This is a genomic window from Marinobacter sp. CP1, assembly GCF_001266795.1.
In the GTDB taxonomy this organism is placed as follows: Bacteria; Pseudomonadota; Gammaproteobacteria; order Pseudomonadales; family Oleiphilaceae; genus Marinobacter; species Marinobacter flavimaris.
The window spans coordinates 1080567-1135057 of record NZ_CP011929.1 but is presented as its reverse complement, the minus strand read 5'-3'; the positions used below and the strand labels follow the sequence as shown (position 1 = coordinate 1135057).

Here is a 54491-nt window from a genome sequence, read left to right as displayed (position 1 = left end):
TATGGCACGGATCTCCGCTTCGTCCCCGGTTCCGATCAGCAGGCCGTTGCGACGGAGTTTGCCGTCGGCATAGCGCTCTCCGTAGCGGCTCAGGACCTGTCCCTTTACGGGCCAGGGCAGTTTGTTACGTAATGAGGCGAAGGGCTGGGATTCATTGGGTGAGGGGATGTTGTTGATCGCCTGCTGCACTTCCGCCAGCAGGTTTTCAAGCCGTTTGCGGTCGGATTCCAGTTCTTCCCGCTCGCTGCGCCGGTTCTGGATGTCGGCATTGAGGGCGGCCAGTGTCTGTTGGCGCTCCTTTCTCGATGCCGTCAGTTCCTGCTGGCGTTTAGCGACGTTTTCCTCAGTTCTGGCCAGTTCAACCCGGGTTGATTGCACGGCAGCCTGTGTGCTTCTGAGTTCTTGCAGGCTTTGTCTGAACGCCTCCAGGCGGTCGACTGTGTCCTTGCTAAGGTATTCGTAGTAGGTCATGGTCCGGGCGATCTTGTCCGGATCAATTTCGTTAAGCAGTACCTTTACGGCTGGCGCATCGCCTTCCATCCAGGCGGCGCGGATCTGCTTTTTGAGACTCTCCCGCTGGCGGTCAAGGGTTTGGGTGAGCTCCTGCGCCTCGCTTTCCAGTTCACGGAGCCTCTGCTGCTGCTGTTCGGCCTGCTGGCGCAGGGAGCGGCGTTCACGGGTCAGGCGGCTGATATTCTTTTCGGTCGCGGCAAGTTGCCGCTCCAGGGAGGAGCGGTCCTCTTCGGCGTCCTCCAGCCAGTCGTCGATGTCCTCAATGCGTTCCTTGAGTTCCTCGATCTGAGCCGGGGTTACATCCTGTTGGGCTGTAGCCGGCGCTGCGCCCAGAAGGAGGGCGAGCGCCAGAATCGCGTGGAGTTGCAAGGGTTGGTTCCGTTCCCGGATCAGCCGATCTCAACCAGGCTGTGCCCGGTCATTTCCTTCGGTTGCTCCATTCCCATCAGGGCTAGGAGAGAGGGCGCAACGTCGCTCAGGCTGCCGTCGTTCTTCAACACAACTTTGCGGTGGCCGGTGTATACCAGTGGCACCGGGCCGATGGTGTGGGCAGTGTGAACCTGGCCTGAATTCGGATCGGTCATCTGTTCGCAGTTGCCGTGGTCAGCCGTGATCAGAGCTTCGCCGCCTACCTCATCCAGGGCCTCGACAACGCGTTTCACGCATTCGTCCAGGCATTCGGCCGCCTTGATTGCAGCGTCCAGCTTGCCGGTGTGACCAACCATGTCGCCGTTGGCATAATTGCAAACAACCAGATCGTACTTGCCGCTCTTGATCGCTTCCACCAGCTTGTCGGTTACCTCTGGTGCGCTCATTTCGGGCTGCAGATCGTAGGTCGCCACCTTGGGGGAGGGCACAAGAATGCGCTCTTCACCGTCGAACGGTGTTTCCAGGCCGCCATTGAAAAAGAAGGTTACGTGGGCGTATTTCTCTGTTTCGGCGATGCGCAACTGGGTCTTGCCCTGCTTCGCCATGTATTCGCCAAGGCCATTGGTAAGCTGTTCGGGCGGGTAGGCGCAGGAAGTTTTGATGTCCGCCGCATACTCGGTCAGCATCACGAAGTCGGCCAGTTCGGGGTGCTTCTTGCGCTCGAATCCGTCGAAGTCCTTCTCCACAAAGGTGCGGGTCATTTCCCGGGCACGGTCGGCACGGAAATTCATGAACAGCACCGTGTCACCATCGTTGATCGTTCCCTCGGGCTCGCCCGGAGCGTGGATCCGGGTTGGCGTTACAAACTCGTCGTTTTCCCCGCGCTCATAAGCCTGTTCCAGCCCGGATACCGGATCGGCCGCAGTGAACTCCGCGGTGCCCTGGGTCATCAGGTTGTAGGCCGCTTCCACGCGGTCCCAGCGGTTGTCGCGATCCATGGCATAGTAGCGGCCCACGATCGAGGCAACGCGGCCGACGCCGAGGCTCTTCAATTTGGCCGCGGCCTTCTCCAGGGATGGTTTTGCGCTGCGGGGCGGCATGTCACGGCCATCGAGGAAGGCGTGGATGTAAACTTCCTTCGCGCCACGTGCGGCGGCAAGTTCGGCAGCGGCAATAATGTGGTCTTCGTGGCTGTGTACACCACCGGGCGACATCAGACCCATGAGATGAACGGCTCGGCCGCTTTGGACAGCCTTGTCGATCGCTGAGCAGAGCACTTCGTTCTGCTGGAAAGTGCCTTCTTCCAGATCTTTGTCGATACGAGTAAGGCTTTGATAGACCACGCGCCCTGCGCCCAGGTTCATGTGGCCAACTTCCGAGTTACCCATTTGCCCTTGCGGCAGCCCAACAAACATACCCGATGTATTGATCAGGGTTTTGGGCTGGTTTTGCCAGAGTTTGTCCCAGAACGGGGTGCTGGCATTGCTGATGGCATTGTCTTCAGCCGGGTCGCGATGGCCCCAGCCGTCCAGGATAATCAGTGCAGTCGGCTTGCGCATTGCAGTCATCATTAAGTCCGGAAGTAAAATGTTAGTAAATTTACTAAAACGAAAACGAAGTTTATCTATTTTCGCATTTACTGGCCACTTTCGTCACCTTCTGTCCGGGGAGCAGGCTGTGTATAATCCCGCCAAACTCATTATCAGGGTAAATTCATGGACCGGTTGTTTGAATTTGTCGTTAACCACTACATTCTTGTGTCGCTGTTCGTGGCATTCCTGGTTGCCATTCTCATTCTGGAGTCCCGTCGTGGCGGTGCCAAGATCTCGGCCCAGGGTGCGGTCAATCTGATCAACAAGGATGAAGCCGTTGTAGTCGACATCCGGGACCGCAAGGAGTTTGGTGAGGGCCGCATTACCGGCTCGATCAACATTCCCCTGAACAGCCTGAAGAGCCGGGTTGGTGAGCTGAGCAAGTTCAAGGACAAACAGATCATCGTTGCCGACAAGATGGGCCAGCATTCTGCCATGGCGGTTAAACAGCTGAACGCGGAAGGCTTCAGCAATGTGGTTCGCCTGAACGGCGGCGTTGCCGACTGGAAAGCCAGCAATCTTCCGCTGGTGAAGAAATAGAGCGGCCCTTGATCTGAAGATCATTCTGCCGCACTGTTTCACATAAGCCGGCCCGGCGCCAACGTAAAATGTCCCGGCAGCACACTTCATAACATCCCATAACAGCGGGCCCCGAGCCCATGATCGAGAACGAAAGGATTGAAAATGGCTGAGAATCAGCAAGCCGCAGCAGGCAGTGACAACCAGAACCAACCCCAGTTTGCCCTTCAGCGCATCTATGTGAAGGACCTGTCTTTTGAGTCACCCAACTCTCCGCTGGTATTTCAGGAGCAGTGGAAGCCGCAGGTGAATCTGGATCTGAATACGTCTCACAACAAGGTCAGCGACAACCAGTACGAGGTTGTGCTTTCCCTGACCGTCACCGCGAAAGTGGGTGAGAAGGTAGCTTACATCGTCGAGATCCAGCAGGGCGGCGTGTTCCTGGTGCAGGGCATCGAAGGCCAGCAGCTGGGCCAGATGCTGGGCGCCTACTGCCCGACCATCCTGTTCCCGTATGCGCGCGAAGCGATCGACGGTATTGTGAGCAAGGGCAGCTTCCCGGCCCTGATGCTGGCGCCGGTGAACTTCGACGCCATCTATGCCCAGGCGCTCAAGCGCAAGCAGGAAGAAGCTGCTGGCGAGGCAAGCGAAGAGCAGCAGACTCACTGATCCGAACCACTGTGATCAGATATAAAAAAACCGGCTCAGGCCGGTTTTTTTATGTCGCTCCGTTAAACCCCAGCTGCCGCCAGGCCTCGTAAACCGCCAGGGCTGCGGTATTGGAGAGATTCAGGCTGCGGCTATGCGGTTGCATGGGAACCCGCAGGCGATGCTCAGGCAGCAACCCCTCGCGGACATCAGCGGGAAGGCCGCGGGTTTCCGGGCCGAACATCAGGTAGTCGCCATCCTGATAGCTCACTTCGTGGTAATGGGCACTGCCTTTGGTGGTGAACCCGAACAGGCGTCCGGGTTGCTCGCTGGCCAGGAAGTCCTGGTAACTCTTGTGGATCCTGACCGTTGCGTACTCGCTGTAATCCAGCCCGGCCCGCCGCATCTGTTTGTCTTCCAGGTTAAAACCCAGCGGTTCAATCAGATGCAGCTGGCAACCGGTGTTGGCGCACAGCCGGATGATGTTGCCGGTGTTCGGCGGTATCTCCGGCTCGTACAGCACAACGTGGAGCATGAAGCTTAGCGCTCGACGGCCAGGGCAACGCCCATGCCACCACCGATGCACAGTGTGGCCAGGCCTTTATGAACGTCACGGCGAACCATTTCATGCAGCAGGGAGACCAGAATGCGGCAGCCGGATGCGCCGATGGGGTGGCCCAGGGCAATGGCACCGCCGTTCACGTTAACCTTGCCGGTGTCCCAGCCCATGTCGCGATTTACAGAAATGGCCTGGGCAGCGAAGGCTTCGTTGGCTTCCACCAGGTCAAGATCCTCCGTGCTCCAGCCGGCAAGCTTCAGACACCGCTGGCTGGCCGGGATCGGGCCGGTGCCCATAATCGTCGGGTCCACGCCCGCGTTAGCGTAAGCCTTGATGGTGGCGATCGGAGTCAGCCCCAGTTCTTTCGCTTTCTCGGCACTGCAGACCATCACGGCTGCGGCGCCATCGTTCAGGGATGAGGCGTTGCCGGCGGTAACGGTGCCGTCTTTCTTGAAGGCCGCACGGAGTTTGCCAAGCCCCTCGGCAGTGACGCCGTCGCGAGGACCTTCATCGCGGTCAACGACTATCGGGTCGCCCTTACGCTGGGGAATGGAGACTGGAACAATCTGGCCATCGAAATAGCCGGCTTCGCGAGCGGCGGCGGCCTTCTGCTGGGACGCCGCTGCAAACTCGTCCTGCTCGTCCCGGCTGATGCCGTATTTCTCGACGATGTTCTCGGCCGTGATGCCCATGTGGTAATCGTTGAAGGCGTCCCACAGGCCGTCCTTGATCATGGTATCCACCATGGACCAGTTGCCCATCCGCTGGCCATTCCGGCTGTTGGGCAGCACGTGGGGCGCCTGGCTCATGCTCTCCTGGCCACCGGCGATTATCATCTCGGCGTCGCCACAGCGGATGGCCTGTACCGCCATGTGAACCGCTTTCAGACCGGAGCCGCAGACCTTGTTGATGGTCATGGCGGGCACCGACGCTGGAATGCCGGCGTTAATGGCAGACTGGCGAGCCGGGTTCTGACCACAGCCGGCGGTAAGAACCTGGCCCAGTACCACCTCGTTGATCTGGTCACCGGCAACGCCGGTTTCTTCCATTAGTGCCTTGATGACGGCGGTTCCCAGCTGGTCTGCGCTCAGGCTGGAAAGACCTCCGCCAAAGGTTCCGATAGCAGTACGGCGGGCGGCAACAATAACGACATCACGCATGGGAATTCTCCGGATCAGTGGCGCGCGCGGGATTGGGGCCGGCGCGAACAGGATTGAAAACTGCTGGCATTGTATCCGGAAAGCGGTCACCGGCCAAAGATCAGGTCCGTCATGCGCGGGTTGTACTACATGTTCAGGCTTCGGCCGCCATCAACAGAGACGATCTGCCCGGTGATAAAGGGCGCATCGCAGATCAGGAACGCAATGGTTTCGGAAATATCGTCGGGGTTGCCGGTGCGGGCCAGTGGCGTCTTCTGGAGAATTGCCTGCTGGGCGGATTGGTCCATCTCGGCTTCGCCCTCTGGCCAGAGGATTGCGCCTGGCGATACGCCGTTCACGCGCACGTCCGGCGCCAGGTCTTTTGCCCAGGAGCGCGTCAGGGCAGCCAGCCCGGCCTTGGTGGCGCAGTACAGCGGGTGATCATCGATGGGCCTTTCACTGTAAATATCGATCAGATTTACGACGCTGCCGCGGTTTCGCCGAAGTTCGGCCAGGCATCCCTGAAGCAGGAAAAATGGGGCCCGTAGGTTGGTGTTCAGGATTGTGTCCCAGTCGTCTCCGGTGGCGTCTGCGGTCGGGGTGGGGTAGAAGACCGATGCATTGTTCACCAATGCGTCCAGTCGGCCCCACTTTGCGACGGCGTCACTGGCCAACCGGTCCACTCCAGCTAACTGGCTCAAATCCGCCTGCAGGGCGCAGGCGGAGTCCGGCCGTTGGCGGTTCATCTGCGCAATCAGTGAGTTCGCCTGCTCTTCCCGGCTTCGGTAGTGAATCACCAGGTTCCACCCTCTTTCATGAAGTGTCCGGGCAGTCTGTGCGCCAAGACGGTGGGCTGCGCCGGTGATCAGGGCAACAGGCGTTGTGGGCGGCATGGTGCCTCCTCAGTGGTTGGTCGGGGCGATGGCGTCGCCGATGCGTTTCAGGCGTTCAGTCCGGATTGCGCTGCCCAGTTCCTTGCCTTTATACCCTTGCGCCAGGAGGGCTCTCGGCTCAACGCCGGTCGCCGCTTCCGAGGCGGTTCGCAGCAGGTCCAGTGTGAGGGAATCGCCCGGCAAGGCGCACTCGAGCACCTTCGTGAGTTGCGAAAAACGTTCCGGGCGGCGCCAGACGTCCGCCTGGTCGAGCAGGTCCAGAAGCGTTTCGGCTTCCGGGCGTTGCGCATCAATGTCCCGGATCTGGGGTGTGAAGGCAGTAACCAGTCGCGCCAGATTCTGACAGTCATTGGGTGCCTTCAGGGCTTTGGCCCGGTCCTTTGCAACAGGGGCATCCAGGGGGGAGAGCAGGGCCGCAAAACGCTCCTCCGTCTGGGCGTGCAAGCGGCGGTGGACGCAGCCAAGTGCCGCCATCGCGAGTTGAAAAACTTTTTCCGAAGCTAATTCCGGAATAAGAACCTCAAGGGCGCCGCAGTCACGAAGAACTTCGAAAAAGGCCTCGGGCGCCTGTTCATGCAGCGCCCGCTGGAATTCTTGCCAGACCCGTTCGGGCACCAGGTGGTCTACTTCTCCGCTATCCACCATGCGCTTCATCAGGGCCATGGTCTGGTCGCACACGGAAAATCCCAGCGGGTGAAAACGGGCTGCGAACCGGGCGGTGCGCAGAATTCTCAGGGGGTCCTCGGAGAAGGCCTCCGAGACATGCCGAAGCTTGCGATCTTCAATATCTCTGCGGCCTTCAAAGGGGTCGACCAGATCGCCGTTTTCAGCTTTTGCCATCGCATTGATGGTCAGGTCCCGGCGCTTCAAATCCTGCTCAAGGGTGACGTCGGGCGCGCTGTAAACAGTGAAGCCGTGGTAGCCGCGCCCCTGTTTCCGCTCGGTGCGAGCCAGGGCATATTCTTCCCGGGTCCGGGGATGCAGAAATACCGGGAAGTCCGCGCCCACCTGCTTGAAGCCGTTGGCTAGCATTTCCTTTGGAGTTGCGCCGACCACCACCCAATCCCGGTCCTTGACCTCAAGGCCGAGTAATTCGTCACGAACGGCACCGCCAACCAGATAGGCCTGCATGAAATCGCTGATTCCTTTCGGAAGTGTGTCGGTGGATTATCCGGTTCCCGGGCAGGGCAGGCAAACCTCTGACGCCGCTTGCCATAAAAAAAGCCCGCCCGGGATTGCCCGGGCGGGCTTTAACAGAGGTTTGCGTCAGAACGCGGTGCCAAGCTCCAGAGCCGCGCCTACATCGGCATCGCTGTACAGGGCGCCGATATCGAGGCGGACGCCGACAATGTTCAGTCCGAGACCTGCAGTGAACTGGGTTTTCTCTTCAATGCCGTCGTTGTCATCGTTGCTGGCCAGGTTGTGGCGAACACCCACCCGCAACTGGGCGTAACGGAAGGCGTCGAATTCGGCGCCAAGAGCTGCCCACTGGGTGTCGTCCTCAAAGCCAAAGGCTTCCTTTTTGGTCAGGTCCACTTCCGCGGTGATAACGTGGTATTCGCTCTTGTGAGCGATGCCCGCTGTAACCATCGGGTCCAGCTTTAATGTGCGAACTTCCTCTCCGAGCAAAGGCCGGCTCGCAGCGGAGTCGAGCTCCATGGGGATCAGGTTTTTAACGACAATTCCGGTGTTCCACTGGTTGGAATCACCAAAGCTGTAGGCTGCGCCCACGTCGAGGTTGAAGCCGCTCTTTTCAGTCTGATACTGGTCATCGTCGAATTCTTCATCTTCGAAACCGGAAACCGCTTCCGTGTACTGGAAGGTGCGCAGCTCCACGTATTTCGGCGACAGACCAAGCTGGAAGCTGTTGCCATCCTGTAGCTCAAAAGCCCGTGCGAAGCTGATGCCCACTTCACCGACGGCGGATGCCAGTATTTTTCCTTGTGATGTCAGGTTCAGGGTGCCATTCGTACTGATCTGGTCGACGGCATTCTGAACGTCCTGGGCCGTTGCTGCAGTGGCAATCGCATTCAGTGCGGTATTATCCTGATCGGACACGTCACCACGAACGGTTGCTGTCAGGTTTGCATTGGTAAACACGCCGACAGCCAGAGATTGTCCCGGCACAGCCAGGCCCAGCCCCAGACCGGCGTTCATTCGCATGGTGTCCCTGTCGAATTCGGTCAAACGGTCGCTGAGATCGGCGGCGCCGTCCTGAATACTTTGTGGGTCGTCGGTATTGGGATCAAAACCGGAAACCAGCGATTCAAGATCAGTGATTACATCCTGGATATCATCCACCTGGTCAACTGTTTCTTCCTCATCCGCTGCGCGAGCATTCACCGAGGGCAGCATCAACCCAAAATCATCGTTCCAGCTGTGGTGATCGGAGGCCATCATCGCCGGGTTATCCATCGGCGCTGATGATGGTGTTGCTACAGCGACGCCAGTGCCACCCATGGCAAAAGAGCGGGCAGACATAAACGACTGCGGACTGGCCAGTGCAGAACTGGTGGCAATGGAAAGACCAATAGCCAGAGAAAGTTTGGTCAGGCGATATCCGGTCATGAAGAATCCTGTCAGTTAAAAGGCAAAATAGATGTTACGTACCTGAAAGGGTAAGGCAGAACCTTATCCAGCTCATGACGCATGGGGTAACGGTTTGTTTTTGATCTGTAAATAGAGGCAGTTTTTTGCCGCATAGGGATTGCAAAACGATACGGTTGGGAGTTTTTGATCGGAATATCAGGCAGTTAGAAAAACTGGCGTAGTTTTTTCATGGGAAACCGGAAATGACGTTTTCTGGAGACACGCAATGAACCTTCGCTGGATACTTATGCCTCTGCTGGCAACAACGGTGGCTGCTTGTGCGCCGGTTGGCAGTTATCAGGGGGATAACGGCAACCAGTCCCGCCAGGATGCGATGCTGGAGCCAATTACTGTGCGGGTGAGCGGTCTGGGGACCTATGAGGATGTTGCGGCCGACCGTTCAAATACCCGCAAACGTCTGATGGCCCGCCGGGCCTCCCAGCTGGACGCCTACCGGAATCTCGTTGAACGGGTCTACGGCACTGTCGTGTACGGCAGTTCCACTGTTAATGATTTTGTGCTGCGCAACGACACCTTCAGAACCTATGTGGACAGCTACATTCGCGGCGCGAAGTTGGTTGCGGTCAACGAGCACAGCGACGGTGTCTTCGAAACGGTGATGGAGCTGAAGCTCGAGCCACGTTTCCGGGCCTGTGTGGCCAAGGTTGCCGATGATCAGGTGCAGGATCTCTGCCCGATTCCCATGCCGCAGGAAAATGACAGCGTGGGCGATGTACAGAGCAAAGGCGTGGATTCCCTGTATTACCTTGATTGATCGAGAGTATAGAGAGTGTAGGGAGTAACGAGAATTATGAAACGCTTGCTGTCACTGGCTGTGCTCGGAGCTCTGGCGCTCTTCGTGGTTTCTGCCGCCCATGCGGTGGTTCTGGAAGGCGTGGGCCATGCCAATATCCACAATGGCAACCTGGAAGCCGCCCGGGCCGAGGCCCGCAAGGCCGCAATCCGGGACCTTTCCCTGCAGTATGAAGCCAGGGTCAGCACGCACGACACCATGAAAAACGGCGTGATCACTGAGTCACGGATGGATCTTGCGTCAAGCGCCAGAGCCCGGAATGTGCGGGTAATTGATGAGTACCAGAGTGGCAATCTGTTGCGGGTGATTGTCCGGGGCGATATCAGCGAGAGTCGCAGCCAATGCGGATCGGGAGATTCCGGGCGCCTGAAAAAGCGTGTCGCAGTGACCGGGTTTCCTGTGCTGTATCCGGACCAGGCCAGGGTGGGGCGGATTGATGACGCCGGCGAAATCTTGCCGCAACAACTCCAGCAGCGTTTGGTGGCTCAGGGCGGATTGCAGGTTTTTGGTGCGACAACCTCACGGATGTTCACGGATCTGCTGAACGCGCCTACGGTACAGCAGGGCGACAATCGACTGACCAACGTGCTGGAACTGGCGCGTGAAATGGGCGTTCAGTTCGTAGTGACAGGCGTAATTCGAGATCTAGGCGTTGCGGATCCGTCAGCGTGGGGCACCTCCGTGCTGGATAAAATGCAGCGGGGCATCGGGGCGGTAGATCAACGGCGCCGGTTTGCGGCTGATCTCGTTATATTCGATGGCTTCAGTGGCGCGCCGGTCTATCGTCACAGGTTTGAAGCCGCAGCCGATTGGGATGCCGGGCCTGGCAGTGCAGCAGGGTTCGGCTCTGCCGGCTTCCAGAAAACCGCCTACGGCCAGGCTGTCGAGGATGTTATCGCAGACATGGCGATGGCAGTAACGGATGCATTGGCGTGTCAGCCCTTCATGACCAGAATTGCGCGGGTAGACGACTTTTCTGTAACGCTGGAATCCGGGGCTACAGCAGGCCTCAGGCCGGGTGATGAGTTGAAGATCTATCGCAGCAAGCGCTACCTGGAATCACCAGATGACTCACCAGAATTGCAGGACAGCGACTTGTCAGTGACGCTCGAAAAAGTTCAGCCGCATTTTAGCCGGGGTACCATGCCGCAACTGGGCGGCATCGTGAATATCCAGAGAGATGATATAGCGATTATCTGGTAGGGCTGACGGGCATCAATTGCTGGCGTTGGCCACCTCGGCGGCCGCAATGTCGCGGATCTTGCCAACCATCGCCCTGAGCCCGTTGCCGCGGGTCGGGGAAATGTGCCGGAACAGGTCCAGCTGCTCGAATAACTCATCAATGTCCGTGGCCAGCAGGTCCCTCGGGGTTTTGCCGTTAAGGGCGACCAGGATGATGGCAGCCAGTCCACGAACAATCATGGCGTCGGAGTCAATCAACAGGTACAGCCGGCCACTGTCTTCATCGTAATGATGAATCAGCCAGACCTGGCTCTGGCAGCCATGAACATAGTTTTCTTCAACCCGGGATTCCTCGGGAAACGCAGGAAGCTGCTTGCCCAGATCAATGATAAAAGCGTAGCGCTCTTCCCAGTCGTCCAGCAGCTCGAAGCCATCGAGAACGTCATCCAGGGTGGTGTCTTTACCCAAGGGGTTGTTCAGAAAGTCCTGTTCACTGGCAGTCATTTACAGCATTCCCAGTTCGAGTTTGGCTTCGTCGGTGAGCATTTCGTTGCTCCAGGGCGGATCGAAGGTCAGTTCAACGGTCACCTTGTCCACATTGGGCACATGCTCGAGCTTGGTTTTCACATCTTCGGTTATCACCGGGCCCATGCCGCAGCCGGCGGCAGTCAGCGTCATCAGCACGTACACATGGTTGCCGTCTTCGGTGCCATTTTCAATCCTGCACTCGTAAATCAGGCCCAGATCCACTACGTTCACCGGAATTTCCGGATCGTAGCAGTTCTGCATGGCTTCCCAGACCTGGTTTTCGTTGACGGTGCCGTCTTCCGGGGTTTCAAAGCTGCTTTCCAGGGGTTTCTTGCCGAGCGCGTCGGCATTGTGGCCTTCAATCCGGGCAAGGTTACCGTTAACAGCGACCGTAAAGGTGCCACCCAGCGACTGCGTGATGGTCACAAAGGTGTCCGACGGAATCATGATTTCGGTTCCGGAAGGAACAAGGCGGGCTTCCACCTCGCGTTTGGTCAGGACCACTTCCCGTTCTTGCATGCCTGTTCGGGCCTCGCTCTTTTCAATCTTTATATCGGATTACGCGACGGTAAAACTCTCGCCGCAACCGCACTCTGCGGTGGCGTTCGGATTGCGGAACTGGAACATGGAGTTCACGCCCTCCGTCACAAAATCGATCTCGATGCCGTTCACCAGCGGCAGATGCTCTTCTTTCACGAAAACATCGACGCCATCAATGTGAAACACCTTGTCGTCGGCGGCGGTGTCTTCCACCCATTGGGTTTCGTATTTGAAGCCGGAGCAGCCACTTTTCTTGATGGCCAGCCGAATGCCCTTGGCGTCCGGCTTTTTCTCCAGCTGTTTGCGCACGTGCTTGACCGCGCTGGGCGTCATGGTGACGGCGACGGTCGGGGTGAAGACTTCGGCTGTCATAATTCCACCTCCATCAGGCAAACAGACGCTGGACTTTCTGCAGGGCGGTAAACAATGTATCCACCTCGTCCAGAGTGTTGTAGAACGCGAATGAAGCCCTGGCTGTACCGGGAACTCCATAGAAATCCATCAGCGGCATGGCGCAATGGTGACCCGTGCGGATTGCGATTCCCTGCTGATCCAGCAGCGTGCCTATATCACTGGGGTGCAGGCCGGCAATTTTAAAGGATATAACCGGCACTTTGTTTTTTGCCGTACCGATAATCTCCATGCCGGGTACGGTTTCCACCAGCTGGTTGGCCCGCTCAAGGAGGCCGGTCTCGGCCGCTTCCATGGCGGAACGATCCAGGCCGTTCAGGTAGTCGATGGCGGCTCCCAGTCCGACTGCCTCGGCAATGGCCGGGGTGCCTGCCTCGAATTTGTAGGGCAGGGTATTCCAGGTGGTCCGTTCAAAGGACACTCGTTCGATCATCTCGCCGCCGCCCTGGTAGGGAGGCATTTCCTCCAGCAACTGGGCCTTACCGTAAAGCACGCCAATACCAGTGGGGCCAAACAGCTTGTGCGATGAGAACACGTAAAAGTCGCAGCCCAGCGCCTGAACGTCCGGCTGGTAATGAGGTACCGCCTGGGCCCCGTCCACCAGGGTGATGATGCCGTGGGCCTTGGCCTGTTCAATCAGGGCCGCCACCGGGTTCACCGTGCCAAGCACGTTGGAAACGTGGGTGATTGCCAGCACCCGGGTCTTCTCATTGAGCAGGCTGGTGAAGGACTCGAGGTCCAGCTCGCCTTCCGGTGTCACCTGAACAGGCACCACTTTCGCACCCGTGCGCTCGGCAATCATCTGCCAGGGCACGATGTTGGCGTGGTGTTCCATGTGGCTCACCAGGATCTCGTCACCAGCCTTCAGGCGCGGGGCGAGCCCATTGGCAACTAGGTTGATGGCCTCGGTCGTGCCGCGGGTCCAGATAATTTCCCGGGTGCTTTCGGCGTTCAGGAAGTTTCGAACCGTCTCGCGGGCACCCTCGAAGGCGGAGGTCGCACGGTCTCCCAGCGTATGGGCGCCCCGATGGACGTTGGAGTGCATCTCACGGTAATACCGATCCATGGCATCCAGCACAGCCTCCGGCTTCTGGGCCGACGCACCGTTGTCCAGATACACCAGGGGCTTTCCGTTTACCTGCTGGGACAGGATCGGGAAATCCCGGCGAATCGCGTCCACGTCGAAGGTGGTGCGCTTGGCGGTGCTTGCCACGGACAGATCGGTCATAACCGGTTACGCCTCCTGAAATGTCTGTTCGAAGAAGTGGTTCAGACGGCCCTGGACCGTCTCCCGCACTGCTTCAACCGGAATCTGCTCGACCAGCTCGTTGATAAAGGCCATGGTGAGCAGAACGTTCGCCTGACGCCGGCCGATACCCCGTGAAACCAGGTAAAACAGCGAGATTTCGTCAAGCTGGCCGATGGTCGCGCCATGGGCACATTTCACGTCATCGGAATAGATTTCCAGTTCCGGCTTGGTGTCAATCTCTGCCCCGTTGGACAGCAGCAGGTTCTTGTTGTTCATATCCGCATTGGACTTCTGGGCGTCCTGATGGATATGAATCCGGCCATTGAACACGGCGTGGGACTGGTCCGCTGCGATATTCCGATAGGTTTCTTCGCTGTTGCAGTGGGCAGCCACGTGCTCGATGGTGGTGTGGTTGTCGTAGTGCTGTTTGCCCTGGGTAACAACTACCCCGTTGAGCTTGCACTCAGCGCCTTCACCTTCAAGCCGAACCTGCAGATCGTGCCGGCGCAGGGGGCCACCAAACCCAACGGTATGGCTTTCAAACCGCGAGCTGCGCTGTTGCAGGACGCCGGTGGAGCCAATGTGCTGGACGTTCTCGCCTTCCATGTTCAGGCGAATGCTGGTGATGTTGGCGCCGTCGGCCACATTGAATTCAGTGACGGTATTGACCATGACCTGGGCCGAGCCGCTGGAGATGTACTCCTCCACCAGCGTAATCTGGCTATGACGGCCGGCATCCACGAAAATGCGCGGGAAAGCCGAACCGCTGGCCTCGGCCGTTACCTCGTGAACAATGAACAGCGGCTGGTCGAGCACTGCGTCCGGCTTCAGGCGAATCAGCAGGCCGTCTTCAAAACGGGCTGAATTCAGCCGGGCCATCTGAACCGCCTTGTTGTCCAGGGTGCTGTCCAGGCGATCCGCCAGATCGCTGGCTTCCTCATCGCTCAGATCGCCGAAGCTCTTGATGCTGATGCCGTCCAGATCCGGATATTCGCAGGCCTCTGGCATCATTACACCGTTAAGGAACGCAACCTTGTAGCCGGGCACTGCCAGGCCGCTGCCGGTCTTGCCATCCGCCGGCAGGGAGATGGCCATGTCGTCGGTCAGCTTCAGGTACTTGCTGGAGTATTTCCAGTTTTCGGTTTTCCGGGTCGGCAAGGGCATGTCGACCAGAGCGGTTCCACGCTGCTTGCGCAGGGCGAGCAGGGGCTCCGGCAGGGACTGCCCGGCCGGGTGCAGGAACGCGGTGGAAAGAGTGGGTGCTGGTTTCATTCCGCGACCTCCTTAGTTGGCTGAACTGTCGGCAGTTTCTTCATCCTTGATGCCCAGCCAGCCGTAGCCGCGTTCTTCCAGCTCCAGCGCCAGCTCGCGGCCACCGGATTTGATGATCTTGCCGCCCGCCAGAACGTGCACGTAGTCCGGCACAATGTGGTTCAGCAGACGCTGGTAGTGGGTCACCATCAGGATGGCGCGGTCTTCCGCGCGCAGAGCATTCACGCCGTCAGAAACAACCTTCAGGGCGTCGATATCGAGCCCGGAGTCGGTCTCGTCGAGAATTGCCAGCTTCGGCTGCAGCAGCAGGGCCTGCATGATCTCATTACGCTTCTTCTCACCACCGGAGAAGCCTTCGTTGACGCCCCGCTTCAGGAACGCCGGATCCAGATCCACCTGCTTGGAAATTTCTTTGGCGAGCTTCATGAACTCCGCCGCGTTCATCTCGTCTTGGCCCTTGTGCTGGCGCATGGCATTCACGGCGGTGCGCAGGAACTGCAGGTTGCTCACCCCGGGGATCTCCACCGGGTACTGGAACGCCAGGAAAATGCCTTCGCGGGCACGCTCTTCAGTTTCAAGTTCCAGCAGGTTGTCGCCGTTCAGGGTGATTTCACCCTCGGTAACTTCAAATGCTTCGTTGCCTGCCAGCACCTGCGACAGGGTGCTCTTACCAGAGCCGTTGGGGCCCATGATGGCGTGAACTTCCCCGGCCTTGATTTCCAGGTTGATGCCCTTGAGGATTTCTTTGCCCTCAACGGATGCGTGCAGGTTCTTGATGCTCAGCATTTGTAGGCTTCTCTCTATTCTAAAATTCAGTCTGTAAATTTAGACCCTTTCGGTGCCCGTAAAACGTTCGGGGCAGTGAGCGGGGAAGCTTTCCGGGATCGTCAAAATCATGGATGATTTTGTCGAGCGTACAGGGACGTATTTACAGCGTATCCCGGAAAGCTTCCCCGCTTGCTGACCTTCTCCAGGTCAGCGGGGCATAGACGTTTAACCGACGGACCCTTCGAGGCTTACTTCGAGCAGTTTGCCGGCTTCGACAGCGAACTCCATGGGCAGCTCCTTGAACACTTCCTTACAGAAGCCGTTCACGATCATGGAGACCGCCTGTTCCGGGTCGATACCACGTTGGCGGCAAAGGAACATCTGCTCGTCGCTGACCTTCGAGGTGGTTGCCTCGTGCTCTACTATGGCCGACTTGTTCTTGCTTTCGATGTAAGGGAACGTGTGGGCGCCGCAGCGGTCGCCGATCAGGAGCGAATCGCACTGGGTAAAGTTACGTGCACCTTCCGCCCCGGGGCCGAATTTCACCAGGCCGCGGTAAGCGTTGGAGCTCTTGCCGGCGGAAATACCCTTGGAGATGATTGTGCTGGAGGTGTTCTTGCCCAGGTGAATCATCTTGGTGCCGGTGTCGGCCTGCTGGTAGTTGTTGGTCAGTGCCACGGAATAGAACTCACCAACGCTGTTTTCGCCACGCAGGACACAGCTCGGATACTTCCAGGTGACCGCGGAGCCGGTTTCGACCTGGGTCCAGGAAATCTTGGAGTTCTTGCCGATGGCGGCGCCACGCTTGGTGACGAAGTTGAAGATGCCGCCTTTACCTTCTTCATCACCCGGGTACCAGTTCTGCACGGTGGAGTATTTGATCTGGGCGTCGTCCAGGGCCACCAGTTCAACAACCGCAGCGTGCAGCTGGTTCTCGTCCCGCATGGGCGCGGTGCAACCTTCAAGGTAACTCACGTAGCTGCTGTCTTCGGCAATAATGAGAGTACGCTCGAACTGTCCGGTGTTGGCTGCGTTGATGCGGAAATAGGTGGACAACTCCATGGGGCAGCGAACGCCCTTGGGTACATAGACAAACGTACCGTCGGAGAAGACCGCGGAGTTCAGCCCGGCGAAAAAGTTGTCACCGGCCGGCACTACCGAGCCCAGGTATTTTTTGACCAGCTCCGGGTAATCCTGGATCGCTTCGGAGATGGAACAGAAAATAACGCCGGCCTTGGCCAGTGGCTCCTTGAACGTTGTTGCTACGGAAACCGAATCGAAGACGGCATCAACAGCCACGCCCGCCAGCTTTTCACGCTCGTGCAGGGGGATGCCCAGCTTTTCGTAGGTTTTCAGCAGTTCCGGATCCACTTCGTCCAGGCTCTGGGGCATGTCTTCCGGACGCTTGGGCGCGGAGTAATATGAAATCGAGTTGTAGTCGATTTTCGGATAGCCCACATGGGCCCAGTCCGGCTCGTCCATCTCGAGCCAGCGACGGTAGGCTTTCAGCCGCCACTCCAGCATCCATTCCGGTTCTTTCTTGAGGCCGGAAAGGCGGGCGATAACGTCTTCATTAAGGCCGGGTTCGAATGTGTCGGATTCAATGTCTGTTACAAATCCGTATTCGTATTCCCGTTTGATCAGCTCGTTCACCTCGGTGTCGGTGGTCGCCATGATCGTCGCTCCGTATTCTCTCATCGCGGGCTTGTGCCCTTGGTGTCGCCGGCAGCCTCATGAATGGGCTGTCGATCGGATGTCATCAGTTTGGGTGTTGCAGTGATCGCTCATCCTGTGAGTACGCCCTGCAATCGCTTTTTGGATGACGGATTTCCAAAGCTGATGCTGATAATTAAGCAGAAAAGCAGCTTGAATCCATCGCTTCTGGGCAGCGATTATACAATACCAGAGTAAAATAGTCAGGTATTAATTTGAACGTGGGGTGATTATACCTTAATCGGCCTTTGGGGCACTAAGAGGGTGGTAATGAGGCTGATAGTCAGGTTCTTGCAGGACTGGAGTTTTTGAGAAGGACGCCAAGCGGGATTGCCTCCCAAAACACGCCGTGAACCCATCCCTGGGGGCTCGGCATTGCCATCCATGGCAATGCACGGTTTTGGGAGGCAATCCCGCTTGGCGCCTCAGACTAATTGCTAGTCGCCGGTAGCCAGGAGTCTGGTGAGGTAGCTGTGCTCCAGAGTTTGTGGAAGATTAGCCGGTTTTGGAATCCGCACGATATGCCCGCTGCCCGGCGCATAGTCCATGGCCTGGCCGTTTCGGTTCTCCATGACATTAGCCGAGAACCGGATGTTGCCGGCCGGGCTGATCAGTTCCAGTTGGTCGCCGGGGGCGAATTTGTTCTTCACGTCTATGGTCAGCCACTGGTCATCCTTGCCGGTAATGGTGCCAACCACCTGCTGGGTGCCAAGGAATGAGGAGCCCTGTTCGTAGGTCTGGTATTCCCGGGGCATATGGCGGCGCAGGAAGCCTTCGGTATAGCCCCGGTTGGAGAGGGCTTCCAATTCGTCCATCAGGTTCATGTCGAACGGCTTGCCCTGCACCGCCTCGTCGATGGCGCGACGGTAGACTTGGGTGGTGCGGGCCACGTAGTAGGTGCTCTTCGTGCGGCCCTCAATTTTCAGGGAATGAACGCCCATCTTTGCCAGTTCAGCGACGTGTTGAACGGCTCTCAAATCCTTTGAGTTCATGATGTAGGTGCCGTGCTCGTCTTCATAGGCGGGTATGAATCCGCCCGGGCGGTTGGGCTCTTCCAGCAGGATTTCTTTCGGTGCCACCTCCTGTACATCGCCGCCGCCGCAGGTGGCGATCAGGTCGCCGGTCTGGTCGTGGCCGTGCTGGACCTGTTTGTAGTTCCAGCGGCAGGCGTTGGTGCAGGCACCCTGGTTGGCGTCCCGGTGGTTCATGTAACCCGAGAGCAGGCAGCGGCCAGAATAAGCCATGCACAGGGCGCCGTGAACGAAGACTTCGAGCTCCATCTCCGGGACCCGTTCTCGGATCTCGCGAATTTCATTCAGGGCCAGTTCACGGGAGAGGATGACCCGGCTGATTCCCTGGCGCCGCCAGAACTCTACCGTGGCCCAGTTCACCGCGTTGGCCTGTACTGAAAGATGGATGGGTTGGTCTGGCCATTTTTCCCGCACCAGCATGATCAGGCCGGGATCCGACATGATCAGCGCGTCGGGTTTTTGTTCCAGTACTGGCGCCAGATCTCTCAGATAGGACCGCACCTTGTCGTTGTGAGGTGCTATGTTGGAGACAAGGTAGAACTGTTTGCCCAGTTCGTGGGCCCGTTCAATGCCCGCGCCAAGCGCTGCAACGTCTTTGAAACTGTTGTTTCTTACTCTCAGCGAATAGCGCGGCTGGCCGGCGTAGACCGCATCGGCGCCATAGGCAAAGGCGGTTTCAAGGTGTTCGGGGGTGCCCGCGGGGGCGAGCAGTTCCGGGGTTTTCATAGTGGCTCCGGGCGATTCTGAAAACGGGGCATTCTGCCGTATGCCGTCGGCCGTTCCCTTGATCCTGCTCAAAGGTCTTATTGATTGTTTTCGGCTAACATGTGTACGCTCACGGTTCGGGCTTTTCGGGCCGAAGCGTTGCAAAGGAGGAATTCAGGATGGCATCAAAGCCTCTGACGCCAGAGGTGGCGCGGGCTTCGCTGAGTGTCAGGGTCAGTTCCCTGATCAGTGTTCAGCTTGCTCGTGGCAAAGTTGGTGTGGAAGTCGTGGCGTCGCAGCTGCATATGAGCCGCTACACGTTGCACAAGAAACTGAAGCGTGAAGGGCTGACCTTCGCCCGTTTGCTGGAGGATGTTCGCCGCAGGCAGGCGCTGACCTACATGCAGGACAGGACCAAACCGCTGGTGGAGATTGCCGAGCAGCTCGGTTTTTCGGAGTTGAGCGCATTCAGCCGGGCTTTCAAGCGCTGGATGGGGACATCCCCGGCTGAATACCGCTCTGTCAGGCTATCCTGATCCGGATTAGACTTTTTTGAACACCAGTGAGGCATTGGTACCACCAAAGCCAAAGCTGTTGCTCATCACCAGGTCCAGTTTCTGGTTATCCATGCGTTCCCGAACGATCGGGTAGCCTTCGGCCCCTTCATCAAGGTCCTGGATATTTGCCGATGGAGCAATAAAGCCTTCACGCAGCATGATCAGGCTGTAAATAGCCTCATGTACGCCCGCCGCGCCAAGAGCGTGGCCGCATAGGGGTTTGGTGGAGCTCAGCGGCGGGATCTTGTCGCCAAACGTCTCTTTCAATGCTTTCAGCTCGGTGATGTCTCCGGCCGGGGTGCTGGTGCCGTGAGTATTCACGTAGCTGATTTCGCCATCCAGGTTCTTCATTGCCTGCTTCATGCAGCGCACTGCGCCCTCGCCACTCGGGGCAACCATATCTGCGCCATCGGAAGTTGCACCGAAGCCGACGAGCTCTGCCAGGATGTTTGCGCCCCGCGCTTCCGCGTGCTCCAGCGCTTCAAGGGCCAGCACACCGCCACCACCAGAAATCACGAAGCCGTCCCGATTCGCGTCATAGGTGCGTGACGCCAGTTCAGGCGTGTCGTTGTATTTCGTCGACAGGGCGCCCATGGCATCGAACAGCAGGCTCAGGGTCCAGTGGATATCTTCGCCACCGCCGGCAAACATGACATCCTGGCGCCCGAGAGCGATCAGATCGGCGGCATGGCCGATCGAATGCGCGCTGGTAGCGCAGGCAGAGGTGATGCCGTAGTTGATGCCGCGAATGCCAAATCCGGTTGCCAGTGACGCATTGATCGCACTGCCCATGGTGCGCGGCACGCGATAGGGCCCGACACGGCGGATACCGCGGTCGCGATGGGTATCGATGGAATCCAGCAGCTCAACCGTCGAGGCGCCGCCCTGGCCAAAGATGATACCAGTGGTGTCGGCCTTGATGTGCTCATCGGTCAGCTCGGCCTGCTCGATAGCCTCAAGCATCGCCAGATAGGTGTAACCGGAAGCGGGGCACATGAAACGCCACAGTTTCCGGTCAATCAATTCGGGCAGGTTCAGGTTGATCTGGCCGCAGATGTGGCTGCGCAGACCATTGTCCCGGGCTTCTTCGCTAAAGCCGATGCCAGAACGGGATTCCCTGAGTGACTGTGCGACTTCCTTCTGGTTGGTACCAAGGCTGGAAACAATGCCCATACCGGTGATTACAACACGACGCATCCTGTTAACTCCTAAAAATCATCGGTCGAGGTGAACATGCCGACCCGCAGGTCTTTGGCTGTGTAGATTTCCCGGCCATCTACTTCCATCCGGCCATCGGCAATTGCCATGGTCAGTTTGCGCCTGATCACGCGTTTGAGATCCAGACGGTAGGTGACTTTCTTGGCCGTCGGCAAGACCTGGCCAGTGAACTTCACTTCACCGGCGCCCAATGCGCGGCCTTTCCCTTCACCGCCACCCCAGGCGAGGAAGAAGCCTACCAGCTGCCACATGGCATCGAGGCCGAGGCAGCCCGGCATCACGGGATCATCAACGAAGTGCACCTTGAAGAACCACAGGTCCGGATTGATGTCGAGCTCCGCTACCAGGCTGCCCTTGCCGTAGAGGCCGTCGTCGTCCGCAATGTGCGTGACGCGGTCAAACATCAGCATCTCGTTGATGGGCAGGCGCATGGAGCCGGGGAAGAGCTCGCCATGGCCGCATTTGATCAGGTCTTCTTTATCAAAATGATCCGGGTTCATAGTGCCAGTGTCTCTGTTACAAAATGATTTCCTCATACTTTAGCTCGAATTTCGGGAGCTGCTATTGACCTTTAGTGGATGATTGCCGGTTTGAAGTTCCCCGAACTTGTCTGTTAATCCCGTTTGATGGTCATCAAGGTGCTTGTGCGACCCCGCGAATACAATCATCCATCAGAAGTCCGTTCTGTGACATCCGGAGATTCGAGACTGGCAAGGAGGGCGTATGTCCGGGAATGAGGAAATTATCGCAAGCAAGGTTCGGCGCGAGGGTGACCGGGTTTTGGTACGTCTTGAAAGAGAAACCGGGCACTTGCCTGAGCGAGTCTGGAAAATGCTGACAGACTCGGTGTGTCTGGCGGAGTGGCTGGCGCCTGGAACGCTGGATGCCAGGCCCGGCGGTCGGGTTCAGCTGGATTTCGGTAACAGTGGTATGCCGATCGATTGTCGGGTCACGGATTGCCAGCCGAATCGTCGCCTGGCCTATTCCTGGAGTTCGGGTGATTCCCCCGAGCGTCCGTTGATATGGGACCTTGATCCCATCGACGAGGGAACCCGCCTGTCGCTGACATTATTACTGCCTGATGATGAGGTGGTGCCGATTGCCTGTGCGGGCTGGGATGCTCATCTTGAGATGCTTCTGGCGGCATTGGAAGGAATCAGTATTCACTTCCCTGCCAGCCGGTTCCGCCAGGCAAGGGCAAGGTTCGAGTTGCTGGTCAGGCAGGAGTTGGCTGCCTGACCAGCCGGGGTCAGCCCTCTCGGCCATCCGGTCTGGGGCTGGCCAGGATGGTGGTGTAGCGGTACAGGAATATACCAAAGGCGACCAGCCAGAGCAGTGCGCTGCCACCAATGCCCGGGTGCCATGGGATGATCTCGAAGGCTGTGAGTACTCGCACCAGCGCGGCCAGATGAATTGCAACGAAGGCAAACACCATTCCCTTCGGCAACACCAGCGGTCTGCCGCTGTGGCCGAGGGCGACCCGGGAAATAACTCCCAGAATCAGGCACGCCACCGCCCCGGTGCCGGCGGCATGGCTCCAGGCGTTGGAGGGCCAGCCCGCGAACAGTGTGCCTGCCAGCAGGAACAGGGCCACCGGCACCCACAGGATGGACAGGTGCAGAATCCAGAGCAGGGGCTCCTGGCGTACGAGCCAGCCCTTCCATCCCGCCAGACGCACCAGCATAAGCCCACCGGACAGCAGCGCCAGCAAACCAGTAACGGTTTGCCAGCCAGTCACCAGGGATGCCATCAGCAGAATCAGGCTGAATACAGTTGCCATGTCCAGCGCGGGAATGGTCTTTACAGCGTTGCTGTCGAGTCCCCTCTGGCGCAACCAGCCGGTGGAAAACGCCGGAGTGATGCGGCCACCGACAATACTGATCAGTGCCATGGCCATGATCAGGGCACCATAGCTGAAGGCCATGTCGAGGCGGGTGACAAAGCCGATCTGCATCAGCCAAAGCAGGCCGAGTACCACCATGATCATCAGTTGTCGTTTTTGCCGGGCGTGCCAGATACGCCAGCCGGCATCCACCATTACCAGGGGCAGGAATGCCAGGTTTACTCCCAGAACCAGCCAAAAGGGCAGGTCAGCACCGGTTGCCAGCAGTACACGGCCGGCCAGCCAGACGCCCCAGAGCAGTACCAATCTGAATCCATGGGTTCGTTCTGTCTGGGTCCAAACGCACACTGCGGTTAACAGGAACCCCGCGATCGCTGCCGACAGAAAGCCAAACAACATCTCGTGCTGGTGCCAGAATAATCCGGGCATGGCCAGTGGAAGACTGATAACACCATTGACTTGCATCACCCAGAGGGGAATGACGGCAAGGGCCAGAACGGTCATGGACAGAAAGAAAATCCGAAAGGGGTAGGAAAATAATTGGCTGACGCTGACCGACGCCCGTTCAGGGGAAGTAGGAATGGCCCGCATAGATGTCTCCCATATACATGTATTCTGTGTATATGTTAAACCCTGACAACCGCGTTAACCATACCTGCTTGTAGGTAGATTGCGTACAATGCGGCAAAACGCCTGTTAACCAAGGAACTTTCATGACCGCGTACATGATTTTGAAACACCTGCACGTGACCACCGCGTACCTCACCATCACCCTCTTTGCCCTGCGTCTGCTCCTGGACGCCGTCGGAAGACCTGGGTGGCGACAGACACCGCTGCGGTTTATTCCCCACATCAACGACACCATTTTGCTGGTGGCGGCGATCTCTCTGGTTTTTGTGGCCGGGTACGCTTCGGCCATTCCGGGTTGGCTGATTGCCAAAATTGTCTTACTGGTCGGCTACATCATTGCTGGCGTGTTTGCCCTGAAAACCACCCTCGGAAAGCCCGTTCGAATTTCCGCGGCGGTACTGGCCCTGGTGCAGGTTACGGCCATTCTTCATTTGGCCCTGGCCAAGCCGTTCTGAGTCAGCGCTTTTCGCTGATCTGCTTCGTCAGCTCCGCCAGTTGTACCTGAACGGCCTGGAGCTGGCGGGCAATTTCGTCCCGCTCATCGTGGGCCTTCTGGGCCTGCTTGGCGTTCTGCTCCTCACTCATAACCTCCAGGATTGCCCCGATCATCATATTCAGGAAAACAAACGCCGTCAGGAATATGAAGGTGATGTAGAAAACCCAGCTCAGCGGATACTGCTCCATGGTGGCGTACATCACATCCGTCCAGTCCTCGAAGGTAGCCACCCGGAAGAGTGTCAGCATGGCAATGGCCACGTCGCCCCAGAGCTCCTCGTCCACGCTGGCGAAGAACATCGAACCCATGGCCGCGTAAATGTAGAAAATGATGAACATCAGCAGGGCGATGTAGCCCATGCGCGGAATCGCTTTTAGCAGCGAGTTGATCAGGAACCGGAGCTCCGGAACCACCGACACCAGGCGCAACACCCGGAAAACCCGCAACAGACGTCCCAGCAGAACCGCTTCGGAGTTATCCAGAGGAATCAGGCTGCCGATGACCACCAGGGTATCGAACAGGTTCCATCCGTCGAACAGAAAACGTTTCTTGTTGGCGCACACACCGAATCGGAACAGGATTTCCAGCAGGAAAAACAGGGTGATGGCGTTGTCCATCACGATGAGCGACTTCTCCACCAGGGGCGGCAGATCATAGGTTTTGGCGCCAATGGTCAGTGCCGACAGGATGATGATGGTGATGACTGCGCCCTGGAAAACCTTGCTGGACTCAATGCGGCGGAGTTTCTCGAAACCGGAGGCGGGGTTCAGTTGGGACGGCATGGCAGGCGACGGCTCCAGAAGATTCGGGGAAGGCCGAATTCTAAAGGGCCGGGACAGAATTGGATAGCCTCAACATGGGTCGTTCGTTTTGCAAGGTGCCTGGCTGGGTGTAATTAGCAGGATTTATTCAGCCTGATCAGAAATATTCATTCGTGCGATCCGCAAACCCTTCCCATAATCAAGTCGCAAACAATAAAACCAAAAAGCGAGTGACAATCCATGGAAGATGGACCGGAGTTACCCGGCTGGCGCTGGGGGCCGTTCACGTTCCGCGTGCCCTTTTACCACACGCGCCTGTGCTGGTCCGAGTTCCTGCAGGGGCTGTTTGTTTCAGCTGCGACAGGCCTGGCATTAATTCCCGTAATGACCGCCTTCTTTGGCCTCAGTTTTGAAGAAGCCGTCGCATTATCCATGATCCATGCCTCACTGATTGCCTCGGCGGTGATTGTCTTCGGCGAGCCCTACGCGGGAGGCTGGATTACCCCCGCGTTGCCCCTGATTCTGGCGTTTGTGATAGGGGGCTATGAGGATCCGGTCAGCCGGTTCCAGGCGATGACCGCGCTGAGCCTGGTGTTTGCCTCGCTTGTCCTGTTTCTCGGTATAACCGGCCTGGGCCGGCGCTTTGTGATCTGGCTGCCCGATACGCTCAAGGCCGGCATTATTCTCGGGGCCTCGATAGCTGCGCTCAAGCGGGTGTTCGTGGACGATGCTGAGCGCTTTCTGCTTGAACAGCCGATCGCCACGGGTCTTGCCTGTGCCATCTGCCTGATATTCACTTTCTCCATTCCGATGCAGAAGCTCAAGGAACGGAGCCGTTTCTTCTTCATGCTGGGAGCACTGGGCCTGCTGCCGGGCTTTCTGGCTGCGGCCATCGTCGGACCTTTGGTTGGTGAGGTGAATTTCGATATCCAATGGGGAATCCTGGTGCCACCACTGGGCGAGGCATTGGCGAAGGTTTCGCCGTTGGCCATAGGCTGGCCCTCCCAGGAGATGATTCTCCAGAGTATTCCGCTGGCGCTGATTGCCTACATCATCCTGTTTGGCGATCTGGTCACCGGGAATGAAGTGCTGCGTGACGGCTTGAAGGTGCGCAAGGACGAGCATGTGGATATCAACCTCAACCGCACCCACTTCTCCCTGTCGATCCGTAACGCCATCATGGGAATTGTTGCGCCCTTCTTCCCGACCCAGGGTGCGGTCTGGACTGGCGTTCACGTGATCGTGGTGCAGCGCTGGAAGCAGGGGCCGAAGGCGATGAACAGCCTGCACAGCGGCCTCGCCTCCTACTATCTGATGGGCCTGCCGTTTATCTTCTTCCTGTTGCCGCTACTGACCGGGCTCAAACCGTTGCTGGGTGTTGCCCTGTCGCTGACTCTGGTGCTTACCGGCTTTGCCTGCGCTTACATTGCCATGTCGATCCCGAGGGATAATGCTTCCCGGGGTACGGTGGTTCTGATTGGCGCCGCGCTGGCGTTCTTTGAGCCGTGGATGGGGCTGTTGATTGGCGTGGTGGCTACCCTGGCACTGGTGGGCTGGGACCGGAGCCCGGATCCAATTCCCCACGACGAGTGACGCGCCGATGGCAGATCCCTGGTGTCAGCCCGCCTGGCTCAGGATGATCTGCCATTCCTCCTCGCCCACGGGCATCACAGAGAGCCGGTAACCCTTCCGGACTAGAGGCAGGTTTTCGAGCCCGGCCATGGATTTCAGCTCCTCTAGCGGGATCAAACTTGGCAGGGTGCGGACATACTTCATGTCGACAGCCTGCCAGCGAGCCTTTTCCCTGGTGCTCTTGCCATCGTAGTAGGGCGATTCCGGGTCAAACTGGGTTGGGTCCGGATAGGCGCTGCGAATAACCGTCACGATGCCGGCAATCCCGATGTGCTTGCAGCTGGAGTGGTAGAGGAAAACCTCGTCGCCCTCCGCCATTTGGGCCAGGAAATTCCGGGCCTGGTAGTTACGCACTCCGTCCCACGGGATCACACCGTCCGGGGCTTTCGCAAAATCTTCTATGCCGCATTCTGCAGGTTCTGATTTAACCAGCCACTTGGCCATGATGTTTCTCCCATTTACCGAATCAGCCTCATTCCAGTCCCCGCGATTATACGAAAAAGCCCCGCAGTGCGGGGCAACGAGGGGCAATCAATCAAGCGGCGTCAGGATTGGCCGGCTGTTGGCGGTGGCGCCAGAGGTTCTTTGGGTTTTTTGCGGTTCAGTGGATAAAACAGCTGTGGCGAGGCCAGTTCCGGCAAATCCGTTCTTTCCTCGTTGGCGGCCCACTCCACCCGCTCGGCAGAGCGGATCGCGTAGTGCATCCACGCCAGGGCAGCTGCGACGATCACAAACATCAGCATAAAGCAGCTCTGCCAGATGCCCGTAAGGTCGTTCAGTACGCCGAAGGTCAGTGGCAGGATAAATCCTCCAAGCCCGCCGATCATGCCAACTACACCGCCTACGGCGCCGACATGCATGGGGTAGTAAACCGGAATGTGTTTGTACACCGCTGCCTTGCCCAGGGACATAAAGAATCCGAGGATAAAGATCAGCGCCACGAACATGGGCAGGTTCATGGCCAGGGTAAAGCGGATATCACCATCAATTCCCTGAACCACGTAATCGGTGGGCGGATAGCTCAGCAGAAATGTGCACAGAACCGACGCTCCGAAGGTCCAGTACATCACCCGGCGGGCGCCGAAACGGTCTGACATCCAGCCGCCCAGAATCCGGAACAGGGAAGCAGGGATGGTGTAGAGCGCGGCAATGATGCCGGCGGTTTTGATGTCCAGGCCGTAGACGCCAATCAGGAAGTGCGGCAGCCAGAGGGCCAAAGCCACAAAGGCGCCGAACACAAAGAAGTAGTACAGGGCAAAGCGCCAGACCCTCAGCTCCCGTAGGGGTTCCATCTGCTCCAGGAAGGTTTTGGACTTGCTGCCAGCCCGCTCTGCCGCCAGGGGATCTTCCTTGGCCAGCAGAATGAAAACAACACCCATGATCGCCAGCACCGTGGCGTAGATCTGCGCGGTGCTTTCCCAGCCGAATGCCACCAGCAGGAACGGGGCCCCGAAATTGGTTACTGCCGCGCCCACGTTGCCCGCACCGAAAATGCCCAGGGCTGTGCCCTGCCGCTCCGGTTCAAACCAGGCCGCCGTGTAAGCCACCCCCACGATAAAGGCACCACCTGCCAGGCCAACGCCCAGAGCGCCTACCAACAGCATGAGGTACGTGGTCGCGAAGGTGAGCAGGTACACGCAGGCGGCGGTAGTGAGCATCAGAATGCCGAACACCCAGCGGCCGCCGTACCGGTCTGTCCATATGCCCAGGAAGAGTCGACTTATCGAGCCGGTAAGAATGGGGGTGGCCATCAGCAGACCCAACTGGGTATCCGACAGCCCGAGATCCTCGCTGATGCGAATCCCGATGATGGAGAAAATGGTCCACACCGCAAAGCACAGGGTGAAGGCGAAAGTGGATAAACCCAGCGCGCGATATTGCTCGGGTTTTGATGGGCTAATAGCCATGTTTCCCCTCCTTTCAGATATCCATCGAGTGCTGTCTGAAAGCACCTCTTAAACCATACCAAAAACAGGGTTTTTCCATGCGGGGCATTGGAGGTACCTCCTGCTGGGTGCAGTGGTGGTAGGCAATCCGAGGCTTTTAAGGCGCAGGGGATAGACCCTTGATTTCTCTCGTGGGGTACGCGTTGCCAGGGTTGATTTACGTCAATTATGGGCGGCACCGGAGTGTGGGCTAATGCTGACAGATATCAATGGATGCCCCTTGAAATGGCCTTTGAAAGGGCGCCCGAAACGCCCTGGGAGAACCCAAAATGAAAATCATGATTGCCTACGACGGCTCGCGAAATGCCAGGTTGGCCCTGGCTCAGACCATCACCATGTTTCGCGATCTCAAGCCTGTGATCACCCTGGTTGCCGTTGCCGAGAATCCGCGGGACATCACCTCGGGAAACGAGGACATGTTCCAGGAAGAAGTGGCCGATCTGAAAAAGCACATCGCCGAGGCGATGGAGGTGTGTGAACAGGAACAGGTCTCCGCCGAAAGCATGCTTCTGGAGGGTGACCCGAGAAAGATGCTGCTATTCGCCGCGGAAAAGAAGGTCCACCCGGACATGCTGGTTATCGCACGCCACAGCCACGAGCCCGACGGTGGCTTCATTGCCCGCTCACTGACCTATTTCGTGGACGAACTGGATTACATGACCTTCGGCAGCGTGAGTTCCTTCCTCGCCCGCCGCATCCAGTGCCCGCTTCTTATTCTGCCCAGCCGTTGAGTCTGGCCATAACCGTTTCTGTATCTGAAAGCCCAGGGAGGCTGACATGAAAGTCGCAGACGTTTTCCACGTCAAGAATCTGGAAGTCAGGGCACTGCACCTGACCTGGATCGCATTCTTTATCACGTTCTACGTGTGGTTCAACATGGCGCCGCTGGCATCGAGCATGCTCAAAAGCGTCGACTGGCTGACCGCCGATGACCTTCGGCTGTTTGCCATCTGTAACGTGGCACTGACCATTCCTGCCCGGATCATCGTAGGCATGGCTCTGGACCGCTTTGGTCCCCGTCGCGTGTTCTCCGTTCTGATGGTGCTGATGTCCATCCCGGCGCTGGTGTTTGCGTTCGGTAACACCATGACGCAACTGCTGGTCAGCCGTCTGGTGCTCAGCTCCATCGGTGCCAGCTTTGTGGTGGGTATCCACATGACCGCCATGTGGTTCAAACCGAAAGACATCGGCTTCGCCGAAGGCTTCTATGCCGGTTGGGGCAATTTCGGCTCGGCCGCTGCGGCTATAACTCTGCCAACCATTGCACTGCACATGTACGGTGGTGAAGACGGCTGGCGCTGGGCCATCGCCCAGAGCGCAATCGTGATGGCGGCGTATGGTGTGTACTACTGGTTTGCGATTACCGACGGCCCGGCGGGCACCGTTCATCGCAAGCCGCGCAAGGCCGTGGCTCTGGAAGTCAGCAGCTGGGGGGACATGATCAAGTTGATCCTCTGGACCATTCCCCTGGTGGGCGTTCTGGGCATCCTGGTATGGCGAATCGAGACCATGGGGTACCTGAGTGCGACCGGAGCCGCTATCTGTTACGCGGTGATCGTGGCCATTGTCTGCTATCAGATTATCCAGATTCTCCGGGTTAATATTCCCTTGCTGAAACAGGGTGTGCCCGAGGACGACAAGTACCCGTTCAACAGCGTTGCAGCTCTGAACAGCACCTACTTCGCCAATTTTGGTGCCGAGCTGGCGGTGGTGTCCATGCTGCCGATGTTCTTCGAGGAAACCTGGAGCCTGAGTGCGACCGCAGCCGGCCTTATCGCTGCCTCCTTCGCTTTCGTGAACCTGGTGGCACGCCCGATGGGTGGCCTGGTTTCAGACCGTATGGGCAACCGCCGGTTTGTGATGCTCAGTTACATGTTCGGCATCTCGGTGGGCTTCGCGCTTATGGGCCTGATGAACTCTAACTGGCCGCTGATTATTGCCGTGGGTATTACCGTATTCACCTCGTTCTTCGTGCAGGGTGCCGAGGGCGCCACCTTTGGCATCATACCCTCTATCAAGAGGCGCCTGACCGGCCAGATCTCCGGCATGGCGGGCGCTTATGGTAACGTGGGTGCGGTGGTGTACCTGACCATCTTCACCTTCGTAACCCCGACCCAGTTCTTCTACATCATTGCCGGTGGCGCGTTTGTCAGTTGGTTGCTGTGCATCATGTGGCTGAAGGAGCCGGAGTCAGGCTTTGCCGACGAATACCAGGTGTCCTCTGTGGATCTCCAGATCGAAGAGGAAGAGCGTCGCCGGCAGGCTGCCGCTACCAGCTAACCCGGAACGGTTGAAGAAAAGGCCGCCGAGGCATTGCCCGGCGGCTTTTTTTGCGTTTGAAGGGACATCATTTTGGGGGCCAGGCCTGTCTTACTATGACCACGGATCAGAAGTGGTCGTAGCCGAATTTCATGTAGGTGATTCCAGGGCTCAGAACCAACCGCCAGGCCAGTTCGATATCGTCGCTGCACTCCTGGTCATAGGCTCTTACGGTGTCCGTCAGGCAGTCGAGCCAGAGGTCGTAGAGGTAGGGCTTGATGCTCAGATGGCGGGCGCTGTGCAGGCAGGCAATTCGATGAAGGACATCGTCAACGTTGCCGCTGGCGTAAAAGGCTACGAGGCTGAAAAAGGATTTCTTCAGCATACTCCGCTGAACGGCCATATCGGTATTGCGAAACAGTGCCCGGACCTCGGGAGAAGACATCAGGAACCGGCGATAGAAGCCTTCAAAGAAGTCAGGCACCTCGGGTGGGGTCTGTAGGACACGCTCGTAGCTCGCGTCGAATAGCTCTTCGAAGGACATGGCAGGCTCCCTGGTTCTCTTGGGATTAAATCCAATATCCTGAATCTAGCATTTGCCAGCGTGCGCGTCATTTTGTGCAGGTAAGGAGGTAGCCTTTGATGGAAAGCAGGCATAAAAAAACCGGCGCCCTTCACGGACGCCGGCTGTTACTTGAACCCTGTATCAGGGGTTCTTGATGTACGCATCCTTGCGCAGGTAGAACCACCAGTTAACCACCAGACAGAGTGCGTAGAACACCGCAAAGCCGTACATGGCCACCTCTGGGGTGCCGGCCTGGATTTCCTGGCCCATCACCCTGGGGGCGATAAACGCGCCGTAGGCGGCAACCGCAGAGGTCCAGCCCAGAACCGGGCCTTTCTGCTGCTGGTTGAAGATGAAACCGATGCTGCGGAAGGTGGAGCCGTTACCGATACCACTGGCCGCAAACATGATGATGAACAGGATCAGGAACGGTGCAAAGTAGGCGTTCGGATCAGTGGAGTTGTAGGCCAGCATCATCACGTAGCCGGTGGCCACGGAGGCTGCGACCATCACAACCGAGATGATCTGGGTAACGATGGATCCACCCACCTTGTCGGAAATCCAGCCGCCCACCGGGCGAATGAGCGCGCCAACAAACGGCCCCATCCAGGCCCAGGTCAGTGCGCTCGGCGCATCAGGGTTGACCACACGGGTTACCGTGCCATCGGCTGCCACTTCCATCATGTTGCCGAAGATAACGGTAATGGACAGCGGCAGGGCAGCGGAGAAGCCGATGAATGATCCAAAGGTAAGGATGTAGAGCACGGTCATGGACCAGGTGTGCTTGTTGCTGAAGATTGCAAACTGGGCCTGGATGTTGGGCTTGATATCGCCGGGGATCAGCCGCAGAAGAATCAGTGTGAGCACGATGGTCAGGGGCAGGGCCAGCCACATGTTCAGCACGCTGAGGGCCCAGACGCCTGCGATGGAGGCGAGAATACCCACGCCGTAGAGCCCCAGAATCTTGCCGAAGGCCGAAAGCGGGTTGCCCGGATTCGGGGTAACCACTTTCAGGTTGTTCATGCCAAACCAGCCGGCAAACGCCAGCGGAATCAGAAACACCAGCCAGATAAACCCGGCGTTCTGGATCCAGGTATCGGTACCCGCCTCAATGCGGCCAATCAGCGTGCCGCTGGGGCTCTGCAGCTGCATAGGGTCACCGGCCAGGGCGCCGAAGATACCCACGGTCATGACCAGTGGGATGACCACCTGCATGGTGGTGACGCCGAAGTTACCGAGACCGGCGTTCATGCCGAGGCCATAGCCCTGCTTGCTTTTCGGGTAGAAGGTACTGATGTTGCTCATGGAGCAGGCGAAGTTACCGCCGCCGATACCGGATAGCAGTGCCAGGGCCTGGAACACGATAAACGGTGTATCCGGGTTCATCAGGGCGATGCCGGTACCGGCAGCAGGAATCATCAGGAGGGCAGTGGTCAGGAACACCGTGTTTCGTCCGCCGGCGATCTTGATCATGAACGAGGCGGGGATCCGCAGGGTGGCGCCAGACAGGCCTGCAATCGCAGACAGTGTAAACAGTTGCTCAATGCTGAAAGGAAAACCCAGGTTCTTCATCTGGGTGGTGATCATCCCCCACATCAGCCAGACGGCAAAGCCCATCAGCAGGCTGGGGATGGAAATCCACAGGTTGCGGGAAGCAATGCGCTTGCCCTCCCGCTCCCAGAATTCTTCGCTCTCGACATCCCAGTGTTCGATGTCTGCGTTGGTTTTGGCCATGATTTTGACTCCCTCGGTTAACGTGCCCTTGGCCCCGTTTCTGGTGGCGCTCGGGCTTCTCGACACCATTGTGCAAAGCGAGGCGGGGAGTCATTCTTGATATTTCTCAAGGACAAAATGACGTGTCAGAAGGTGAGTTTTTTGATGAAAATCCAGGCGCGCTTCAGATCGATAAAATCTATTAAAATCAAATGGGTGCGATAGTGATATCCCGAAGTGGGTAGGCGTTATGGATGCTGGCGCAGTGGAGGTAGCCAATCATTTCCGGCGGTTCTGGCTATCCCGGAACAGTAAAATCGTCTGCAGCGCCACAAAACCGTAGATGCAGGACCAGCTCGCCGATGCCAACCAGAGTGCAACCGGTTCAAGAAAAGGCGCGTTGCCCGCGTAGAGTCGGGCGACTGCCGCAATGGCCATGCCCGAGGCGATGCCAACAACCTGCCAGATGGGTGGTGTCATTCGTCTGGCTCGCTGCCAGGCAAGCCGCAGCATGACACTGGTGGAAAGCGTGCCGAGGGCTCCGATTGTTATCAGGTGCATGGAGGCGACGGGATCGTTTTCTTTCAGAAGGCTTAACCCGCTTGCGCCAGCGCCTGCAGCCAGCCATAAGTAGCCAAGTGCCAGTACCAGAAGGTCTGGCCGGTTTCGGCAGTGCCAGAGCTTCCAGCGAGCAGCGCGAACCACAATCAGAAAACCCGCAACCAGCAATAACAGACCCACGGCCGGGGCCGCGACTGGCAGAAAGCTGAGCAGCAGTGCCAGCAGCAAGATGGCCAGAAGGGTTCACTCAACATGTGGCTGAACCCGGGCCTCAAGGGGGATGCCCCGTTTCTCAAGCGTGCCGGCCACAGCCGGCGCAATGACTCGCCCGCCGATAAACGTCATCAGAAGCAGCAAACCGACAATGGCGGTTGTCAGTACCTGGCGGCTATCCAGTATTGCCGGTGCGCTTGCGGCCAGTGTGTTGCTGGCAAGCCAGAAAACGACCGACAACAGGCAAAGAAGCAGAATCAGCGGGCCGGCAATCCGGTTGCGCCATTTTTTGGCCGCCTGAAATCTCGGGACCGCGTAGCGCGCCAGCATGAGGGCGAAGGCCGGGCTTAACAGTTGGGCGGCAATACTTTCCGGCGCCAGAACCCAGCTGACCCTCGCGAGTATCCAAAGCACAAAGAGCAGAGTGAGTACCCGGCCAGGTTGGGGGCCGAGGGTGTAGCCGGCGATGAGGGCCAGGGCGAAGCCGAATATCAACTCATGGCCGTGTCCCGCACCGAGCAAACCGGGCGGCCAGCCTGTCCCGGACAGCACGCTGTATATCGACAGGGGAACCGTTAATGCGGCGAATAGTGATGCGGCAGGGAAGAATAGCCAGAACGCATGAATGTTCTTTCTTGGCATGCTTGAGTTGTCCGAAGTCATCTCGTGTCCTTGACCGTTCGGCGCACCGAAACTATCAGTAAAAATAACGCGGGATACATTTTAAAGGTGCATCATGAATATTACAGAGCTTGCCCGTCTACCTTTTTCCGGCAATGGCGCCTGGTCCGAATTGCGACGCCTCGACCTGTCCATTCCGTTCCTGACCTGGGTGGTGGTAGTACCGATGTCGTTTCTGCCGACGGTGCTGCTCTATTATGCCGGCACGCACTACGGCGACGCCTTCATGCAGGGCTTCGGTGACAAAGAGTGGCGGTTTATAACCACGATCCTTTTCCTGGCAGAGCTACTGACGTTCTTCGTGATGGGGTGGCTGATTCACGCGGTTATGAACAGTCATCAATTGAAAATCCGCTATCAGGATGCCTATTTGCTGGCCGCAACTGCGCCGCTGCCGCTCTGGTTGTCATCACTGGCATTGTTGATGCCGGTGCTGGCAGTGAGCGTGGTGGCGGTTTTCGCTGCTTTGTTCCTTTCCTGCGCGCTGGTGTACCAGGGCGTTCGTTCGTTTTGCGAGCGAAGCGATAACGATGTGGTGGTCATGTCCGCCACTTACACGGTGATGGCAGCGTCCTTGATGGCATGGGGTGTTCTGATGGCCATGGTCTGGGCATTCTGATCAGACCACATGGGGCAGCACGCCATAGTAGATGGCACTGAAGTGGCAGGCGCTGCCGCCGATCACGAACAGGTGCCAGATCGCATGCATGTAAGGTATGCGGTCAGCCAGGTAGAAGGCGACGCCGGCGGTGTACACAACGCCTCCGGCAATCGTCAGGTTCAGGGCGGTCTCACTCAGGTTGGCCACCAGATCGGAAGACGCGAAGGTGATCAACCAGCCCATGGCGATATAGATGCCGACCCTCGCCAGTTTGAACCGATTCTTGAAAATAACCTTCAACACCACCCCGGTAACCGCCAGCGACCAGATCACCGCAAACAGCGTCCAGCCCACTGTGCCGCGCATGTTTACCAGGAGGAACGGCGTGTAGGTACCGGCGATCAGCAGAAAAATGGCGCAATGATCCAGGGTCTTGAAGGCGCTTTTCAGTTCCGGCCGCCTGGCACTGTGATACAGGGCGGAGGCCAGGTATAGCAGGATCAGCGAAGCGCCAAAAATACTGAAGCTGACTATCTTCCAGATATCCCCGAACTGGCTGGCCCCAATGATCAAGGCCGCAGTGCCGATAATGCTCAGGATGGCTCCGAGCCCGTGGGTGGCACTGTTCAGCCATTCCTCAATGCGGTGATGGGTATTGGGTGCCGGGGATGGAGTTGCTGTCGCTGTCACTGAATGGTCTTCCTGATATGTCATGCCAATAAAATACTTGAGCGTACACGTGTACGCAATGGCCCAGAGTGACCATCCTGTGAGGCTGTTCAGAAAAACTGAATAACCTGTCGGAAAACTTCCGATTTCTCTCGAGTCTGCCTCTGGTTAGCATCCGTATATCGATTTAAAGACACGGGAGGTTTTTCTCATGGCAAAAGTACTTGTGCTCTATTATTCCATGTATGGCCATATCGAGACGATGGCAAACACCATTGCCGACGGCGCTAAAGGCGTTGACGGTGTCGATGTAACCATCAAGCGCGTGCCCGAGACGATGGGCGACGAAGCGTTTGCCAGTGCTGGCGGGAAGTCGGATCAGGAAGCGCCGGTGGCTGATCCGAAAGAGTTGGCAGAATACGATGCGGTGATTTTCGGCACGCCCACTCGTTTCGGCAACATGGCGGGCCAGATGCGTACCTTTCTGGACCAGACGGGTGGCTTATGGGCTGAAGGCAAGCTCCACGGCAAAGTAGCCAGCGTGTTCACGTCTACCGGCACCGGGGGCGGACAGGAGCATACTATCAGCTCTTTCTGGACCACCCTGGCGCACCACGGCATGGTGATTGTGCCCCTCGGGTATGGCATTCCAGAGTTCTTCGATATCTCTGAAGTGAACGGTGGAACGCCCTATGGCGCTTCAACCATCGCCGGTGGCGATGGTTCCAGGCAACCGAGTGAAAAGGAACTCGCCATTGCCCGCTTCCAGGGTAAGCACGTTGCCGAACTGGCAGTAAAGCTGCACGGATAAGACTGAGGTTTTAGCAAAGCGTTGAGCGTTTTTCAGGGCGGCAGGCGAGAGCTTGCTGCCCTTTTTTATGCAGCGCTCCTGGAGCCTCGCCTTCACAGTCAGGTTCTTGCGGCTCCGGTTTTCAGACGGGAAAAAGTCGCCGGCACAACACCGAGCCATGACGCCAGCTGATTGTCCGGCACCCGTTTGACCAGTTCCGGATATTCCTCGAGCAATAACCGATATCGATCACGGGCCGGCATTGTGTGCTTTCGGAATTCCCTCATGCTGGTGAGCTCTGCGATTTCTTCTGTCAGTGCCAGGGCGAACTGGGGCCAGAGCCCCTCTCCATGAGACTGGATCGCCGACCGGAAAGCCGAGAAGTCGGCCACCCAGGTAGTCACCGGCGTGACCGTAGTCAGGCAAAGGGTATTGCGTACCGTGCGGGTTCGGCCAAAAACCGGCCAGACCATATCGCCTTCGGAAAAGAAATGGTGCACCGACACCTTGCCACTTGGCGCTTCCCGGAAAAGCCGGAGTATGCCGTACTGAATCAGGTAAACGTTTGCCCAGGGTTTATCGTGCTTTTCCAGTGCAGTTTCGGGGTCCACCCGTCTGAGGTGGAACAGGCGTGCAAGGTCTGCTAGAAACCGGGCGTCCGGATCATTTTCATGGCCCGCCAGACGAATACCGAATACCCGGCTCAGGCCATGCAGGAGGGCTGCCGACTCTGGTGCGGCATCCTGCTCAACAATATCCGGGTTGTTTTCTCCCAGCATGCATGGAGCCGAGGAGACGTCTGGCCTGAAAATACTGTTCATGGCATTGACCCTGTTATGAGTGTCACCTCAATTATGGTATCAGAGAAGAATCTTTTGAAATGACTTAAATCATTAAGGCTTTTTCACTGAGTCGATATCGCGATTCGCTGAAAGTTCAGTGATAGACTCCGCCTCCTGTCGCTGGAAGTTTACCCTTGCCTCACGGAGTTCCGATGGCTGCAGCCCTTGCCCTTTTCTTCAAACTTATACCGCTCTACGTAACGGTCGCCCTGGGCTGGGTCGCCGGTCGTTATCTTGAGGCCAGTGGTCGTCATATCGCCGGCATCATGCTCTATATCGTGACGCCCTCAGTGGTGTTTTCCGGGGTGATGGTAGCGCCGCTTTCTCCCGAAGTTATCTTGTTGCCGTTTCTGGTATTCGGGATTTCTTCTGTGCTGGGAATTGCGCAATTAAAGCTGGCAAAGCGGGTGCTCTCCGACGGCAGTGCCAACATCATTCCCCTGTGTGTGGGTTCCGGTAACACGGGGTACTTCGGTGTGCCGGTTGCGTTGTTGCTGTTCGGTGAGGAGGGGCTGGGGCTCTACATCGTGTGCATGCTGGGCACCACGCTGTTCGAGAACTCCGTGGGCTTCTATCTGGCGGCGAGAGGGCGTTACAGCATCAAGGATTCGCTCTGGCGGGTGCTGAAGCTCCCGTCGGTATACGCCTTCCTGGCGGCCGTCGTCCTTAACCTGGCGGGCATCGGAATTCCGGATATCTTTGTGCCGCTGTTCGATAACCTGCGCGGCGCCTACAGCATTCTGGGCATGATGATCATTGGCATGAGCATCACCAGCTTTCGCGGCCTGGCGGGCAATGTCCGTTTCACGGCCCTGGCGTTTTTCGGGAAGTTCGTGGTCTGGCCACTGGTGGCCATTGTGTTCTGGTGGCTGGATTCAACCGTGCTGGGCATCTATGAGCCGGCCGTACACAAGGCCATGTTCCTGATTTCGATCACGCCGATTGCCGCGAATACTGTGGTCATTGCGACCCTGCTGGATACCTCGCCAAGGCAGGCAGCGGGTACCGTATTGCTTACCACGCTGTTTGCCCTGGCGTTTATCCCGGTGATGATCTCACTTGCTTTCTAGCGGCTGCTTGACGGTGTTGCCGCCGGTTGCGCTTCGCTGGCCCTGGCTTCTGCGATATCGCTGCGGGCATGGCGCACCACGCTGATACCGGCCGTTATCGCCAGCGTACCCATGATTGCGGCAACGATCAGGTCGGGCCAGGCAGTTCCGGTACCGAACACACCGAGTGCGGCCACCATAACGGCGATGTTGCTGATGGCATCGTTCCGGCTGCACAGCCAGACCGAACGCATGTCGGAATCCCCTTCACGGAATTTGAACAGTATTGCGGCCACGCTCACGTTGGCGGTAAGTGCCAGCAGACCAACCGCCCCCATGGTCAGCGGCTCCGGTGTAATGCCTGCCTGCACCACCCAGACGGCCCGGGCCCAGACCACCAGGCCAAACACCGTCATGGTGATGCCCTTAACCATGGCTGCGCGCCCTCGCCAGAGCATACCCATGGAGAGGACGGTGAGGGACAGAATGTAGTTGGCGCTGTCGCCGAAGAAATCGATGGCATCGGCCATCAGCGAGACAGAGCCCGATGACAGACTGGCGATGCCTTCCACAACAAACATGGCCAGGTTCACCCACAAGGCGATCCATAACGCCCGGCGGAAGCCCGGGGCAGGGGATTTTGGTTCGGGGGCAGAGCAACTGCACGCCATAAAGACCTCCTTGGTTCAGATAGTCTTATTGAAAACCCTGTAGTAGCTACAGGGTCAACAGTTGCTGCAGAAAATTTTGAGATTCGTCAGTTCTGGCCCGGCCCATGGGTACCGGGAACGTGGTTGTGGCGGTCCTCGGGCTCTGGAGTCTCGAGCTCCGTGCTAAGCCCGCCGAGGATGCCGCATTCGCGCACTGTGCGGCCATCGGAGCAGGCTTCCTGAAGTTGCTCGAGAGTTTCTTCAAGGCTCGCCAGCTCCTTCAACCGTTCCCGTACATGAGTCAGATGGCGAGCCAGCAGGGCGTCTACTTCGCTGCAATCCGCTTCCGGTTGCTCGGCCAGCCGGATCAGCTCGCGGATCTCGTCCTGGGCCATGTCCAGGTTGCGACAGCGTTTGATAAAGAGAAGGCGTTCCAGATGGGCGTTGCGATACGAGCGGTAGCCGCTGGCGTCCCTGTCCGGTTCCGGTAGCAAACCGATTTTTTCATAGTAGCGGATGGTTTCAACAGGAATGGCCGTTGTCTTTGCGAGTTCACCGATCTTCACTGCCTGATACCCCCGGTAGTACCCGGAAAATGGACCGTTGCCTTGAATCCTCCGGTCGAGCCGGAGCTGAAATTCAGGGTACCACCATAGCGGTCTGTAATCTCCCGCACGATGGCCAGCCCCAGGCCATGCCCCGGCGTTTGTTCATCCAGACGCAGCCCGCGGGTGCCGAGGGTGTCCAGCGCGTCGGGAGGAATTCCGGGGCCATCGTCCTCAACGGTGATGGCAAATCCTTTCCCATCCTCGTGCAGACCAAGTTCCACGAACCTGGCGGACCACTTGCCGGCATTGTCCAGAAGGTTGCCCAGCACCTCATTCAAGTCGTGCTCTTCGATGGGCCAGCGTCGTTCTTCGGTCAGTACGGTCGACATTTCAAAGGATTTTGCCGGATACAGCCGGCCGAGCATCCAGAGAAGGTCTCGGGCCTGCTTCAGAGGGTAGGCGCTTTTGCCGACCTGTGGACCCGCGAACCGGCTGCGCCGCATTTCTGCCTCAAGTTGTCTGTCGATATCATCGAGCCTGCCGGCCATTTGTTGTCTTAGGGTGTTGGGGAGGGGGCGGTCGGTATCTTCCAGAATCTGGCGAACGGCAGCGATGGGCGTTTTAACGCTGTGGGAGAGATTCGCCAGCGCATCCCGGGAGCGCTCCAGCCGCTGGTCCAATGAGTCGAGCAACTGGTTGAGCTGCAGTACAAGAGGTTGGAACTCCTCGGGGGCCCTGACATCAATCCGCGATATCTCGCCATCCTGCAGCCGCTTTAATGCGGCCTTGAGGCTTACTACGGGGCGCATGGACAGGTTGATACCCAGCCAGAGTGTGCCAACCAGCAGCAGGATCAGCAGCAGGGAAACAACGGCCGTCCAGGCGTGAAGCTCGGCCTGGCTCCGGCTCAAGGCACCAAGGTCTTCGGAAACGATCACCACGATGGGCTGGTCGTCCACGCGAAAGGACTTCCGGTAAGCAAGGATATCCGAGGGCGCCTCCGCAATTTCGGCGCCACTGACCCGCAGTGTACCTTCCTCGCCGGACTCCACCAGTGGCATCAACAGCGGTGCCCAATTCTCGGGGGAGATGATGGTCCGGGTGTCGGAATGGATAGCGAATGCGTGGTGAAAAACTTCCTGGAAATAATCACCGGTCTGTAGGGTGTCCAGCCGACCACTGGAATCGCGAATCTGGTGTTCCAGAAAAGCGACTTCGTCTTTGAGCCGGGTTTCCACAAATTGGCGGGACATCCGGTCAAGTAGGAGCCCGTGCACCAGCCATGCGAGAGCCATCAGGAGAATGCCGGCCGGCAGCAGCAGTGCCAGTAGGGTCCCCTTGACCGATACCGGTTTTTTAAACCAGATCATTAAACAGGTACCCCTGGCCACGTCGTGTCGAGATGGTGTCGGTGCCTACCAGTTTCCGGAGTCTCCGGATGTAGGCCTCGATGACGTTTTCGCTGGGGTTGTCGTTCAGGCTGTACAGCTGTTCCATAAGCTGTTCTTTCGAGAAAACATGCCCTGGCCGGCTCATCAGGCAACGCAACAAACGGAATTCGGTTCCGGTGAGGCTGTGCTCTGTGCCATCGGCCAGTTTCAGGCTTTGGCGATTCTCGTCCAGTTCGAAATGGCCGGCCTTCACCAGTGAATGCACCCGCCCCTCGCTCCGGCGAATGATGGCGTTCAGCCGCGCAATCAGCTCCTCGGTCTGGAACGGTTTGGCCAGGTAATCGTCGGCCCCGGCCTTCAGACCGTTCACTTTGTCCTGCCAGTCACCCCGGGCGGTCAGAATCAGGACCGGAAAGCTGATGCCGCGCATTCGCCATTTCCGGAGCACGTCCAGACCATTCCCGTCTGGCAGCCCGAGATACAGGACCACGGCGCGATATTCCTCGTGATCGGCCAGCGCCGACGCTTCTCTGGCGGAGGAGGTGGTATCCACGCTGAATCCCGCCTTTTCCAGCTGGCTGGTCAGCCCGTCCGCAAGCAGCCGGTCATCTTCGACGAGCAGTAAACGCATGTGTGTCCCCTTGCTGCAGGTATGGCAGAACGTGCCAGTGTCCAGCATTTACCTGAACCCAGCCTGAACGCTAAATAATTCGTCATTTTCAGAAAGGATTCAGGTTGGTGAGCGATGGAACTTATCGTTTCTGGATATTGCGGCCTCATTATTGATGTCCGCGACTGCTTTTGCTGCCGGTGCCCACAGCGGTGGGCATGGAACAGGCAGTGGTGAACCCGGGAAGGCATCTGAAGCCACCCGAACCATCAACGTGGAGATGCACGACAATTACTACGAGCCGAAGTCCATTGATGTAAAAGCCGGTGAAACCGTTCGTTTTGTTGTGCAGAACAGGGGCCAGCTGGTTCACGAGTTCAATATTGGTACACCGTCCATGCATGAAGCCCATCAGAAGGAAATGCAGATGATGGTTGAGCACGGCGTGCTCAAGGGCGATCACATCGATCACGAGATGATGGAAATGGACATGGGCGATGGTCACTCCATGAAACATGACGATCCCAACAGCGTTCTGCTGGAGCCGGGTGAGAGCAAAGAGATCGTTTGGACCTTCACCGAAAAAGCCGACCTCGAGTTCGCCTGTAACGTGCCTGGGCACTATCAGGCCGGTATGTACGGCGACATTGATTTTGAATAAGCAGGCCTACTCCATGAAAAAGCGAATGCTGGCCGCCATTTTCGGTGGTTTACTCTCCATGGCGGCCAGTGCCGCTGAGTACAATATTTCGGTGGATCGGGTACAGATCGACACCGGCGATTTCGTCAAGGAAGGCATTGGTTACAACGGCGCCTCACCCGGACCGGTCCTGCGGTTCAAGGAAGGGGAAGAGGTGACCATCAATGTAACCAATAACCTGGATGAGATGACGTCCATCCACTGGCACGGGCTGATCCTTCCGTTTGAGCAGGATGGCGTGCCCGGAATCAGCTTTGCAGGTATCAAACCGGGCGAAACCTTCACTTATCAGTTTCCGATTGTTCAGGCCGGCACCTACTGGTTTCACAGCCATTCCGGCTTTCAGGAACCCAATGGGGCCTACGGCGCCATCGTGATTGAACCGAAAGGTCGCGAGCCGTTCCGCTACGATCGGGAATTCGTGGTGCAGCTGACCGACAAGCATCCCCATTCCGGGGATCGCATCATGCGGAACCTGAAAATGTCTGCCGATTACTACAACCGCCAGCAGCAGACCATGGGCGATTTCTTCGCGGAGTCTGGAGAGAAAGGTTTCATGGCAGCGTTGCGGGATCGGATGATGTGGGGCGATATGCGCATGATGAAAGCGGATATCGAAGATGTGCAGGGTTTTACCGCGCTGATCAACGGCAAGGGGCCAGAGCAGAACTGGACCGGGCTGTTCGAGCCGGGTGAACGGATCCGTCTGCGCTTCATCAACTCTTCCGCCATGACCTATTTCGACGTTCGCATTCCCGGTCTGGAAATGACCGTGGTCCAGGCGGATGGCAACAATGTGCAGCCGGTGAACGTGGACGAGTTCCGCATTGGCGTGGCAGAAACCTACGATGTGATCGTTCGCATCACGGATAGGAAAGCCTACACCATCTTTGCCGAATCCATGGGCCGCTCGGGCTTTGCCAGGGGGACTCTTGCGCCGGAAGAGGGGATGACGGCAGAAGTGCCGGAACTTCGGGAGGCGCCATTGCTGACCATGGCCGATATGGCCGGGCATATGGATCATGGCGATATGAATCATGGAGACATGAGCAAAGACGCCATGGGCGGCATGAACGACGACGGCATGGACAGTGGTGAAATGGCCGGGATGGATCACAGTGCCATGGGCCATGGCAGTATGGGCGGGAGCGATGGAGCTTCCATGCCGGAAGATCCCTTTTATGCCAGTGGCAGCGGGTTGATGCCCACCGCCAGCAATGGTGGAAAGTTCCTGTCCTATGCCGATCTCAGGGCACAGAACCCGTTGTACGAACACCGCGAGCCAACCCGCGAGATTGAATTGCGCCTTACTGGCAACATGGAGCGCTATGAGTGGAGCATCAACGGCATCAAGTATGAGGATGCCGACCCCATCGTCCTGCAGTATGGCGAGCGGGTCCGCATCAAATTCGTCAACGAAACCATGATGACCCACCCCATGCACCTGCACGGTATGTGGTCGATCCTTGATGTGGGCGAGGGCAAATGGAACCCCCTGAAGCACGTGATCAGCGTGGCGCCAGCCACCACTGTCTATATGGAAACGGAGGTGGATGCACCGGGTGAGTGGGCGTTCCATTGCCATCTTTCCTACCACGCCGCCTCCGGCATGTTCCGCAAGATCGTGGTTGAAGGTGGCCCGGACAGCTCCGTTGCCGAGGGCAAGCCAAGCGGCACACAGGGAGGTGAATCATGAGTCGGTTAACAGCCTCCATGTGCGGCCTGACTCTGGCCGTGACTGCAATGTCCACACCAGCGATTGCCCAGGACGATCCGGCCAAAAAGACCCAGACCGCCAAGAGCTTCTGGGGTGTGTCTGCGGAGAAGTTTGAGTACCGGTATAGCGATTCGGACGAGGAGCTGGCGGTTATTGAAGGCGATGCCTTTTATGGCACCGATGAACTGAAATTCCGCTGGTTGTTCGAGGGCGAGTGGGAAGAGGGTCACAATGCCTGGGAAACCCTGGAAAACCAGTTTGTTGCCCAGACTCCGGTGGATGACTTCTGGGATGCCAAGGCCGGAATCCGCATAGATACCCCGGAAGGTCCGGACCGGGTCTATGGCGTGCTTGGGGTCACCGGGCTGGCACCCTACTGGTTCGAGGTAGACACCAACCTTTATGTCAGCGATGAAGGCGACGCCTCGGCGGACTTTGAGGCGGAATACGAGTTGTTGGTCACCAACTTCTGGATCCTGTCGGCTTCGTTCGAGACTCTTGTGGCGTTTTCAGAGGATCGGGAGATTGGTGTCGGCAAGGGGCTCAATTCCACCGAGTGGGGGCTGAGGCTGAGTTATGACCTGATTGACCGGGCCTTCTCGCCCTATGTGGGCGTGGTACACGAGCGCAAGTACGGCGACACTGCTGATCTGGCAGAAGCCGGGGGCGGAAGCACAGAAGACTGGTTTGCCGTGATTGGCGCGCGAATCGCCTTCTGATCTTTCGGATAGCGTGCCGGGGCAGAACCCACCCCGGCACATTCGCGCCTCAGAGCACTTTCTTCAACTGGCCATAGTCTCCGCCAGTGCGCAGTACCAGAGTGATGTTATTGTCGTTACGGTTCCGGAAAAACCACCCGTGGTCGCCGGTAAAGGCGGCCTCAAGCTCTCCTTCATCTTCAGGAACACCTCGGCCCTTCTCGTAAGAGATGGATTGGCCGCTACCGTTGCCGTGGGTGTCGTAGTTGATAGGGCCGCCTTCAGACGCCCAGGAGTATCGGGCCACAGCCCCTTCCTCCATAGTGAGTTTGAATTCGGTTCCCTCGCCCGGCGTCAGCACCACGCGTACTTCATCCTGCCATTGCGGTTCGACAGCTACTGGTTCAGCCGCGGGCTCTGGTTTCGCAGCCGTGATCTCTGCTTCGGGCGCAGAGACCGATTCATCTGAAGGCTCGGCCATGACAGGCTCCGCGACTTCCTGAGGCCCTTGTGCAGACGACGATTGAACGGCAACCATCTCGGCCTCCGCGTCGGCGGCGGCTTCCTCGGCCAGCTGTTCCTTGATTTCACCCATTTCGGTCAAGCCCAGCAGTCGTCCGGCTCCGGTCGGATCGAGCGCGTACTCCGCAGGCATGACAACGGTAACCAGCAGTACCAGCGCCACGATGGCCGCAACAATGGTTGATTGAATCAGTTTCGCGGTACTGGGCAGTTCTTCTCGATTAGGTATGTCGGTGTTGTACATAAAGGTTCTCCAGAATCAGGCGACGAAATAACCGGTAAGCTGATAGCCGAATAGCAGGAAGCCTGCACTCATCATGGCCACATTCGCGGTGTAGGCATGGCGGAAAAAGCCGTCGGTTTTGCGCCAGAAATTGATGGCAATCAGGATCATGGCCAGGGCAATGAGCTGTCCGATTTCCACGCCCACATTGAAAGCAAGAAGGTTCGGAATCAGCCCATCGGGAGAGATGTCGTACTCAAGGATCTTGGTGGACAATCCAAAGCCATGGAAAAGACCAAAGATGAGCGTGGCGGCTTTGGTGTCGGGCTGAAAGCCAAACCAGCGCTGATAGGCGCCGATGTTGTCCAGTGCCTTGTACACTATCGACAGGCCGATAATCGCATCGATGATGTAGCTGTTAATGCCGACGTTGAAGTACACGCCCAGCAGCATCGTGGTGGAATGTCCCAGGGCAAACAGACTTACGTAGATAGCGATGTGCTGCATGCGGTACAGGAAGAAAATGACCCCAAGCAGAAACAGCAGGTGGTCGTAACCGGTGACCATGTGTTTGGCACCGAGGTAGGTAAAAGCAATCAGGTTTATGCCGGTAATTTCCTGAATGTATCCTTTATCGCCCTGGGCGACGGCATGGGCTAACGCATCAGTGCTGAGGCCGAGCAGGCCCAGTGTCAGGAATATCCAGAAAAAACGATTTCCGCCGGAAGCAACCCGCGCCCAGTGGCGAGGTTTGCCAAGCAAAGTTGACAGCATGGTAACTCCGTAGAATGGGTTTTCGTTCAGCTGCTAAGGCAGCATTGCTCAGACAAACGTGTAGAGCTTCGGCGGGCGGTCGAGCCGGTAACGAAAACTGCAGGGATCCTCTCCGGCATAGGGAACAGGGCGCCGGAGTGAAGGTGTCAGGTTGGAGAAAACCGGCACGTTCAACCGGTCTGCTGACTCATGGGAGTGATTGCCGGAGTCATGATGAGAGTGGCGGTCTTGCTGGTCTTGCACGTCGTGACTGTGATGATCATGACCGTGGGAGTGCTCGCCTCCGTTCAGAGGCTTGGCTTCCGTCAGCTCCGGTACTCCATGGGATAACGTTTCTCCCATGAACGAGAATGTCAGGCCGATGAGAGCAATCAGCATGACAATAATCGGAATTCTTTTTTTACGGTTAATGGCCGTAATCATAAGAACCAGCTTCTGAACTCAAGCCCCGCACGTGCGTTAATACGCAACGGGGCGATGCAATGGTTGGTAGCGAAAGAATACCATTCCCAGCCAGTTTTTCAGGAATTAAAACAATGAAATGTGATCGCTCTTGAACGTTTGCGGTTCAACTGGATGACACAGATCAATCTGTATGCTCTTAACCACGCTTGATGGATATTTTTCAGTTTCAATTCAGTTTCATGGTCTTTACTCATGGTGATGCACATTGTTGCAGCCAATAAGGAGGATCTCATGAACAGATTAAGTCGTTTCGTTGCCTGTTCCGTGTTCGTTGTATTGCCCGCTTTTGCTCTTGCTCAGGGCAACTCGGGGCAAATGCCTCGTGGCGGTATGATGAATCAGGAACAAGTGCAGCAGATGAATGAAAATATGGCACGCATGCAGGCCATGATGCAGGAAATGCGGAACGCGAACTCCAACGCTGAACGCCAGAGACTGCGCGAGCAACACATGGAGTACATGCAGGAGCATATGCAGATGATGCGTGGCGGCATGATGGGGCCCGGGATGATGGGCCAGGGCATGATGGGCAACGGTCAGGGAATGATGGGTAGTGGCCAGGGCATGATGAACAACCAAGGTCAGGGTAAAAAACAGTCCGGCAATGCCCAGGGAAATCGTTCGGGTGGTCCGGGTATGGACAACGAGCAGCGTCTGGAGATGATGGAGAACCGGATGAACCAGATGCAGATGATGATGGAGCAAATGCTGGAGCACCAGCGGCAACTGAACCGCAACTGATGCGGGTAAGCGGTCTAGTCGAACAGTGACAGCTGATCGGATTGCTGCTTCGATGGCACGCGGGGGCGTTTCTGAACAGGTCCCTTGCGACTGCCGTGTCGTAGCAGCACCCGATCTGTTTCTGTCTTGCTGACCTGCTGCTTGCGAAAGTCGCCAACCGCCTTACGGGCAACCCGGGCCGCCTGTTCATGATCGCACACCGGCGAGATGTAGGTGTTGCCGCCGTAACGCTCTTTCTGGGTCGGCGTCATTAACCAGGGGGTGTGGATCATTTCACTGGGCACGCCAGCCAGCTCGGGTATCCAGCGCCGGATGAACTCGCCATCGGGGTCCAGTTTCTGGCTTTGCAGCACCGGGTTGTAAATTCGCAGAGCGTTGATGCCTGTGAGTCCGGACTGCATCTGGGTCTGGGAGTAGTGTATGCCCGGCTCGAAATCGGTAAACAAGCGGGCCAGGTGAAGGGCCGGATCGCGCCAGTGCAGCCACAGCTGGTAGCTGGCGATTGCCATCAGCATGGCTCGCATCCGGAAGTTGATCCAGCCGGAGTGGGCCAGTGCACGCATGCTGGCGTCCACCAGGGGCCATCCGGTCTGGCCTTCCTGCCAGCGTTGCAGTCGCTCGGAATCATTGGGCCCGGTTTTCAACGCCTCCATTTCCCGGTGCATGGCCCGGAACTCCAACTCCGGTTCGTCTTCCAGTTTCTGGATGAAATGGCAATGCCAGTGCAATCGGGACCGGAAGCTGGTCAGGCTTTTCTTTTTTCGGGGCAGGGTATTGCGGTGGTTGCCGGTGGCCTTGGCCTCCTGGTAGATCTCCCGCAGGCTGACAGTGCCGTAGGCAATATGCGGACTCAGGCGCGAACAGGCCCTGACGGCGGTGTTCGGGCTGGAAATGTTGTACTGGTAACCGACGCAGCGGCGATCCAGGAAGGAGCCGAGGAGCTTTTCTCCTCTTGCGCTGCCGCCTTTCTGGCGGTCCGGGCATGAGTCTGGCACTTCGAAACCCTGGCCATTGTCGGCAGCCCAATCGGTCTTCAGGATATTCGATGTCGGGATTGCAGTCGGAGCCTCCAGCACTGGCTGGCGCATCAGCTCGGTCCACGCCCTGTCCCAGACATCCCGGTCGCTCAGGCGGCGAACCACACCGAACTGGTTCCACTCACGGAATTCCACCTGGTTTTCCGAACACCAGCCAATTACCGCCCTGTCACGCTCGAAGGTCCAGTTTCCGCCGGTTTCCTGATGACAAAAGATGCGGTTGACGCCCTGGTGGGCCAGGAGCTGCTTTAGCGCATCAATAACCGACCCTCGAATCACCAGCAACTGGCTGCCGGCCTTGCGCAACTGTCGGTCCAGGTCGTCCAGAGAATCCCGGATAAACGCCCACTGCCGGCCGCTGGTATCCGGCAGTTGCCAGTACTCATCCTCGATAACATACAGCGGAATGACGGGCTCTCCCAGGCTCGCTGCCGCCACCAGGGGGGCATGATCGCGTGCACGCAAATCGCGCTTGAACCACACAACGGTCGTCATGTGGATGCGTTCCTCTCGCGCCGGCAACGCTCGCTGCAGTAGCGGACATTTTCCCAGTCCTTTGCCCACTTTTTTCGCCACGCGAAGGGCCGCTGGCAGACCGGGCAGGTCTTTTCAGGGAGATTCAGCTTTTTGTGAGGCACTAGCGAGCTCCGTTCAGGTTTCTGGCCATAGTACGTCCGGCTCCTTCCCGGGGATCAGCAGTATGCAAGTGTCGGGCAATTGCTGGCCTCCCGCTCCCATTGAATGGTCACATGCTGGATATTGAAGTCACTTGCCAGCATTCGGGTGGCCTGCTCGATGATCTGATCGTCACTGGCCGGGTCGGGCTTTACCAGATGGACTGTGAGAGCGTTCTCCGTTGTGCTCAGCCCCCAGATGTGGAGATGATGAACCGATTCAACACCGGGCAGTCCTTTCAGACTATCGAGGACTTCCTGCGGGTTGATGTCCCTGGGTACCGCGTCTACCGCAAGATTGAGCGAATCCTTGAGCAACTGCCAGGTTCCCATAAAGATCACTGCTGCGATCACCAGACTTACGAGCGGATCTATCCAGTCAAGGCCGGTAAACAGGATCACAAGGCCGGCAACCACAACGCCTACGGACACAGCCGTGTCTGCCGCCATGTGGAGGAACGCCCCGCGGATATTAAGATCGCCCTCCTGGCCTTTCATGAACAGTAGCATCGTGAGGCCATTGATAATGACCCCGATGCCGGCGACCACGATGACGGTCAAACCGGTAACCTCCGCCGGTTCGCTGAAACGGCCAATGGCCTCCCAGGCAATGCCGCCAACGGCAGCAATCAGAAAAAGCGAGTTGAACAGAGCTGCCAGGATCGTGGATTTTTTCAGTCCGTAGGTGTTCCGGTCGGTGGCTTTCTGGGTGGCAAGCCAACTCGCAACCCAGGCCATGACAAGGCCAAGCACATCGCTCAGGTTATGGCCGGCATCTGCCAGCAGGGCCAGGGATCCGGACAGGACACCGTAGACCGCCTCAATGGCAACAAAGACCACATTGAGCACGACGGCCAGCGCAAACGAGCGATTATGCGTGTCGAAATGCTGCGCATGGCCGTGCCCGTGGCTGTGATCGTGGTGGCTGTGCATTTTCTGCTCTCCGTTTATTGATGATTCTGGGGAGCATTCAAAACCCTGTAGTTGCTACAGGGTCAAGGGTGAGATTAACTCGATTCCCGGGCCAGCTGGGCCAGATCTTCACTGATCTGCTCTGGCGACAGTCCGGGTCGCAGGAGCAGCCGGGCGTTGCCGTCGCGATCGAAAACGTAAACGGCGCTGCTGTGTGAAACGTTGTAGTTGCCGCTGGCGTCGGGTTCGTCGTAACCGAAGGTGGTCCGGTAGCGTTTGGCGAGTTTTCGAAGCGCGGGTTCTTCTGCAGTCAGGCCAACGACCCGATCGCCGAAGAAATTCACGTAACTGGCCAGGCGTTCCGGGGTATCCCTGCGCGGGTCAACGCTTACGAACAGGGTGGTGACGTCGTCCCGATACTTTTCGGGAAGTTGCTGAACCGAGCGGCGCAGATCAGTCAGCGTGGTCGGGCAGACATCCGGGCAGGAGGTGAAGCCGAAATACACCAGGCGGATGTTGCCCTGCGAGTCTGCGGGAGTGACAGTGTTTCCGTCGGTGCCCTGGAGCTGGAACTGGAGCCTGGGCATCAGGCCCGAGATGTCCTTGCCATGCCAGCTTTCCTCATTCCCGGCACAGCCGGCGAGCATCAGGGCAACGAAAACAGGCCATAGTGGCAGCGTTCTGTTCATGCGTTTCCTCCTGCCATCGAGCGGCTTTTGGGGAATTTGCCATCTTCATGCATGGCCCGGCGGAGCACAATCAGGATGCCAATGATGCTCATCATGGCCGGGGGAATCCAGGTCAGCAGACCGCCCAGTAACTGGTCGGTTTCCGGGGGCATGGGCCAGGCCCGGCCGCAGACTTCGTAGACGTCATAAACCATGCCGCGGGAAAACACGATCCAGGCCCCGAGAATCATCTGGGGGATCGCCACCAGCGCCAGCAGGAGTATACGTTTGCCGTAGCCCAGGGCACTGGTGATGGCCGGGGAGCGGGGATCAAAGATCAGCCACCAGAACAGCAGGCCATCCAGCAGCATGCTCCAGTTCATGATCCAGTAGAGCTGCCGGCTGAGCATGGCGTCAAAATGGATGGGCGGCCAGAGCCAGAAGTAGATCAGTCCCACGAACAGAACCGAAGCGATAACCGGTTGCTGCAGCAGCCGGTAAATCCAGCCCAGCGGCTGCAGCCAGTAGCGTACAGACGGTGAAATCTTCTGGTACCAGAATCGCATCACCGGCAGAGGGTTAGATAGCGCAATCAGGATCGGCCCCAGGTGGTGAAGAATCAGGTGCTGGCCCCGATGGACGAAAAACATGTACTGGGAGTAGTAATCAAATCGGGTCTGCATCACCGCGTAACAGAGCATGACCCCGAGCGTGAAAGTGATGATGCGGCCCGATCCCGGCCGGTCCTGCTCCGGCATCCTCAGTAGCCCGACACCATAAAACCCGAGCACCAGCATATAACTGAGCAGGGTCAGCGGTGAAAAATCATAGGGCAGCAGGTAGCTCGATACTGGCATGGATCAGACTCGATGCGTGCACGCATTGGAAACCGGGTTTATCTTTCTTGTCAGTACCGCCGAGTTTTGCCGGCCCGGCGGCGGATTTCAAGGCCGGCTTCAGGAAACTTCTGATGGAGGCGGAGCATGGCCCGATTCTGTGATTCCATTTCAGCGCCGTCAGTGCTGATTTTCGACTGGCACGGCACCCTGGTAGACACCCACGATGCCATGTTCAGTGCTATGGAAGACATGTTGCCGCAGTTGGAGGATCTGGGGCTGGTGGAGCGGCTGCTGCCGGAGGATAAATGCCGAACATCGGATGATGCCCGCCTGGTGCGTTACATCCGTATCTTCCGGCGCCTGCATCCGCGCATTCTGGCGGAGCGCCGGGTGTCGAGGACCGATATTTTCAACGCCATCTTCGGGGATGACAAAGAAGCCAAGCTGATCGCTCACAAGGCCTACAACGAGGCCTATCGCCGCTATTTCGGGCAGGTAAAACCGTTCCAGCCCGGCGCCTATGAGTATCTCTCCGCCCTGAAAGCCATGGGTATCCGGCTGGCGGTATCCACCAACCGGAACCGGGAGTTTCTGGATCGGGAATTACAGACGGTGGACGAAGGCCGATGGCGGAACCTGTTTGATGCCACGGTGTGTGCCGACGACGTAACCGAGTATAAACCCGATCCGGAGGTGATTCTCAAAGCGCTTGAAAAGCTCGGTCTGCCAGCGGATGAAACGGCCTGGTATGTCGGCGACAGCTACGTCGACATGCTCACCGCCAACAAGGCCGGCGTCTCGGGCGTGTTCTACAACGGCGCCTGCTGGGAATCCGGCCGGATCGACAGCTGGTTTTAGCACCGGGACGCGCCGGCGGCCATTCTGGACAGCTTTGAGGACCTCATGGACCTTTTAGCCCTGCTTGAGCGGAGCCAGCCGGAGGCCTTCGAGCAGACGCCTGCCGAGGTTCGACCCCGGCCCTTTCCGCCGCCAAAGCGACCCGAGCCGAGAATTGAGCCGGACTGGCACCCGGCGGTGGTCAAGCTCATCCGTCCGGCAGTCATCCTGTTCGACTGGCACGCCACCCTGGTAGATACCCTCGACGCCATGTACCACGCGGTGGACGACATGCTGCCGGATTTCCACAAACTCAAACTGATGGACCGCATGGTGGCGCCTGAAGACAGCAAAACCCCGGAAGATGTGAAGCTGGTGGCCTACGTGCGGGAGTTTGCGAAGCTGCATCCGAAGGTGAAGGCAGACCGCAAGATTTCCCGAACCGATATCTTTGAGGTGTTGTTCGGGGACGACCAGGAAGCCAAGCAGATTGCCCACCAGGCGTTCAACCACCACTACCGGAAACACTACGGTACCGTGAAGGCGTTTGAGCCGAAGGTGCGCGAAGTTCTGGAAGGGTTACGGCGGCTGGGCATCCAGGTGGGTGTCATTACCAACCGGGACCGCGAGTTTTTCGAGCACGAACTGGCGGCGGTGGAGGATACCGGCTGGACGCATCTGTTTGATGTCGACGTCTGCGGCGACGATACACCCCTGCGCAAGCCCCACCCGGATCAACTGCTGCTGGCGGTCCAGAAACTGGATTACCCGCCCGACCCGAGTGTGTGGTACGTGGGCGATAGCACGACTGACGTTATTGCCGCCAAGCGCGCGGGCCTGACCTCGGTATTCTTCAACGGGGCCCAGTGGGATCTGCCCTGGCTGAACAAGATTTTTCCGGGTACCCACAAACACCCGGATAAGCCGGATGTGGTGGTCAACGACTTCTCGGAGTTCTGGGCTCTGGTGTTGGCCTGTGAAGTCGGACCGCCCTGAGCAAAAGATCAGGACGCCAAAGTTCTGACCTAGAGCTTTTCAATATTGGCGATCAGATTCTCCGCGCGCTTGAGCAGCGCTTCCCGTTTCTCGGGCTTCTGCTTGTCCCAGTTCCGGTACATCATGCCCATACGCGGGTTTTTGGCAAAGTCGTCCCGATGGCGATCGATGAAATGCCAGTACAGGGCGTTGAACGGGCAGGCGTCATCTTCGGTGGCCTTGTTCACCTTATAATGACAGTTGGCGCAATGGTCCGACATGCGCTGGATATACTTGCCGCTGGCGGCGTAGGGCTTTGAGCCCAGGTAGCCGCCATCCGCGTGCATGACCATCCCCAGCACGTTGGGCAGTTCCACCCAGTCATAGGCATCGGCGTACACCGCCAGGTACCAGTCACAGATTTCCTCTGGCTTGATACCCGCCAGCAGCGCGAAGTTGCCGGTAACCATCAGCCGCTGAATATGGTGGGCGTACGCGTTGCGGCGGGTGGCATCAATGGCCTTGTGCATGCACCGCATTTTCGTGTCCCCGGTCCAGTAGAACCAGGGCAGGGCGCGGGTGTTGCCCAGACGGTTTTCTTTGGCATATCCCGGCATGTTCATCCAGTAAATGCCCCGCACGAACTCGCGCCAGCCCAGTATCTGACGGATAAATCCCTCCACCGCGTTGATCGGTGCACGGCCTGAATACCACGCCTGAGCGGCCGCCTCGCAAACCGCCACCGGATCCAGAAGCCCGGAATTGATGTAGGGCGACAGGATGGAATGAAACAGCCAGTCCTCGTTGTCCGAAATCGCGTCCTGATAATCGCCAAAGCAGGGCAGGGCATAATCGATGAAGTGCTCGAGCGCCGCCTGTGCGTCTTCGGCGGTAACGGCAAAATGGAAATCGTCGGTGGTGCCGAAGTGATCGCTGAAATGCTCATCCACCAGGGCGATCACATCCCGAGTAATGGCATCCGGCTCTATCCGGAATGGCGCCGGGGCCGGCGGCTTGCCGGTCCATTTCTTCCGGTTGTCGGCATCGAAATTCCACTGCCCGCCCTCGGGCTCACCGTCGGAGGCCATCAACAAACCGGTCTTGCGCCGCATCTCCCGGTAGAAGAATTCCATCCGCAACTGCTTGCGGCCCTCGGCCCAGTCGGCAAACTCCTGCTTGGTGGCAATAAACCGTGTATCCGGCCGAATCTCCACTGGCACCCCAAGGCGTTCGTGCCAGCTACTGATCTGCTCATGCAGCCGCCATTCGCCACACTCGGTGGCGATTACTTTGTCCGCATTGATCCGCTTCACCTGTTCGCCAACCACTGCTTCAAGGCTCTGGTGTTGGTTGTCCGGATGATAGCTCTGGTAATGAACCTGCCAGCCATCGCTCTCCAGTTGCCGGGCAAAGTGACGCATGGCGCTGAACAACAGCACGATTTTCTTCT

57 protein-coding genes and 1 pseudogene (2 of these 58 cut by a window edge) are annotated in these 54491 nt (G+C 57.8%); 19 read left to right on the top strand and 39 right to left on the bottom strand.

What is annotated here, in order from left to right; translation table 11 throughout:
* On the bottom strand, positions 1 to 882 hold the 5' portion of the coding sequence (locus ACP86_RS05400; protein ID WP_014578244.1) for a murein hydrolase activator EnvC family protein. Its footprint begins 252 nt before the window's first position; the window shows 882 of its 1134 coding nt (coding positions 1-882); it begins with the start codon at positions 880 to 882; the stop codon falls past the left edge of the window.
* Positions 883 to 902: 20 nt separating this feature from the next.
* On the bottom strand, positions 903 to 2450 hold the full coding sequence (gene gpmM, locus ACP86_RS05395; protein ID WP_008169322.1) for a 2,3-bisphosphoglycerate-independent phosphoglycerate mutase: 1548 nt from the start codon (positions 2448 to 2450) through the stop codon (positions 903 to 905).
* Positions 2451 to 2597: 147 nt separating this feature from the next.
* On the opposite strand from gpmM, the gene ACP86_RS05390 reads away from it, so the two are divergent.
* Positions 2598 to 3014 carry a rhodanese-like domain-containing protein gene (locus ACP86_RS05390; protein WP_008169323.1) on the top strand — a complete coding sequence of 139 codons (417 nt, stop codon included), beginning with the start codon at positions 2598 to 2600 and terminating at the stop codon, positions 3012 to 3014.
* Between the two features lie 144 nt (positions 3015 to 3158).
* Positions 3159 to 3662, top strand: a complete 504-nt coding sequence (secB, locus tag ACP86_RS05385) for a protein-export chaperone SecB (RefSeq protein WP_008169324.1) — start codon at positions 3159 to 3161, stop codon at positions 3660 to 3662.
* A gap of 49 nt (positions 3663 to 3711) precedes the next feature.
* Here secB and trmL read toward each other — a convergent pair whose 3' ends face one another.
* From trmL to traF, 5 genes are all read right to left on the bottom strand, one after another.
* On the bottom strand, positions 3712 to 4176 hold the full coding sequence (gene trmL / locus ACP86_RS05380) for a tRNA (uridine(34)/cytosine(34)/5-carboxymethylaminomethyluridine(34)-2'-O)-methyltransferase TrmL (protein ID WP_008169325.1): 465 nt from the start codon (positions 4174 to 4176) through the stop codon (positions 3712 to 3714).
* A 5-nt stretch (positions 4177 to 4181) separates the two neighbouring features.
* Positions 4182 to 5360, bottom strand: a complete 1179-nt coding sequence (locus ACP86_RS05375; protein ID WP_053112994.1) for an acetyl-CoA C-acetyltransferase — start codon at positions 5358 to 5360, stop codon at positions 4182 to 4184.
* A 125-nt stretch (positions 5361 to 5485) separates the two neighbouring features.
* Positions 5486 to 6232, bottom strand: a complete 747-nt coding sequence (locus tag ACP86_RS05370; protein WP_053112993.1) for a pteridine reductase — start codon at positions 6230 to 6232, stop codon at positions 5486 to 5488.
* Between the two features lie 9 nt (positions 6233 to 6241).
* Positions 6242 to 7363 carry a tRNA nucleotidyltransferase gene (locus tag ACP86_RS05365; protein WP_053112992.1) on the bottom strand — a complete coding sequence of 374 codons (1122 nt, stop codon included), beginning with the start codon at positions 7361 to 7363 and terminating at the stop codon, positions 6242 to 6244.
* A 135-nt stretch (positions 7364 to 7498) separates the two neighbouring features.
* Positions 7499 to 8800 (bottom strand): conjugal transfer protein TraF, encoded by a 1302-nt coding sequence (gene traF, locus ACP86_RS05360; protein ID WP_053112991.1) that lies wholly within the window; start codon positions 8798 to 8800, stop codon positions 7499 to 7501.
* A 247-nt stretch (positions 8801 to 9047) separates the two neighbouring features.
* On the opposite strand from traF, the gene ACP86_RS05355 reads away from it, so the two are divergent.
* Both ACP86_RS05355 and ACP86_RS05350 read left to right on the top strand, forming a co-directional pair.
* A complete protein-coding gene (locus ACP86_RS05355) occupies positions 9048 to 9596 on the top strand; it encodes an LPP20 family lipoprotein (RefSeq protein WP_053112990.1) in 549 nt (182 codons plus the stop codon).
* A 36-nt stretch (positions 9597 to 9632) separates the two neighbouring features.
* Positions 9633 to 10838: a flagellar assembly protein T N-terminal domain-containing protein gene (locus tag ACP86_RS05350; protein ID WP_053112989.1), complete on the top strand. Its 1206-nt coding sequence runs from the start codon at positions 9633 to 9635 to the stop codon at positions 10836 to 10838.
* 12 nt (positions 10839 to 10850) lie between these two features.
* Here ACP86_RS05350 and ACP86_RS05345 read toward each other — a convergent pair whose 3' ends face one another.
* From ACP86_RS05345 to yegQ, 8 genes are all read right to left on the bottom strand, one after another.
* The gene (locus ACP86_RS05345) at positions 10851 to 11321 is read right to left on the bottom strand and encodes a SufE family protein (RefSeq protein WP_008169334.1); all 471 of its coding nucleotides are present in this window, start codon (positions 11319 to 11321) and stop codon (positions 10851 to 10853) included.
* Positions 11322 to 11864 (bottom strand): putative Fe-S cluster assembly protein SufT, encoded by a 543-nt coding sequence (gene sufT / locus ACP86_RS05340; protein WP_008169336.1) that lies wholly within the window; start codon positions 11862 to 11864, stop codon positions 11322 to 11324. It lies immediately after the preceding gene.
* A gap of 39 nt (positions 11865 to 11903) precedes the next feature.
* Entirely contained in the window at positions 11904 to 12257 is a 354-nt protein-coding gene (locus ACP86_RS05335) for a HesB/IscA family protein (protein ID WP_008169339.1), read from the bottom strand.
* Between the two features lie 13 nt (positions 12258 to 12270).
* Entirely contained in the window at positions 12271 to 13524 is a 1254-nt protein-coding gene (locus tag ACP86_RS05330) for an aminotransferase class V-fold PLP-dependent enzyme (protein WP_008169340.1), read from the bottom strand.
* 6 nt (positions 13525 to 13530) lie between these two features.
* Positions 13531 to 14817, bottom strand: a complete 1287-nt coding sequence (sufD, locus tag ACP86_RS05325) for a Fe-S cluster assembly protein SufD (protein WP_053112988.1) — start codon at positions 14815 to 14817, stop codon at positions 13531 to 13533.
* 12 nt (positions 14818 to 14829) lie between these two features.
* Entirely contained in the window at positions 14830 to 15603 is a 774-nt protein-coding gene (gene sufC / locus ACP86_RS05320) for a Fe-S cluster assembly ATPase SufC (protein WP_008169344.1), read from the bottom strand.
* A 207-nt stretch (positions 15604 to 15810) separates the two neighbouring features.
* Positions 15811 to 17259: a Fe-S cluster assembly protein SufB gene (gene sufB, locus ACP86_RS05315; protein WP_008169346.1), complete on the bottom strand. Its 1449-nt coding sequence runs from the start codon at positions 17257 to 17259 to the stop codon at positions 15811 to 15813.
* 476 nt (positions 17260 to 17735) lie between these two features.
* On the bottom strand, positions 17736 to 19055 hold the full coding sequence (yegQ, locus tag ACP86_RS05310) for a tRNA 5-hydroxyuridine modification protein YegQ (protein ID WP_053112987.1): 1320 nt from the start codon (positions 19053 to 19055) through the stop codon (positions 17736 to 17738).
* Positions 19056 to 19213: 158 nt separating this feature from the next.
* On the opposite strand from yegQ, the gene ACP86_RS05305 reads away from it, so the two are divergent.
* Positions 19214 to 19570 (top strand): helix-turn-helix transcriptional regulator, encoded by a 357-nt coding sequence (locus tag ACP86_RS05305; protein ID WP_014578227.1) that lies wholly within the window; start codon positions 19214 to 19216, stop codon positions 19568 to 19570.
* A 6-nt stretch (positions 19571 to 19576) separates the two neighbouring features.
* On the opposite strand, the gene fabB is transcribed toward ACP86_RS05305, so the two are convergent.
* Both fabB and fabA read right to left on the bottom strand, forming a co-directional pair.
* Entirely contained in the window at positions 19577 to 20788 is a 1212-nt protein-coding gene (gene fabB / locus ACP86_RS05300) for a beta-ketoacyl-ACP synthase I (RefSeq protein WP_053112986.1), read from the bottom strand.
* A gap of 11 nt (positions 20789 to 20799) precedes the next feature.
* Positions 20800 to 21309 (bottom strand): bifunctional 3-hydroxydecanoyl-ACP dehydratase/trans-2-decenoyl-ACP isomerase, encoded by a 510-nt coding sequence (gene fabA / locus ACP86_RS05295; RefSeq protein WP_008169354.1) that lies wholly within the window; start codon positions 21307 to 21309, stop codon positions 20800 to 20802.
* Positions 21310 to 21532: 223 nt separating this feature from the next.
* On the opposite strand from fabA, the gene ACP86_RS05290 reads away from it, so the two are divergent.
* On the top strand, positions 21533 to 22048 hold the full coding sequence (locus ACP86_RS05290) for an SRPBCC family protein (RefSeq protein WP_082220542.1): 516 nt from the start codon (positions 21533 to 21535) through the stop codon (positions 22046 to 22048).
* 10 nt (positions 22049 to 22058) lie between these two features.
* Here the strand turns inward: ACP86_RS05290 and ACP86_RS05285 are convergent, their stop codons facing one another.
* Positions 22059 to 23243: an NnrS family protein gene (locus ACP86_RS05285; protein WP_053112985.1), complete on the bottom strand. Its 1185-nt coding sequence runs from the start codon at positions 23241 to 23243 to the stop codon at positions 22059 to 22061.
* Between the two features lie 122 nt (positions 23244 to 23365).
* On the opposite strand from ACP86_RS05285, the gene ACP86_RS05280 reads away from it, so the two are divergent.
* Entirely contained in the window at positions 23366 to 23737 is a 372-nt protein-coding gene (locus tag ACP86_RS05280; protein WP_053112984.1) for a SirB2 family protein, read from the top strand.
* 1 nt (position 23738) lies between these two features.
* Here the strand turns inward: ACP86_RS05280 and ACP86_RS05275 are convergent, their stop codons facing one another.
* The gene (locus ACP86_RS05275; protein ID WP_014578224.1) at positions 23739 to 24560 is read right to left on the bottom strand and encodes an ion transporter; all 822 of its coding nucleotides are present in this window, start codon (positions 24558 to 24560) and stop codon (positions 23739 to 23741) included.
* Positions 24561 to 24779: 219 nt separating this feature from the next.
* On the opposite strand from ACP86_RS05275, the gene ACP86_RS05270 reads away from it, so the two are divergent.
* Positions 24780 to 26132 carry a hypothetical protein gene (locus ACP86_RS05270; RefSeq protein WP_053112983.1) on the top strand — a complete coding sequence of 451 codons (1353 nt, stop codon included), beginning with the start codon at positions 24780 to 24782 and terminating at the stop codon, positions 26130 to 26132.
* Positions 26133 to 26156: 24 nt separating this feature from the next.
* On the opposite strand, the gene ACP86_RS05265 is transcribed toward ACP86_RS05270, so the two are convergent.
* Together ACP86_RS05265 and ACP86_RS05260 are read right to left on the bottom strand one after the other, a co-directional pair.
* Positions 26157 to 26615: an EVE domain-containing protein gene (locus ACP86_RS05265; protein ID WP_053112982.1), complete on the bottom strand. Its 459-nt coding sequence runs from the start codon at positions 26613 to 26615 to the stop codon at positions 26157 to 26159.
* A 101-nt stretch (positions 26616 to 26716) separates the two neighbouring features.
* Positions 26717 to 28078, bottom strand: coding sequence for an MFS transporter (locus ACP86_RS05260; protein WP_053112981.1), 1362 nt, complete (start codon positions 28076 to 28078; stop codon positions 26717 to 26719).
* Between the two features lie 308 nt (positions 28079 to 28386).
* Here ACP86_RS05260 and ACP86_RS05255 point away from each other — a divergent pair, with 308 nt between their 5' ends.
* Positions 28387 to 28848 carry a universal stress protein gene (locus ACP86_RS05255; RefSeq protein ID WP_053112980.1) on the top strand — a complete coding sequence of 154 codons (462 nt, stop codon included), beginning with the start codon at positions 28387 to 28389 and terminating at the stop codon, positions 28846 to 28848.
* A gap of 46 nt (positions 28849 to 28894) precedes the next feature.
* Positions 28895 to 30397 carry an MFS transporter gene (locus ACP86_RS05250; protein ID WP_053112979.1) on the top strand — a complete coding sequence of 501 codons (1503 nt, stop codon included), beginning with the start codon at positions 28895 to 28897 and terminating at the stop codon, positions 30395 to 30397.
* A gap of 106 nt (positions 30398 to 30503) precedes the next feature.
* Here ACP86_RS05250 and ACP86_RS05245 read toward each other — a convergent pair whose 3' ends face one another.
* From ACP86_RS05245 to ACP86_RS05235, 3 genes and pseudogenes are all read right to left on the bottom strand, one after another.
* Positions 30504 to 30920, bottom strand: coding sequence for a globin (locus tag ACP86_RS05245; RefSeq protein WP_053112978.1), 417 nt, complete (start codon positions 30918 to 30920; stop codon positions 30504 to 30506).
* A 162-nt stretch (positions 30921 to 31082) separates the two neighbouring features.
* A complete protein-coding gene (locus tag ACP86_RS05240) occupies positions 31083 to 32675 on the bottom strand; it encodes a hypothetical protein (protein WP_008175469.1) in 1593 nt (530 codons plus the stop codon).
* Positions 32676 to 32933: 258 nt separating this feature from the next.
* Positions 32934 to 34070, bottom strand: a pseudogene (locus ACP86_RS05235) (NnrS family protein).
* 94 nt (positions 34071 to 34164) lie between these two features.
* Here ACP86_RS05235 and ACP86_RS05230 point away from each other — a divergent pair.
* Positions 34165 to 34728 carry a Yip1 family protein gene (locus ACP86_RS05230; protein WP_053112977.1) on the top strand — a complete coding sequence of 188 codons (564 nt, stop codon included), beginning with the start codon at positions 34165 to 34167 and terminating at the stop codon, positions 34726 to 34728.
* Here the strand turns inward: ACP86_RS05230 and trhA are convergent, their stop codons facing one another.
* Positions 34729 to 35424, bottom strand: coding sequence for a PAQR family membrane homeostasis protein TrhA (gene trhA, locus ACP86_RS05225; RefSeq protein WP_053112976.1), 696 nt, complete (start codon positions 35422 to 35424; stop codon positions 34729 to 34731).
* 166 nt (positions 35425 to 35590) lie between these two features.
* Between trhA and wrbA the strand changes: the two genes are divergently transcribed.
* Positions 35591 to 36190: an NAD(P)H:quinone oxidoreductase gene (gene wrbA, locus ACP86_RS05220; RefSeq protein WP_014578220.1), complete on the top strand. Its 600-nt coding sequence runs from the start codon at positions 35591 to 35593 to the stop codon at positions 36188 to 36190.
* 98 nt (positions 36191 to 36288) lie between these two features.
* Here wrbA and ACP86_RS05215 read toward each other — a convergent pair whose 3' ends face one another.
* Positions 36289 to 36990: a Crp/Fnr family transcriptional regulator gene (locus tag ACP86_RS05215; protein ID WP_053112975.1), complete on the bottom strand. Its 702-nt coding sequence runs from the start codon at positions 36988 to 36990 to the stop codon at positions 36289 to 36291.
* Between the two features lie 173 nt (positions 36991 to 37163).
* On the opposite strand from ACP86_RS05215, the gene ACP86_RS05210 reads away from it, so the two are divergent.
* Entirely contained in the window at positions 37164 to 38081 is a 918-nt protein-coding gene (locus tag ACP86_RS05210) for an AEC family transporter (protein ID WP_053112974.1), read from the top strand.
* Here ACP86_RS05210 and ACP86_RS05205 read toward each other — a convergent pair.
* From ACP86_RS05205 to ACP86_RS05190, 4 genes are all read right to left on the bottom strand, one after another.
* A complete protein-coding gene (locus ACP86_RS05205) occupies positions 38078 to 38731 on the bottom strand; it encodes a cation transporter (protein WP_008175454.1) in 654 nt (217 codons plus the stop codon). The two genes, ACP86_RS05210 and ACP86_RS05205, sit on opposite strands and share 4 nt — an antisense overlap.
* Before the next feature lie 86 nt (positions 38732 to 38817).
* Complete coding sequence (cadR, locus tag ACP86_RS05200) at positions 38818 to 39276, bottom strand: Cd(II)/Pb(II)-responsive transcriptional regulator (RefSeq protein ID WP_008175452.1); 459 nt, start codon at positions 39274 to 39276, stop codon at positions 38818 to 38820.
* Entirely contained in the window at positions 39273 to 40628 is a 1356-nt protein-coding gene (locus ACP86_RS05195) for a sensor histidine kinase (protein WP_053112973.1), read from the bottom strand. The genes cadR and ACP86_RS05195 overlap by 4 nt, the downstream gene beginning before the upstream one ends.
* On the bottom strand, positions 40615 to 41280 hold the full coding sequence (locus tag ACP86_RS05190; RefSeq protein WP_053112972.1) for a response regulator transcription factor: 666 nt from the start codon (positions 41278 to 41280) through the stop codon (positions 40615 to 40617). Before ACP86_RS05190 ends, ACP86_RS05195 begins: the two co-directional genes overlap by 14 nt.
* A 154-nt stretch (positions 41281 to 41434) precedes the next feature.
* Between ACP86_RS05190 and ACP86_RS05185 the strand changes: the two genes are divergently transcribed.
* From ACP86_RS05185 to ACP86_RS05175, 3 genes are read left to right on the top strand one after another with little or no spacing between them, the layout of a single operon-like run.
* Positions 41435 to 41920 carry a cupredoxin domain-containing protein gene (locus ACP86_RS05185; protein WP_053112971.1) on the top strand — a complete coding sequence of 162 codons (486 nt, stop codon included), beginning with the start codon at positions 41435 to 41437 and terminating at the stop codon, positions 41918 to 41920.
* Between the two features lie 13 nt (positions 41921 to 41933).
* Positions 41934 to 43655 carry a copper resistance system multicopper oxidase gene (locus tag ACP86_RS05180; RefSeq protein ID WP_053112970.1) on the top strand — a complete coding sequence of 574 codons (1722 nt, stop codon included), beginning with the start codon at positions 41934 to 41936 and terminating at the stop codon, positions 43653 to 43655.
* Positions 43652 to 44395: a copper resistance protein B gene (locus tag ACP86_RS05175; protein ID WP_053112969.1), complete on the top strand. Its 744-nt coding sequence runs from the start codon at positions 43652 to 43654 to the stop codon at positions 44393 to 44395. The genes ACP86_RS05180 and ACP86_RS05175 overlap by 4 nt, the downstream gene beginning before the upstream one ends.
* Before the next feature lie 49 nt (positions 44396 to 44444).
* Here the strand turns inward: ACP86_RS05175 and ACP86_RS05170 are convergent, their stop codons facing one another.
* Genes ACP86_RS05170 through ACP86_RS05160 form a run of 3 tightly spaced genes read right to left on the bottom strand, consistent with a single transcriptional unit; the run spans position 44445 to position 46271 of the window.
* Positions 44445 to 45140, bottom strand: coding sequence for an SPOR domain-containing protein (locus ACP86_RS05170; RefSeq protein WP_053112968.1), 696 nt, complete (start codon positions 45138 to 45140; stop codon positions 44445 to 44447).
* A gap of 15 nt (positions 45141 to 45155) precedes the next feature.
* Entirely contained in the window at positions 45156 to 45893 is a 738-nt protein-coding gene (locus tag ACP86_RS05165; protein WP_176443057.1) for a HupE/UreJ family protein, read from the bottom strand.
* Positions 45894 to 45941: 48 nt separating this feature from the next.
* Complete coding sequence (locus ACP86_RS05160) at positions 45942 to 46271, bottom strand: hypothetical protein (protein ID WP_227507825.1); 330 nt, start codon at positions 46269 to 46271, stop codon at positions 45942 to 45944.
* Between the two features lie 318 nt (positions 46272 to 46589).
* Between ACP86_RS05160 and ACP86_RS05155 the strand changes: the two genes are divergently transcribed.
* Positions 46590 to 47099: a hypothetical protein gene (locus tag ACP86_RS05155; RefSeq protein WP_053115464.1), complete on the top strand. Its 510-nt coding sequence runs from the start codon at positions 46590 to 46592 to the stop codon at positions 47097 to 47099.
* Positions 47100 to 47113: 14 nt separating this feature from the next.
* Here the strand turns inward: ACP86_RS05155 and ACP86_RS05150 are convergent, their stop codons facing one another.
* From ACP86_RS05150 to ACP86_RS05135, 5 genes are all read right to left on the bottom strand, one after another.
* Positions 47114 to 48631 (bottom strand): FAD-binding domain-containing protein, encoded by a 1518-nt coding sequence (locus tag ACP86_RS05150; RefSeq protein WP_053112966.1) that lies wholly within the window; start codon positions 48629 to 48631, stop codon positions 47114 to 47116.
* Complete coding sequence (locus ACP86_RS22015) at positions 48628 to 48774, bottom strand: DUF2256 domain-containing protein (RefSeq protein WP_075267585.1); 147 nt, start codon at positions 48772 to 48774, stop codon at positions 48628 to 48630. Before ACP86_RS22015 ends, ACP86_RS05150 begins: the two co-directional genes overlap by 4 nt.
* A 54-nt stretch (positions 48775 to 48828) precedes the next feature.
* On the bottom strand, positions 48829 to 49743 hold the full coding sequence (locus tag ACP86_RS05145; RefSeq protein WP_053112965.1) for a cation diffusion facilitator family transporter: 915 nt from the start codon (positions 49741 to 49743) through the stop codon (positions 48829 to 48831).
* A 74-nt stretch (positions 49744 to 49817) separates the two neighbouring features.
* A complete protein-coding gene (locus tag ACP86_RS05140; RefSeq protein ID WP_053112964.1) occupies positions 49818 to 50411 on the bottom strand; it encodes an SCO family protein in 594 nt (197 codons plus the stop codon).
* The gene (locus tag ACP86_RS05135) at positions 50408 to 51247 is read right to left on the bottom strand and encodes a cytochrome c oxidase assembly protein (RefSeq protein ID WP_053112963.1); all 840 of its coding nucleotides are present in this window, start codon (positions 51245 to 51247) and stop codon (positions 50408 to 50410) included. Before ACP86_RS05135 ends, ACP86_RS05140 begins: the two co-directional genes overlap by 4 nt.
* Positions 51248 to 51373: 126 nt before the next feature.
* Between ACP86_RS05135 and ACP86_RS23170 the strand changes: the two genes are divergently transcribed.
* Together ACP86_RS23170 and ACP86_RS23165 are read left to right on the top strand one after the other, a co-directional pair.
* Positions 51374 to 52087, top strand: a complete 714-nt coding sequence (locus tag ACP86_RS23170) for an HAD family hydrolase (protein WP_227507824.1) — start codon at positions 51374 to 51376, stop codon at positions 52085 to 52087.
* Positions 52088 to 52132: 45 nt separating this feature from the next.
* Positions 52133 to 53062, top strand: a complete 930-nt coding sequence (locus ACP86_RS23165) for an HAD family hydrolase (RefSeq protein WP_227507823.1) — start codon at positions 52133 to 52135, stop codon at positions 53060 to 53062.
* A 29-nt stretch (positions 53063 to 53091) separates the two neighbouring features.
* On the opposite strand, the gene ACP86_RS05125 is transcribed toward ACP86_RS23165, so the two are convergent.
* Positions 53092 to 54491, bottom strand: the 3' portion of a protein-coding gene (locus ACP86_RS05125; protein ID WP_053112962.1) for a cryptochrome/photolyase family protein. 133 nt of this gene lie beyond the right edge of the window; only the last 1400 of its 1533 coding nucleotides appear in the window; its start codon lies off the right edge, out of view; its stop codon occupies positions 53092 to 53094.

What these genes read in the sequence shown, in the direction of transcription:
- gpmM (WP_008169322.1), bottom strand. Translation starts at nt 2,450, where the DNA reads ATGACTGCAATGCGCAAGCCGACTGCACTGATTATCCTGGACGGCTGG.
- ACP86_RS05390 (WP_008169323.1), top strand. Translation starts at nt 2,598, where the DNA reads ATGGACCGGTTGTTTGAATTTGTCGTTAACCACTACATTCTTGTGTCG.
- secB (WP_008169324.1), top strand. Translation starts at nt 3,159, where the DNA reads ATGGCTGAGAATCAGCAAGCCGCAGCAGGCAGTGACAACCAGAACCAA.
- trmL (WP_008169325.1), bottom strand. Translation starts at nt 4,176, where the DNA reads ATGCTCCACGTTGTGCTGTACGAGCCGGAGATACCGCCGAACACCGGC.
- ACP86_RS05375 (WP_053112994.1), bottom strand. Translation starts at nt 5,360, where the DNA reads ATGCGTGATGTCGTTATTGTTGCCGCCCGCCGTACTGCTATCGGAACC.
- ACP86_RS05370 (WP_053112993.1), bottom strand. Translation starts at nt 6,232, where the DNA reads ATGCCGCCCACAACGCCTGTTGCCCTGATCACCGGCGCAGCCCACCGT.
- ACP86_RS05365 (WP_053112992.1), bottom strand. Translation starts at nt 7,363, where the DNA reads ATGCAGGCCTATCTGGTTGGCGGTGCCGTTCGTGACGAATTACTCGGC.
- traF (WP_053112991.1), bottom strand. Translation starts at nt 8,800, where the DNA reads ATGACCGGATATCGCCTGACCAAACTTTCTCTGGCTATTGGTCTTTCC.
- ACP86_RS05355 (WP_053112990.1), top strand. Translation starts at nt 9,048, where the DNA reads ATGAACCTTCGCTGGATACTTATGCCTCTGCTGGCAACAACGGTGGCT.
- ACP86_RS05350 (WP_053112989.1), top strand. Translation starts at nt 9,633, where the DNA reads ATGAAACGCTTGCTGTCACTGGCTGTGCTCGGAGCTCTGGCGCTCTTC.
- ACP86_RS05345 (WP_008169334.1), bottom strand. Translation starts at nt 11,321, where the DNA reads ATGACTGCCAGTGAACAGGACTTTCTGAACAACCCCTTGGGTAAAGAC.
- sufT (WP_008169336.1), bottom strand. Translation starts at nt 11,864, where the DNA reads ATGCAAGAACGGGAAGTGGTCCTGACCAAACGCGAGGTGGAAGCCCGC.
- ACP86_RS05335 (WP_008169339.1), bottom strand. Translation starts at nt 12,257, where the DNA reads ATGACAGCCGAAGTCTTCACCCCGACCGTCGCCGTCACCATGACGCCC.
- ACP86_RS05330 (WP_008169340.1), bottom strand. Translation starts at nt 13,524, where the DNA reads ATGACCGATCTGTCCGTGGCAAGCACCGCCAAGCGCACCACCTTCGAC.
- sufD (WP_053112988.1), bottom strand. Translation starts at nt 14,817, where the DNA reads ATGAAACCAGCACCCACTCTTTCCACCGCGTTCCTGCACCCGGCCGGG.
- sufC (WP_008169344.1), bottom strand. Translation starts at nt 15,603, where the DNA reads ATGCTGAGCATCAAGAACCTGCACGCATCCGTTGAGGGCAAAGAAATC.
- sufB (WP_008169346.1), bottom strand. Translation starts at nt 17,259, where the DNA reads ATGGCGACCACCGACACCGAGGTGAACGAGCTGATCAAACGGGAATAC.
- yegQ (WP_053112987.1), bottom strand. Translation starts at nt 19,055, where the DNA reads ATGAAAACCCCGGAACTGCTCGCCCCCGCGGGCACCCCCGAACACCTT.
- ACP86_RS05305 (WP_014578227.1), top strand. Translation starts at nt 19,214, where the DNA reads ATGGCATCAAAGCCTCTGACGCCAGAGGTGGCGCGGGCTTCGCTGAGT.
- fabB (WP_053112986.1), bottom strand. Translation starts at nt 20,788, where the DNA reads ATGCGTCGTGTTGTAATCACCGGTATGGGCATTGTTTCCAGCCTTGGT.
- fabA (WP_008169354.1), bottom strand. Translation starts at nt 21,309, where the DNA reads ATGAACCCGGATCATTTTGATAAAGAAGACCTGATCAAATGCGGCCAT.
- ACP86_RS05290 (WP_082220542.1), top strand. Translation starts at nt 21,533, where the DNA reads ATGTCCGGGAATGAGGAAATTATCGCAAGCAAGGTTCGGCGCGAGGGT.
- ACP86_RS05285 (WP_053112985.1), bottom strand. Translation starts at nt 23,243, where the DNA reads ATGCGGGCCATTCCTACTTCCCCTGAACGGGCGTCGGTCAGCGTCAGC.
- ACP86_RS05280 (WP_053112984.1), top strand. Translation starts at nt 23,366, where the DNA reads ATGACCGCGTACATGATTTTGAAACACCTGCACGTGACCACCGCGTAC.
- ACP86_RS05275 (WP_014578224.1), bottom strand. Translation starts at nt 24,560, where the DNA reads ATGCCGTCCCAACTGAACCCCGCCTCCGGTTTCGAGAAACTCCGCCGC.
- ACP86_RS05270 (WP_053112983.1), top strand. Translation starts at nt 24,780, where the DNA reads ATGGAAGATGGACCGGAGTTACCCGGCTGGCGCTGGGGGCCGTTCACG.
- ACP86_RS05265 (WP_053112982.1), bottom strand. Translation starts at nt 26,615, where the DNA reads ATGGCCAAGTGGCTGGTTAAATCAGAACCTGCAGAATGCGGCATAGAA.
- ACP86_RS05260 (WP_053112981.1), bottom strand. Translation starts at nt 28,078, where the DNA reads ATGGCTATTAGCCCATCAAAACCCGAGCAATATCGCGCGCTGGGTTTA.
- ACP86_RS05255 (WP_053112980.1), top strand. Translation starts at nt 28,387, where the DNA reads ATGAAAATCATGATTGCCTACGACGGCTCGCGAAATGCCAGGTTGGCC.
- ACP86_RS05250 (WP_053112979.1), top strand. Translation starts at nt 28,895, where the DNA reads ATGAAAGTCGCAGACGTTTTCCACGTCAAGAATCTGGAAGTCAGGGCA.
- ACP86_RS05245 (WP_053112978.1), bottom strand. Translation starts at nt 30,920, where the DNA reads ATGTCCTTCGAAGAGCTATTCGACGCGAGCTACGAGCGTGTCCTACAG.
- ACP86_RS05240 (WP_008175469.1), bottom strand. Translation starts at nt 32,675, where the DNA reads ATGGCCAAAACCAACGCAGACATCGAACACTGGGATGTCGAGAGCGAA.
- ACP86_RS05230 (WP_053112977.1), top strand. Translation starts at nt 34,165, where the DNA reads ATGAATATTACAGAGCTTGCCCGTCTACCTTTTTCCGGCAATGGCGCC.
- trhA (WP_053112976.1), bottom strand. Translation starts at nt 35,424, where the DNA reads ATGACATATCAGGAAGACCATTCAGTGACAGCGACAGCAACTCCATCC.
- wrbA (WP_014578220.1), top strand. Translation starts at nt 35,591, where the DNA reads ATGGCAAAAGTACTTGTGCTCTATTATTCCATGTATGGCCATATCGAG.
- ACP86_RS05215 (WP_053112975.1), bottom strand. Translation starts at nt 36,990, where the DNA reads ATGAACAGTATTTTCAGGCCAGACGTCTCCTCGGCTCCATGCATGCTG.
- ACP86_RS05210 (WP_053112974.1), top strand. Translation starts at nt 37,164, where the DNA reads ATGGCTGCAGCCCTTGCCCTTTTCTTCAAACTTATACCGCTCTACGTA.
- ACP86_RS05205 (WP_008175454.1), bottom strand. Translation starts at nt 38,731, where the DNA reads ATGGCGTGCAGTTGCTCTGCCCCCGAACCAAAATCCCCTGCCCCGGGC.
- ACP86_RS05195 (WP_053112973.1), bottom strand. Translation starts at nt 40,628, where the DNA reads ATGATCTGGTTTAAAAAACCGGTATCGGTCAAGGGGACCCTACTGGCA.
- ACP86_RS05190 (WP_053112972.1), bottom strand. Translation starts at nt 41,280, where the DNA reads ATGCGTTTACTGCTCGTCGAAGATGACCGGCTGCTTGCGGACGGGCTG.
- ACP86_RS05185 (WP_053112971.1), top strand. Translation starts at nt 41,435, where the DNA reads ATGTCCGCGACTGCTTTTGCTGCCGGTGCCCACAGCGGTGGGCATGGA.
- ACP86_RS05180 (WP_053112970.1), top strand. Translation starts at nt 41,934, where the DNA reads ATGAAAAAGCGAATGCTGGCCGCCATTTTCGGTGGTTTACTCTCCATG.
- ACP86_RS05175 (WP_053112969.1), top strand. Translation starts at nt 43,652, where the DNA reads ATGAGTCGGTTAACAGCCTCCATGTGCGGCCTGACTCTGGCCGTGACT.
- ACP86_RS05170 (WP_053112968.1), bottom strand. Translation starts at nt 45,140, where the DNA reads ATGTACAACACCGACATACCTAATCGAGAAGAACTGCCCAGTACCGCG.
- ACP86_RS05165 (WP_176443057.1), bottom strand. Translation starts at nt 45,893, where the DNA reads ATGCTGTCAACTTTGCTTGGCAAACCTCGCCACTGGGCGCGGGTTGCT.
- ACP86_RS05160 (WP_227507825.1), bottom strand. Translation starts at nt 46,271, where the DNA reads ATGCTGATTGCTCTCATCGGCCTGACATTCTCGTTCATGGGAGAAACG.
- ACP86_RS05155 (WP_053115464.1), top strand. Translation starts at nt 46,590, where the DNA reads ATGAACAGATTAAGTCGTTTCGTTGCCTGTTCCGTGTTCGTTGTATTG.
- ACP86_RS05150 (WP_053112966.1), bottom strand. Translation starts at nt 48,631, where the DNA reads ATGACGACCGTTGTGTGGTTCAAGCGCGATTTGCGTGCACGCGATCAT.
- ACP86_RS05145 (WP_053112965.1), bottom strand. Translation starts at nt 49,743, where the DNA reads ATGCACAGCCACCACGATCACAGCCACGGGCACGGCCATGCGCAGCAT.
- ACP86_RS05140 (WP_053112964.1), bottom strand. Translation starts at nt 50,411, where the DNA reads ATGAACAGAACGCTGCCACTATGGCCTGTTTTCGTTGCCCTGATGCTC.
- ACP86_RS05135 (WP_053112963.1), bottom strand. Translation starts at nt 51,247, where the DNA reads ATGCCAGTATCGAGCTACCTGCTGCCCTATGATTTTTCACCGCTGACC.
- ACP86_RS23170 (WP_227507824.1), top strand. Translation starts at nt 51,374, where the DNA reads ATGGCCCGATTCTGTGATTCCATTTCAGCGCCGTCAGTGCTGATTTTC.
- ACP86_RS23165 (WP_227507823.1), top strand. Translation starts at nt 52,133, where the DNA reads ATGGACCTTTTAGCCCTGCTTGAGCGGAGCCAGCCGGAGGCCTTCGAG.